Here is a 55,557-nt window from a genome sequence, read left to right on the forward strand (position 1 = left end):
GATCGTCTCCACCGAACGGGGGGTGTCCCGGAGCTACCTCGGCAACTACACCGCCCACCTGGAGCAGAAGCAACTGGAGCGGGAGGCCACACAGTCGGCCTTCGAACGGCAGCAGAAGGAAATCGCCACGCAACAGGCCTACATCGATCGCTTCCGCGCCAGTGCCACCCGCAGCACCCAGGCCAAAAGCCGTGAGAAGCAGCTGGACAAGGTGGAACGGGTGGAGGCACCGATCGAATCCGTGGCCGGGCCGAGTTTTCAGTTTCCGCCTGCCCCACGCTCCGGAGCCCAGGTTGCCCTGATCGACAACCTCACCCACAGCTATGGGGACAAAATTCTGTTCCTGGGTGCTGAGCTGGAGGTGGAGCGGGGCGACCGCATTGCCTTCGTCGGCCCCAATGGTGCGGGCAAATCCACTCTGCTGCGGCTGGTGATGGGGGTTGAAACCCCCGATGAAGGCAGTGCCCGGCTCGGGGAGCACAACGTGATTGCGGGGTACTTCGAACAGAACCAGGCCGAAGCCCTGGACCTGTCCAAGACCGTGATCGACACGATGTACGAAGCGGTTCCCGACTGGACCCAGACCCAGGTTCGTTCGCTGCTGGGCAGTTTCTGCTTCAGCAACGACACGGTGTTCAAAGAAGTCGGGAAGCTCAGTGGGGGAGAAAAGGCCCGCCTGGCCCTGGCCCTGATGCTGCTCACCCCCTGCAATCTGCTGGTTTTGGATGAGCCCACCAACCACCTCGACATCCCCGCCAAGCAGATGCTCGAGGACGCCTTGATGGCCTACGAAGGAGCCGCACTGCTGGTCTCCCACGACCGCTATTTCATCTCCCGCGTGGCCAACCGCATCGTGGAACTGCGGGACGGAGAGCTGGTGATGTATCGCGGGGATTACAACTACTACCTCGATAAAAAAGAAGAGGAAAGGACAGCCGCCAAGGAGAAAGAACTGGCTGCAGAACGGGAGGCCAAGCGGAAGGCCAACAAGGAGAAGCAAAAGGCACGGGACGCCCGCCGTAAAAAGGCGGCCTGACTGGGATCAGAAGGCCGCACAAAGAAAACTTCACACAGGTTTAGGCAGGAAGACTCATTTCTCTTTACCTGCAGATTTCATCTGCATAGGCTGACAAAACTGACCCACAGCCCCGATGAGCATGGTTCCCGGCCCCGGCAACAGCGAACCCGTTGGCGGTTCAACAGCCCCCGGTCCGGCACCCCATGAACAGACCTGGGACGCCGTGGAAACCTATTTCCAGTGCATCACCACCTGCTCACTCGACGATGGCGACTGCATCACCCAATGCGTTGAACAACTAAGGGACGCCGACGACGCCTGAGCCCGCAGCATCAGCCAGGAGTCAAAGCCGAAAGATCGACTGGCTTGACGTCAATCGTGACCAGCTCCTGACCACGCTTCACCTCAAGCGCAACCGTGGCACCGACGCCGCGGCGTTCAATGGCACTGACCACCGCAGCGGGGTCAGCGACAGCCTCGCCATCAAATCGCGTGATCACATCATCGACCTTGAGCCCGGCGCGGTCCGCCGGGCCTCCAGGCTGGACCGCACGAATCACCGCACCTGGCGGCACCGGGGATGTGGGGGTGGGCCGAGGGACCGGCGACAAACGGATGCCGATCACCGGATGACGGGCCTTGCCGCTGGCCACCAGCTGCTGGGCGATGGCGCGGGCCCGATTGATCGGGATGGCAAAACCCAGACCTGCCCCAGGCCCTGATCGCACCAGGGTGTTGATGCCGATCACCTCACCGTCGGCATTGAGCAGTGGCCCGCCCGAGTTACCGGGATTGATTGCCGCGTCGGTCTGAATCAGATCAAGACGTTTGCCGGAAATGCCCAACTGAGCAACGTTGCGGTTGAGGTTGCTGATGATTCCCAGAGTCACCGTGCTCTCCAGGCCAAAGGGATTGCCCACGGCAATCGCCCAGTCGCCCACGCTGAGCCGGTCGGAATCCCCCAGATCCGCGACAGGCCAGGGCCCGGGGCCGTCCAGGCGCACCACCGCGAGATCGGTGAGACTGTCTTTGCCCACCACTTGGGCGGGAACCCTCCTGCCATCGGAGAGGTCCACGGTGAGTTGATCCGCCCCCTCCACCACATGGGCGTTGGTAAGCAACAGGCCCTTGGCATCGAAGATCACTCCACTGCCTTGACCGCGCTGCACCCTTGAGCGCGGGGCTGTGGAGCGGGGGATGCCGAAGAACTGGCGAAACAAAGGGTCCTGCATCAGGGCCGGCGGCACACCGGCAACACTGGACTGATTGACGGTCCTGGCCGTCTCCAAGCTGACCACTGCCGGACCACTGCGCTTGACAGCGGCTGCAACGAATGAGTCCCTACGGATCGCCGGGCGGGCCTCGGCCTGCTCGAGGCCAACGATCAAGGGAAGCGACGACACGCCGGCCACCAGCAATCCCCCCGCCAAAGCAGAGGCGACAAGCGAGCGGGACGGGGAGTTGACCACAGCTTCAGGGCGATCGGCTGCCTCGACGCTACGCAGAGCAGATCCAAAAACAGCCACGTTCCATGTCAAAGCTGTGACCACATGCGACCGGGGTCCCGATAGCGTGAGGATGCAGACATTCAGCTGGGTCGGAGGGTCATGCTCGGTTCGCTGTTTCCCCTCATTTACGGAGCGCTGTTCGTGGCCCTGTTGTGGCAGGCCTTCCGCGTGATGAGCAAAGGGTTCCGCGCTGCCAGTGGTCCAATCAACAGCGCGCCCAGCAACGCTCCGAACGACCGCACCGGCCAAGTCACCGTCCACCCGGAACTGCTGGATAGCGAGGGACGCATCACGGAAGAAGCCCTGCTGACGGTGCGCTTTGGCGGTGACGATGACGATGCCTCGACGGCCGCTGGACCCGGCACTGAATAAATTGGACGCTTGGAGTCGACAGGGGTCGCCTGAGTGGATCAGAGAACACGCATCGTTGCCGCGGTCATCAAGGGCCTCAAGCTGCCTCCCCGCTTCCGGCTTCGGCTGATGAAAGAAGACCCCGTTCGCCTGGAACTGAGCCTGACACCGGCCTACGGCAAGGCCCCCATCACCGTGGGACTTGTGGAATCTCTTGATCTGGTGGCCCGTCGTGACCGGGAAGGCCGGATCCCCCGCGACCTTCAGGGCACCTGGGACTGGACCGTCCGCCACGGCCAGGTGAGCACCGGAGGCTGGAACCCCTATCTCAAGGAAGCACTGCAGACCATGTTTGAGACCGGCCTGCCGGCCATCGTGTTTGAAGAGCTCACTGGAGAGGAGTACCACCCCGTGGATGGGACCCGCCACGTGCGTTGATCCAGCAGGGCGGGTTGTGTAAAGGCGTGCGAATGAATGCAGCGACGCGACAGACAAGGGGGCTAGACCGGAATCAATCCGGCCTTTAAGAAAGTCTTCATGGCCTCCCTTGTTGTTTCGATCGGCCCGCTTGTGCGGCTGTTGGCGGCCGTTGGCGCCATCAGCAGCCTGATGCTTTTCGGCCTGATGAATCTCATCCCGTGAATCGAGCGGCAACACCGCTTTGAGCCAGTTCCCGATCGACGCCCTGTTGGAGCAGATCTGTTCTGCGGTCCGCCCAGGCCAAACAGTTCTGCTCCAGGCACCGCCCGGGGCAGGAAAGACCACAAGGGTCCCCCTGGCACTGATCGGGGCGCTGTCGGAAGGTCAGAGCATTTTTGACGAGCATCAGAAAATCTGGATGATCGAGCCGCGGCGGCTGGCCACCAAAGCTGCCGCCGCCCGCCTTGCTGCAAGCCTTGGAGAAGACATCGGTGCGCGCATCGGTTATTCCGTGCGCGGGGAACACAAGCGATCAGGCCGCACCCAGGTGGAGGTGATCACCGACGGGCTCTTCCTGCGGCGCTTGCAGAGCGACCCCTCGCTGGCTGGGGTGGGGTGCGTGATCTTCGATGAATTTCATGAGCGGGGGCGCGATGCGGACCTATCCCTTGCCTTGCTGCGCGAGGCGAGGCCTCTGCTGAATCAAGATCTCGCCGTGATCTTGATGTCGGCCACGCTGGATCTGTCCGACCTGAGGGAACGGCTCCCCGAAGCGACGGTGCTGGAAAGCCCGGGCCGCTGTTACCCGGTAGACACCCACCATCAACCACCACGGCCGGACGAACCCCTGCCGAAGCAGGTTTTACGGGCCATCGAGCAACACGCACTCGACCAACCGCAGGGCAGCGGTGTTCTGGTCTTCCTGCCGGGGCTGGCGGAGATTGAACGCTGCAGGCAGACCCTGACGGCCGCCCCTTCCCTGCAGAACTGGAAGATTCAGTCGCTGCACGGTCAACTGCCTTTGCAGCAGCAGAGTTCAGCCCTGCAGCGCTGCGACCCAAACCAGGACGGCAGCATCATCCTTGCCAGCGCCATTGCCGAAAGCTCCCTCACGATCGATGGGGTGCGCCTGGTGATTGACAGCGGCCTCAGCCGTCAACTGCGTTACGACCCCAACACCCGCATGGAGGGCCTGGAGACCGCCGTCTCCAGCCTGGCCAGTGCAGAGCAGCGCCGGGGCAGGGCAGGGCGGCAATGCCCGGGCCGCTGCATCCGCCTCTGGTCACCGGCAGAGCAACAGCGACGGCCACCCTTTCACCCCCCTGAACTGTTGCTGGCCGATCCCCAGCCCGTGTTGATGGAATTGGCCCAGTGGGGGGCTGGGCTGGGGGAAGAGCTGCCGTGGTTGGACCCTCCTCCCGCAGCAGCCATGCAGGAGGGACAGCACGGCCTGCAACAGCTCGGCCTGCTGGAGCAGGACGGCCGCATCAGCGAACGGGGACGACTGATCGGCGGCCTCGGCGTTCACCCTCGTCTCGGCATGCTGCTGCTGGAGGCCCATGAACAGGGCGCCCCCCAGCTGGGGTGTGATCTGGCGGCCATCCTCAGTGAACGGGATCCCTTTGACCGCCGCCAGATCGGCAGCGATCTCGAGGCCCGGCTCAACACCATCCAGCGCCATCCATCCCTGCGAACGCTCAGCCAGCAACTTCGCCGCCAACTGAATCGACTGGGTGCCTCACCCCAGGAGCGAAACGCTTCCGTCAATGCTGGCGAGCTGATCCTGGCGGCCTTTCCGGAATGGCTGGCGCAACAGCGTCCAGGCCAGGTCGGTCGCTATCAGCTGCGGCAAGGCCGCGGAGCAACCCTGCTGCCCTGGGATCCGCTCCAGGGCAGTCCAGCCCTGGCCGTCGCCAGGGTCGACATGGGCGGCCGGGACACGCGGATCCAGATGGCCGTGGCCCTGAGTCAGGGCGCCCTGGAGAGCATCGCTGAGCAGGATGGCCACTGGCATGACGAGGCCAGCTGGGATCCCGAACGCGAGCGGGTCCGTGCCGAACGCCAGCTCAAACTGGGGGCATTGGTGGTGCGCCGAACGCCACAACCTTCGCCAGCCGCAGGGCTGTGCCGCACTCTGCTGATCGAACAGCTGAAGAAGATTGCCAGCCTTGATGCCCTGCCCTGGACGGACAGCAGCCATCAGCTGCGCCAACGGCTGGCATGGATGCACCAACAGGTGGGCGTCCCCTGGCCTGGTCGCGATCTGACAACCCTGCTGGCGCAGGCTGACACCTGGCTTGGTCCAAGCCTGGAGGGCTGCCTGGGCTGGAGTGACATCAGCGCGACAGCCTTGGAAGAAGCACTGTGGGGCGATCTGGATTGGAGCTTCAGGCAACAGCTGGATGACCTGCTGCCGCGCCGCATCCCGATCCCCTCCGGCCGGCAAGCCGCGCTGCATTACACCGCCGACGAGGTGATCCTCGCCGTGAAATTGCAGGAGATGTTCGGATCTGACGACGGCCCCCACGTGATGAATGGCCGCATTCCCGTCACGCTGGAACTGCTCTCACCAGCCGGACGCCCCCTGCAGCGCACCCGTGATCTGAAAGGCTTCTGGCAAGGCAGCTACCAGGAAGTGCGCCGGGAGATGCGAGGGCGCTACCCCAAACACCCCTGGCCCGAGGATCCCCGCCAGGCGCTGCCGACGGCCCGGACCAAACCCAGATCGGACGGGCGACAACCTTGAAAGAGGGACAAAGGACCAATTGAGTAGCCCTTAGCACATGCAACAAAACTCCAACCTTTGTTACATTGATGCACATCCACCTGGTTCACACCATGTCCGACAACGCACGCTTCGGCTTCGTCAACTTCGCTGAAACCTGGAACGGTCGTCTGGCAATGCTGGGCATCGTGATCGGCCTCGGCACCGAGCTCCTGACCGGCCAGGGCATCCTGTCCCAGATCGGCCTCGGCTGATTTCCGCTCCACGGATTCACAGAACCCCTCGGCTCGCCGGGGGGTTTTTTGTTGTCTCTCCACCGGCCACCGCTGATGCAGCACAGTGGGGGGGATTCCACCGAGGCAGTCGTTGGCACCGCTTTACGTTCAGAACAGACGTGATGGATCAAGGCTGCTCAGCAGCGCCTTGGTGATCTGCACGATTGGTGCCACCCAGATCCACCAACACTGGGGCGTTCTGCTGACCAGCATCTCGGCGATTGTCTGCATTTACTGGGGTTACGCCTATAGCCGTCTTGAGCGCTGATCGTCTTCCGAGCTATTCCGTCGCTGAGCTGAACACAGCCATCGGAAGCCTGCTGGAACGCGGCTTTGCGCCGCGTTTTTTGTTGGAAGCCACAGTTTCCCGTCCTCAACTCAGGAAAGGTCACCTCTGGCTCACCCTCACCGACGGGTCAGCCAGCATTTCAGGGGTGGTGTGGGCTTCGAAGCTGGCCCAATTGAGCTATCAACCCAAAGACGGTGACGGCGTCACCGTGGTCGGCAAGCTCAATTTCTGGGCGGCGCGGGCCAGCCTCACTGTTCAGGCGCTGGACATCCGCCCCAGCCTCAGCACGGTGCTGCGCGACTTTGAACGGGTGCGGCAACTGCTGGGACAAGAGGGGGTGATCGACCGCAGCCGTCTGAGACCGCTTCCAAGCCAACCTGCCTCCATCGCGGTGCTCACCAGCGTGCCCAGTTCCGCCCTGGCCGACATGCTGCGCACCGCAGCGGAACGCTGGCCCCTCACGCAACTAATTGTGGTGCCGATTCCGGTTCAGGGTTCCGTGGCACCGGCGATCATCAGCACCCTGGAAGCCCTGGCAGAGCGCACAGACGAATGGGGACTGGAAGCCTTGGTGCTTGCCCGCGGCGGCGGCAGCCGGGAAGACCTCGCGGTGTTCGACAACGAGGCGCTTTGCCGCCTCCTGGCGAACTACCCCATACCGGTGGTGACGGGGCTAGGGCATGAGGACGATCTCACCGTCGCCGATCTGGTGGCAGACCATCGCGCAGCCACGCCCACGGCGGCGATTGTGGCCTTGCTGCCCGACCGCGAGGCGGAACGCGAGGGACTTACACAACGGCAGAGCCGATTGAAAGACGCGCTGCTGGGGAGAATCCTTCGCGAGCATCAGCGCCTCCAAGATCGAGCCGTTGCCCTTCAGCAACAGTCTCCAAAGGAGAAGATCAGGCGCAAACGCCAGGAACTGACCCAAAAACATCAGTTGCTCAAGGCGCTTTCACCGGAACGCTGGCTGAAACGCGGCTTGGCCCTCATCAGCAACAAAGCCGGAGATCCCATTTCAGGCCTGGAATCGGTCAAGATCGGTGATCAGCTCAACATTCGGATGAGCGACGGAAGCCTTGAGGCCCGGGTCGAACAGATCCAGCCCAGTGCACCCAACACCACCTCCTGATGAGCAAGCGTCAAGTCCATAAAGAACACCATGACCACATCGAGGCGTGGCGCAAGGATGCCGAAGTCCTGAGCTACGAAGAAGCCCTGCAGGCTCTTGATCTGCTGCTTGCTGAGCTGCAGAGCGACAGCGTTCCCTTGGCAGACTTGCAGCAAAAAGTGCTCCACGGCGAGGTTTATCTGAGCCGTTGCCAGACCCTGCTCGACAGCGTCGAACAGTCGATTGTCGAGCTCGATCCCACAACCCTCAAAGCTGCGAACGATGCGTAAAGCACTGCCTTGGATCTATCTGCTTCTGGCCGTGCTGGGAGCGATCCTGCCCTGGAAGGCCAACCTGGAATTCATCGCCGAAAGCGGTGGCCAGGCTTTCGATCTGGCGCGGTTCATCGCTGATGCCAGCAGCACAGCTGCCTCACGCTCCTTGAGCGCTGACCTTCTGGTGGGGGCCAGCGCCGTCACCCTGTGGATCTGTGTGGAAGGACCACGCCAGAAGATCAAAGGCTGGTGGCTGGCCATCCCCTTGAGCTTCGGCGTGGCGTTTGCCTGTGCTGCTCCGTTTTTCTTGTTCCTGCGAGAACGGCAGCTGCAGGCTCAGGAATCGGAATCCACGTCCTGAGCGACCACGTCAATGGTGACGTCACTGGCGGGCGTGGACGGGGCTGCCGCACTGGCGGACTGACCTCCTTCACTGGCATAGGGCGTGCCGCACACAGCACAGGCTGCAGACCCTTTCAGACCGGTGGCTCCGCATGCGTTACAGCTGATCATCCTGGACTGCAAAAGCTTCCAAGCAATCCAGCCAAGCCCCGAGAGGATCAAAGGGAGCGCCAAAAGAGCCAGCAGCACACCACCAGCGAGATCAAGCAAAAAACGACCGGCAGTGGTTGGCACCAGCAGCAGCAAAACAACCGCAGTCCACAACACTGCTGGTGGTCGATTCATTGGCATCAACGGAGAAGGTCCGTTGAATCAGCTTCGCAGAGTTGAATCGAAGTTCAAGGGATCAGGTTGTTCGGTTCCCCGAGCCGTGTCTTTGCAAGACGAACTGCAGCCAATTCAACACTCAAGCACTGGCCAAAATAAAGAATCACACCCACCAACCAAACCCAAAGCGTCAACACCAAAACACCACCAATCACGCCATAGGCCTGATAACGATTGCCCAGGGAAACAATACTCAAACTCAGAATTTTGTTGAGAAAAGCGAGGCCAAATCCAATCAACAATGCTCCAGGGATGAGAGGGATTGCAGGGACACGGCGACTCGGCAACACCACCTGAAGCAGCCAGGCCATTAAGGATAAGATCAATGCGGGAACAAGAATTCGACCGAGAGGAAGAATGGGACTTGAGCGCACAAACCCCATCAGACCGGGAATAAATCCATTTAAAACACCAAGAATGTCTTCCGGAAGCTGCCCGATACTGAGCACCAACTGCTGAAAGATAATCAGAACAGATATGGCAAATACGGTCAGGAAAGCCTCAACACGTGTTCTACAAAACTGTCCAACCTGTTGCCACCAAGACAAACCGGCTGATGGCTCAGGCAGAATCTCAGACCACAATCGATCAGCTCCACGCTGGAGCGTTAAATAAGCATTACTGGCTGTGAGAAGTAAAACAACAACACCAAGGATTCCCGCTCCAAAGCCTTGATCCACCAACCCGCGCAAGGTGGAATCCACCAGGCTGGTTGCGGACGGCGGCAAAACCTGCGTCACCGAAGCCAACACATTATCCACACTGTCCGTCTTGCCAAACACCCTTGCTGCAACAGACAGCGCAATCAAAAGCAGCGGAAAAAATGACTGAAGAACGAAATAAGCAAAAGCAGCACTTAGATCAACACATTCAGCGTTATTCCAACGCTGACAGGCCTGCCAAATTTGCCCACTCAAGCGTCGAACAAGTGAACGTCTCGGCACAGATGAGCGCAAAAGACTACTAAAACCTTACAACAAAAAGCCACCTCAAGACGAGGTGGCTTCTTCGTGGGTGGTGATGGTGATTGCTTCTGCAATCAGCACATCATCAACCTATTAAGAGAATGTTTTACCTGGCATCGAGCTATTTTCTCAGGGGGCTACCCCCCAAATATCGTCGCCGCTGATGCGTTTCACAACCGAGTTCGGGATGGATCGGAGTGGGACCACACCGCCATGGACACCAGGATAGATAAACATTCTCAAGGGGTGAACCCTGAGAACTGCATAGGATCTGCAGCAAATGCTGCACGTCTGAATCAAACAAAGAAATGAGTCTTCAGGCAAGAACCAAAATGTTGGTCAAGCCCTCGGTCTATTAGTACTCCTCCGCTGCATCCATTACTGGACTTCCACGTAGAGCCTATCAACGGGTGTTCTTCCCGTGACCTTACTGGGTTACCCCATGGGAACACTCATCTTGAGGTGGGCTTCCCACTTAGATGCTTTCAGCGGTTATCCACTCCGCACATGGCTACCCAGCGTTTACCGTTGGCACGATAACTGGTACACCAGAGGTGCGTTCCTCCCGGTCCTCTCGTACTAGGGAGAAATCCTCTCAATGTTCCTGCGCGTACACCGGATATGGACCGAACTGTCTCACGACGTTCTGAACCCAGCTCGCGTACCGCTTTAATGGGCGAACAGCCCAACCCTTGGGACCGACTTCAGCCCCAGGTTGCGATGAGCCGACATCGAGGTGCCAAACCTCCCCGTCGATGTGAACTCTTGGGGGAGATCAGCCTGTTATCCCTAGAGTAACTTTTATCCGTTGAGCGACGGCCCTTCCACTCAGAACCGTCGGATCACTAAAACCGACTTTCGTCCCTGTTCGACTTGTAGGTCTCACAGTCAAGCTTCCTTCTGCTTTTGCACTCGTCAGCTGATTTCCAACCAGCCTGAGGAAACCTTTGTGCGCCTCCGTTACCTTTTAGGAGGCGACCGCCCCAGTCAAACTGCCCACCTGATACTGTCCGCTCCCCGGATAACGGGTGAACGTTAGAACCCTAGCTCTGAAAGAGTGGTATCTCACCAGTGACTAACTCATAGCCGCAACCATGAGATCAACGTCTCCCACCTATCCTGCGCATTCAGAGCCCGGGCACAATACCAAGCTACAGTAAAGCTTCATAGGGTCTTTCTGTCCAGGTGTACGTAGTCCGCATCTTCACAGACAATTCTATTTCGCCGAGCCTCTCTCCGAGACAGCGCCCTGATCGTTACGCCTTTCGTGCGGGTCGGAACTTACCCGACAAGGAATTTCGCTACCTTAGGACCGTTATAGTTACGGCCGCCGTTCACCGGGGCTTCAGTCGCCAGCTTCGCTTACGCTGACCGGCTTCCTTAACCTTCCGGCACTGGGCAGGCGTCAGCCCCCATACATCGTCTTGCGACTTAGCGGAGACCTGTGTTTTTGGTAAACAGTCGCCAGGGCCTCTTCACTGCGACCACCTTGCGGTGGCACCCCTTCTCCCGAAGTTACGGGGCCATTTTGCCGAGTTCCTTAGAGAGAGTTACCTCGCGCACCTCGGTATTCTCTACCACCCCACCTGTGTCGGTTTCGGGTACTGGCAGTCATGCCTTAACGGGTATAGAGCTTTTCTTGGAAGCTTGACGTCACCAACTTCGCTGCCGTAGCAGCTCGTACTCACGCCTCAGCTCGGAACGTTTTCACCGCTCCTCAACGCCTCGAACGCTTGAACCAGTAACCAACATCTGGCTTGGCTAGCCTTCTCCGTCCCTCTTCCCAAAACATGACCGGTACAGGAATGTTGACCTGTTATCCATCGACTACGCCTTTCGGCCTCGCCTTAGGTCCAGACTAACCCTCCGCGGACGAGCCTGCCGGAGGAACCCTTAGGGTTTCGGTGCATGGGATTCTCACCCATGTTTTCGCTACTCAAGCCGACATTCTCACTTCTATGCAGTCCACGCCCGCTCACGCTAACGCTTCGCCCCACATAGAACGCTCCCCTACCATATAAATCCGCAGCTTCGGTACAACACTTAGCCCCGTTCATTTTCGGCGCAGGATCGCTCGACCAGTGAGCTATTACGCACTCCTTTGAGGATGGCTGCTTCTAGGCAAACCTCCTGGTTGTCTATGCAATCCCACCTCCTTTATCACTTAGTGTTGATTTGGGGACCTTAGCTGGCGGTCTGGGCTGTTTCCCTCTCGACCATGGAGCTTATCCCCCACAGTCTGACTGCCTCGCTACACACAGGGTATTCAGAGTTCATCTCGATTTGGTACCGCTCTCGCAGCCCGCACCGAAATGGTGGCTTTACCCCCCTGCTGGAGCACGAGACGCTACGCCTCAACGTATTTCGGGGAGAACCAGCTAGCTCCGGGTTCGATTGGCATTTCACCCCTAACCACAGCTCATCCGCTGACTTTTCAACGTCAGTCGGTTCGGACCTCCACTTGGTATCACCCAAGCTTCATCCTGGCCATGGTTAGATCACCCGGGTTCGGGTCTATAAACACTGACAAACGCCCTATTCAGACTCGCTTTCGCTATGGCTCCACCATTTCCGGTTTAACCCGCCAGTGCCTATAAGTCGCCGGCTCATTCTTCAACAGGCACACGGTCACCCTATAAGTAGGGCTCCCATTGCTTGTAGGCTCACGGTTTCATGTTCTATTTCACTCCCCTCCCGGGGTTCTTTTCACCTTTCCCTCGCGGTACTGTTTCGCTATCGGTCACACAGTAGTACTTAGCCTTACGAGGTGGTCCTCGCGGATTCACACGGAATTTCACGTGCTCCGTGCTACTCGGGATACAGCTAGCTCAGTTCAGTTTTCGGTTACGGGGCTTTCACCCTCTGTGGCGTGCCATTCAAGCACTTCTCCTAACCTCCCTGATACACGTTGCTGTCCCACAACCCCGATACTCGAAAGTATCGGTTTAGGCTCTTCCCCGTTCGCTCGCCGCTACTTAGGGAGTCGTTTTTACTTTCCTTTCCTCCAGCTACTAAGATGTTTCAGTTCGCTGGGTTGGCTCGTGCCAGCCTATGGATTCAGCTGGCCGTATTAAGGGTTGCCCCATTCGGAAATTCCCGGATCAAAGCGTGCTTCCAGCTCCCCGAGACTTATCGCAGGTAACCACGTCCTTCATCGCCTCTGTGTGCCAAGGTATCCGCCGTGAGCCCTTTGTAGCTTGACCAATTAACCTCCTAAACGCTTACCGCCGTTGAAAGCAGATTCTCAAGTTTTTATTGCTAAAAACAAGATCAAACTCTGATTCGCTCGACACGAATCAAAGAACATTTAAGAGTCTCGGCTCTTGCTCAAAAGAATTTTCATTGTTCTAGATCCAATCTCCCTTTCAGAAGATCAGATTCAAAACAATGCATCTGTAAGATGCTTTGTTTTTCCAGACTTCACCTATGCAGTTGTCAAGGTTCTGCTAGAACTTCAAATCAAATCATCAATTGCTTGATCATTTGATCCGAGCCCAGCATCTTATCAACCAAATTCAAGACTTAAAATCTAAAACTTGGAATGACAGGAAGCTGGGGTCATCCAGCGGACACATCTAAATCACACTCCAATCGAGCTAAACTCCAAAAAATTGGAGATGGGAATCAAGTTCGGTCAGTGGAGGTTAGGAGACTCGAACTCCTGACATCCTGCTTGCAAAGCAGGCGCTCTACCAACTGAGCTAAACCCCCAACACCGAATGGGCCATCCTGGACTTGAACCAGGGACCTCACCCTTATCAGGGGTGCGCTCTAACCACCTGAGCTAATGGCCCAGGAGTCTCATCCCTTTTGGGGTGTGACCTAGACAAAGTTTAGGAACTGAAAATCTCCATCAAGCAATCAACATTGCTGCTGATCCTTAATTTCAAAGCTGAGGTACCGATCGACCTAAGGTGACAGGATTTCGGCCTAAGAATAAAAGCACTCAGGCATCAAAATCATTGTGTTGTCTCCCTGTTAGGAGGTGATCCATCCGCACCTTCCGGTACGGATACCTTGTTACGACTTCACCCCAGTCATCAGCCCCACCTTCGACGTCCTCCTCCACAAGGGTTGGAGTAACGGCTTCGGGCGTGGCCAACTTCCATGGTGTGACGGGCGGTGTGTACAAGGCCCGGGAACGTATTCACCGCAGTATGCTGACCTGCGATTACTAGCGATTCCGCCTTCACGTAGGCGAGTTGCAGCCTACGATCTGAACTGAGCCACGGTTTATGGGATTTGCTTGTCCTCGCGAACTTGCAGCCCTTTGTCCGTAGCATTGTAGTACGTGTGTAGCCCAGGATGTAAGGGGCATGATGACTTGACGTCATCCACACCTTCCTCCGGTTTATCACCGGCAGTCTCTCTAGAGTGCCCAACTAAATGCTGGCAACTAAAGACGTGGGTTGCGCTCGTTGCGGGACTTAACCCAACATCTCACGACACGAGCTGACGACAGCCATGCACCACCTGTCACTGCGTTCCCGAAGGCACTCTCCTGTTTCCAAGAGATTCGCAGGATGTCAAACCCTGGTAAGGTTCTTCGCGTTGCATCGAATTAAACCACATACTCCACCGCTTGTGCGGGCCCCCGTCAATTCCTTTGAGTTTCACACTTGCGTGCGTACTCCCCAGGCGGAACACTTAACGCGTTGGCTACGACACCGAGGGGGTCGATTCCCCCGACACCTAGTGTTCATCGTTTACGGCCAGGACTACAGGGGTATCTAATCCCTTTCGCTCCCCTGGCTTTCGTCCATGAGCGTCAGTGATGGCCCAGCAGAGCGCCTTCGCCACTGGTGTTCTTCCCGATATCTACGCATTTCACCGCTACACCGGGAATTCCCTCTGCCCCTACCACACTCAAGCCCAACAGTTTCCACTGCCATGATGGAGTTAAGCTCCACTTTTTAACAGCAGACTTGAAGGGCCGCCTGCGGACGCTTTACGCCCAATAATTCCGGATAACGCTTGCCACTCCCGTATTACCGCGGCTGCTGGCACGGAATTAGCCGTGGCTTATTCATCAAGTACCGTCAGATCTTCTTCCTTGATAAAAGAGGTTTACAGCCCAGAGGCCTTCATCCCTCACGCGGCGTTGCTCCGTCAGGCTTTCGCCCATTGCGGAAAATTCCCCACTGCTGCCTCCCGTAGGAGTCTGGGCCGTGTCTCAGTCCCAGTGTGGCTGATCATCCTCTCAGACCAGCTACTGATCGATGCCTTGGTGAGCCATTACCTACACCAACTAGCTAATCAGACGCGAGCTCATCCTCAGGCGAAATTCGTTTCACCTCGCGGCATATGGGGTATTAGCAGCCGTTTCCAGCTGTTGTCCCCCTCCTGAGGGCAGATTCTCACGCGTTACTCACCCGTCCGCCACTAACCCGAAGGTTCGTTCGACTTGCATGTGTTAAGCACGCCGCCAGCGTTCATCCTGAGCCAGGATCAAACTCTCCGTTGTAGATCATTTCCTCTTAGACGTTTTCACGTCCTCAAAATGATTTGCGTCACCCATTGCTCAGTGAAAACTGGCAACAGTTGAGGCCTCCTTTCGCTGACACAAAAGGGTTCTTAAGAGTGCATCTCTAGATTTCTCTGTCAATGACTTTCCGGGATCTCAGATCCGGTTGTTGCTCCACAATCCGCACACCGGCAACAAGAGAGCTCGTGAAAACCCTCCCGTTGCAGCGAATTGCTTCTTCGCAACGAAATTTTTTGACGGGACCTCACACCTTCATCGCTCTTTCATTCGGTCCCTCACCTCACCTCTCGGTTCGGCTCAGAACCAAACGCGATGAAAGCGTCAGTTCCTAAACTTTTCAATTGTCCAGGTGCGACCAAACTGTTCCTCACTCCCTTTCAGGAGATCGGTTGGTTGGTCATCGCGGCCTCTCGCGACCGCTTGAAGAACTTACAACACCGTGGGATCGCTCCTTCTTGGTCTCGTAAGCCGCCTCAGACACATCAAGACTTTCGCCTTCAGCGCTTCGGCTTGCGCGCTCGCCTCTCGGCTCCCGCGCAAGACAAAACCATAACACCACAGACCCCGCTGTCGCAATAGAGACCCTTCAGGACTGAACCAGTGCCTCTCCCCAGGGAAGGAAACGGGCCAAATGCGCCCATGAACCGGCCGCCAACATCGGGAATCCACGGTCAGCGACGTCTTCTCCGGGTGAGAGCTGTGCTGGATCCGCATCCAACCAACGAATCGGACAACCCAGTTCATCGAGCACCAACCAAGCCGCCGCCAGATCCCAGATCTTGGGCGTAGCCTCCAGTGAAGCGATGGTCTGCCCCATAGCAACGCTCACCAAATTGAGGCTGGCGACGCCAAGCAGACGAATCTTCCCAGGAAAACGCTGATCCGGTTTGCGCTGCAGTACGCGAATCGAACGGCTGCAGAGCGAAACGCAAGCACTGACGGCCAGGGCTCGAGTCTCCGAAGTGAGGGGCTGATTGTTTCGAGTTGCTCCGCGGCCCCGCAAGGCGACAAAGCGTTGGTTCAGTGCTGGCACATCCAGGAAAACCTCACTGGGACGGCCATCGACAAAACGGGCCACAGAAATCGCCCAATAGGGAATGCCCGCCGCGAAGTTGGTGGTTCCATCGAGGGGATCAACCACCCAATAGGCCCGCGTGTTCGGAACTGTTTTCGATCCTTCTTCACTGAGGACACCTTCACCGGGCGCGATCTTGGCCAGCCCTTCCACCAGAGCAGCATCACTCCAGAGATCGCAGTCTGTGATTAACGAACCATCCGGCTTCACATCGGAACCGATCTGGCCAAAGTCCTGAAGCTGACGAGCACGAATGCGGTCCAGCAACTGATGAACGGCGCCCAGTTGATCGTCACTGAGCACCAGCGTCACCACAGAGGCTGAACAGGACTGTCCTGATTTTGGTTGATCGATGAACCTGCAGTAGCCACCGAGGGACAAGCTGACTTGAGCGGAGTGGGCTCAATCGGAATCAACGGTTGTTCAAGTTCCTGCTTCATGGCCGGCAGTGAAACCGCATTGCAGGCCACAAGAGCATCCAATCCTGTTCGACGTCTCAGCTGCGCCAGGCTCGTGTTGTAGGCCTTGATGGCACCCGCATAGCGAAGCTCGGCGTTGGTGAGATCGCGCTGGTTATCGACCACTTCCCGTTGGGTGCTTACACCGGCCTGAACCCGCAGTTGTGACAAACGCAGGGATTCACGCGATGAGAGGACTTCGCTCGATGTGGTGTCGATGTTCTGGATAGCTGTTCGCAGATCAAAAAAGCTTTGCTCAACCTCAAGCCGGATCTGATCACGGGTTCTCGCGAAATTGAATCGGCTCTCTTCAGAGGCCTCCTTGGAGCGCCGGTATTCGGCCCTGGCGCGACCACCATCAAACAACCGCCAATTCGCCGTCAACGCCGTGCTGTTCTGAATGCCATAGGTGAAGTCGCCCATATCAATGTCGCTCGATGGCTGCCCGGTTTGGCCTTGGGTACGGGAGGTCGTGGTGGAATTCACGAAACTGAGAACAGGCTGAACAGCAGCCAAAGACGCATTCGCCTGGCTGTTGTTGATCGAGATATCGAGGATCAGTTGATCAAGCTCCTCGCGATAGTTGTAAGCCGCAACGATGCTTTCTTGAAGTGATGGGGTCCACAAGCCCAAAGGTCGCGCAGGCGTTGCCGCCGTGGGAGTGACGTCCTGGGGAAGGTCGAGTACGACAGCGAGGTTGCGACGAGACACTGACTGTTGACCGAGATTGGTCGTCAGCAGATTGCGGTCACGGGCCAGTTGAGTCTCAGCCTCCAAAACTTCCAACTTGGTATTCACCCCAGCGTTGAAGCGAGCCCGTGCATCACGGAGGCTGACAAGTGATGCTTTGACAGAAGCCTGACCAATACGCATACCTTCGTCTGCTTCCTGCAAATCGAAGTAAGCCGTCGAGGTCTCCAAGCGAAGATCACGCAAGGCAATGAGGTAAGACTCTCGCGCCCTTTCAAATTGATCACGAGCTGCGGCGATCTGAGGAACCCGTGTGGGATTAATCAAATCCCAACTCACCTTCAAGCCGACTTTGAGACGCCATTCACGGCCATAACGTTCTTTGTACCCATCCCTAGTCTCGGGCCTGAGGGTCTCTTCCCCAGTGTCGGGGTTGGTTTGTCCCGTGGGTTTGCGAACTACCCGATCCGGCGGACTGTTGCGGTAGGAATAAGACTTGAAATACTCGGGTAACCCGTTGGCCGTCAGGTCGACAGTGGGATACCAAGCGGCAATGGCTGCACGCAGAGCTGACTTGGCCTGGTCGACCTGACTGGCCGCAGCTTTGAGCTTCGGACTGTTGAACTCGGCCAGCTGAATGGCCTCCTCCAGAGAGAGCGGGCGCAGTTCACGGATGCGCACCTGAGACGGCGCATCTGGGAGGGCCAGACTGGGTGGAGCAACGAGCGATTCAAGCGACGGCGGCAAAACATCCGCTGCTGGTGACAAAACAGAGGGATCTGCCTTGGGGCGTGCACCCTTCAGATCAATCGCATCCGGGAGCGTGGTCTGGTCAATCGAATCCGACTCAAGCTGAATCGCATCTTGGCTGAGCGCAGGTGAGATACCGGAGGAAACAACGCCCGCTACGAGACAAATACCCGCGGTGATCCGGCGCACAGCAATCCAAAACCTTCAAGGAGCTTAGGGACTTTTTCCTACTGCTCCCAAAACTGAGTCCACGACGTCAGCCGCCCCATGCACGATCCGAATGGGAACCGGCAACTGCGCCGCCAGGGCCTCAAGAGTCATGTCATCCAGGAAGACCGGCTGGCCCTGCCGCAACATCACCGATGGCAGCAGCAGCTCATTGCCCAGCTCTTTGCCCTTCAGCCCACGGAGCAGATCCTGTCCTGTCAGCAGTCCTGTAACCACTTGCTCCTGCCCCCAATAGGGACTCGGCAACCCGATCAGATGAAACTCAACGCCATCAACAGCATTGAGCCGTTCAGCCACGGGCTGCAACGCCTGGGCCACGATTTGACCAACCACCCAACTGCAACGCCGGGGCTCAAGGACAGAAGTGGGCAAATCCTCAGTCGCTGCATCCAAGGATTCAAGGAAAGCGCGGATGCTGCCCACGCCGTTTTCCTGCTGCGGCAGATCCTCGTAGTTGTCCCGGGGCGGCAAGGGCAACCCCGCCACCAAGTACCACTCATCAGAGAGCCAGGCAAAACGGGTGCCCAAAACCTCCTGAAAGTGCTGCTGCATGGGTTCCACCTGAGCAATCACCCGACGGGCGCAGTCCGGATCAACAGGAACCAAGCCGTCATCCGTCGGCCTGAAGCGGGTGAGCCCCACCGGCACCACCGCCGCAGACAGCACCGCCGGCCAGGGGCCAGCTGCGAAAGAGGCGAGGTCGTTCAGCGTTCTCTCAAGGGCAGGGCCATCGTTCAGCCCTGGACAAACCACTACCTGGGCGTGGATCTGCAGATCACGCTGATCAAACCAGGCGAGCTGATCCATCACCTGGGCAGCACGCGGATTGACCAGCAGTCGTGAGCGCAGCTCGGGATCCGTGGCATGCACCGACACAAACAAAGGCGACAAGCGCTGCTCCTCAATTCGCTGCCAGTCGGCCTCACCCAGGTTGGTGAGCGTCAGATAGGAGCCATAGAGAAAACTCAGCCGGTAATCGTCGTCTTTGAGATAAAGGCTGTCGCGCCGCCCCGGGGGCTGCTGATCGATGAAACAGAACGGACAGTTGTTGTTGCACTGGCGCAAGCCATCAAACAGAGCCTCGGTGAAGGCCAGCCCAAGGCCGTCATCGGCATCTTTTTCCAGCTCCACACGATGCAGCTCACCCTTGGCATCACGCACCTCAAGGCAAAGCTCCTCCTCCACGCACAGGTAGCGGTAATCGATCAAATCGCGCGGGCGAATGCCATTGATGCTGAGCAACTGATCGCCCGGCTCAAAACCCAGCTCCTCCCCGATCGAGCCGGGCTCCACAGACGCCACCACCGCGGGCTGCGGTTGACGTCCACTGCTGCTTGGATCCAGGGCCGCCACGGCTACCCCGGCGGATGGCTCATTCCACACAAGCCGGCTTCATCTGAACTCAGTGTGCGCCGTAGACGCCCCACCAGACCAGTAAAAGCAGCCCGAACACCAGCCGGTAGGCGACAAAAAGCCAGGTGCTATTGCGCTGCAAGAACTTCAGCAACCAATCGATTGCCAGCCACGACACCACCGCAGCCGAACCAATGCCCACCAGCAACGGCAGGGGACCGTTGCCAGGGCTGGCGGACAAAGCATCCTTGAGCTCCACCAAACCCGCGATTGTGATAGCGGGAATGCCCAAAAGGAAGGAAAAGCGGGCTGCATCAGCACGCTGCCAACCGTCGAACAGGGCCGCCGTGAGGGTGCTGCCGGAACGCGACACCCCAGGGAGCAAAGCAAGCGCTTGGGCCAGGCCCACCAAAAGGCCATCACGGCCTGAAACCACTTGAAGCTGCTTGCGTCGAGCACCGACCTGTTCGGCAAGGGCCAGAAAAAGTGCCATCAAAATAGATACAGTGGCAATTGAGGGAATGCTGCGCAGCGGTGACTGTTCGTAGCCCTGAGACCAGGCGAATTTGATCCCCAAACCGATGACCAAGATCGGCAGGGTGCCGACCACCATGGCGAACCCGAGACGCGCCTCAGGTTCACGCCACTGGCCGCAGCGAAAGGCACGGCTGACACCCCGCAGCACCTGGCTGAGATCAGTGCGGAAGTAGGCGATGACAGCAACGATGCTGCCCAGCTGAATGGCGGCTGTCACGGAAACACCCGGATCGCCCCAACCCAAGAGCTCGGGAACCACCTTCAAATGGGCGGTGCTGCTGATCGGCAGAAATTCAGTGAGTCCTTGGACCACCCCAAGCACCAGATCACGCCAGCAGGCCTCAACCAGGGTGAGGGATGCAGAGGGGTCCGCCATCAACGAGTGAGTGTCGCTTTGACGGTATCCCCGGCGGGCGATGCGGGCATGTCGGCCGCGTCACTTGGAGATGTCTTCTAAGGTTCCGTGACTTTCTTCACAAAGGACTTTTGATCGGCGGCACCTGGCAAACCTCAGCCCCCGCTCGGTCGTGGTCCTTTCCCGTGGCCCGCATCGCTGCAGCCATGGTGGTGCTGCCGGTGTTCCTGCAGGCGCCCTGGGTGCGCCTGAATCCGTTCTCAGCCACCTTGTTCACCGGGGTTCTGATTGCAGCCGGCCTGGTGATGCATCGGAGCCGCTCCCAGACCGCATCCGACCTGGGTTCCCTGCTCGTGGGTTTCAGCGGCAGCTGGCTCGCGGGGTGCATTTTCTGGGGTTGGCTGCGAGCCCACCCCGTTCTGCACCTGCCAGTGGAAGCCTTTGCTCTGCCTGTGGCCTTGGGTGGTCTGCAGGGACGCTGGCGCCTGGCAGCAACGTTTTATTTGTCGTCCCTGGTGGGAACAGCTTGCACCGATCTGGCCATGGCGGCCACCGGTGTAATGCAGTTCTGGCCCGCAGTGGTGACGGCCTCCCTCGATCAAGCGCCACTGCTGCTGCATCAAGCAGGGACGCATCTGCTCCAGCCCCTTCCTCTAATCACCCTGGTGATCTCAGCAGTCCTTGTGCTGTCGGCTGGGCGGCGCCTTAACAGAAACAACAGCGGTTTCACCGGTGATGCTGGATCCATGGCCGCTGCCGTCTTAATCACAACTCTTTGGGTGGATGGCTTGTTCCTTCTCACAGCCTTACTGCAGCCGGGACTCAGTGGCCTGATCGAGTGAAACGAACTGCAAAAGCTGCCCCGATTCAGGGGCTTCAAGAGCGCAACGACTTGTAGTCTTCCGGAGCCGGCACTGCCGGTCGACCCGTTCCGACCCACCTGATCGAGAGTTGAGATGAAGCGGCTTCTGAGCTGGCTGACCGGCGCCCTAGTGATGGCAAGTCTGATGGCAGGCCTTGTGCTTCCCAGCAGCGTCCACGCCGAAGACGACCTTCGCGACAAGTATTCCGGCAACGTGATCCGCAACGTTGTTGACGACAAAATCGCTGAACGTGAAGGGAAGGTTGACCTGAACAATTCCTCCGTGCGGCGTTTCCAGCAGTTCCCCGGGATGTACCCGACCATGGCTGGAAAGATCGTTCTTGGTGGCCCCTACGACAGCGTTGATGACGTGCTGTCGCTTGATCTGACAGAGCGTCAGCAGGAACTGTTCGCGAAGTACCGCGACAACTTCACCGTCACCCCTCCCTCCATCGCTCTCAACGAAGGCGATGACCGCATCAATGACGGTCAATACCGTTAAGCCCTAAGCCCGTCACAATGTTGTGACTGCCTGAACCGCCGGACCACCGGCGGTTTTTTTGTCCCTGTGATGGCCCAGCCCCGCTGCTCTGACCCCATCCCCTCAGGTCCTTGGGACGTGGTGGTGATCGGTGCCGGGGCCGCTGGCTTGATGACCTGCCTTGATCTGCCTGCGGAGCTCAAGGTATTGCTGCTCAACCGCAACACAGGGCGACGTTCCTCCAGCCGCTGGGCCCAGGGGGGCATCGCCGCGGTGACCCGCAAGGAGGACAGCGCAGAAAGCCATGCGGAGGACACCGAATTGGCTGGAGCAGGCCTTTGCGATGGTGATGCAGTGCGGCTGTTGGTGCAGGAGGCGCCGCATTGCGTGGAGCGCCTGGGGCAGCTGGGGATGGCCTTCGACCGGGATCAGGACGGTCTGGCCACCACCCTGGAAGCAGCCCACAGTCACAGACGCGTGCTGCATGTGCAGGACCGCACGGGGCGAGCCCTGGTGGATGTGCTGAGGGATCGTGTAGAGCAACGGCCGGGGTTGCTGCATCGCCGCGGCGTTCGCGTGACGCAGCTGCTGGTGCGCGATGGGCGCTGTTGCGGCGTGCAGGTGCTGGATGGGGCGCATCTTCACGGGATCGAAGCCCGCGCCGTGGTGCTGGCCAGCGGCGGCGGGGGCCATCTGTTTGCCAATACCACCAATCCAGCCCAGGCCTGCGGCGAAGGCATCGCCCTCGCCTGGCAGGCGGGTGCAGCCGTGGAAGATCTGGAATTTGTTCAGTTCCATCCAACGGCCATCCGCCTGGATGACGCCCCCTGCTTTCTAATCTCCGAAGCCGTTCGTGGCGAAGGCGGGGTGCTGGTGGATTCCCTGGGGGGCAGCCCTGTCGCCCACCTGCCCCAACGCGACCTCTCACCGCGGGACCAGGTGAGCCGAGCCTTGATGCAGGCCATGCAGCGGCAGCGGGTGAAACAGATGTGGCTCGACTTCGCCGCCATCCCGCGCGACCAGGCGGAGCGACGCTTCCCAACGATCCTGGACCGCTGCGACGAACTCGGACTCAATCCATTGGAACGGCCAATTCCCGTGGCACCAGCCGCCCATTACTGGATGGGAGGGGTGGCCACGGACCTCCAGGCCGCCACCACGCTGCCCGGGCTCTATGCCGTAGGGGAAGTGGCCTGCACAGGCCTGCATGGCGCGAACCGACTGGCCAGCAACTCCCTGATGGAATGCCTGGTGTTCGCCCATCGCCTCAAAGAGATCGAGCTCGGCCCTATCCCAACGGCCCTCGGCAGCAGCAGGACGCAACCGCTTGACTTGGACCTCAACGGCAGCAGCAGTTCGCAGTTGATCGATGCCATCGAGCAGCTGCGGCAACTCTGCTGGCGACGAGCGGGGGTGGAGCGATCCGCCGCTGGACTGCGCCAGGCCCTCGGCAACGTGAAAGCCCACGAACAACAGCTGGAGCAGCAGGCGCTGCTCCAGGCCCTGCAACGGGACGACCCCTGTGCTCCCAGGCTGTTGGCGGAAAGCAGCCGACGTGATCTGAACCTATTGCTGGATCTCCATCACAGGTTGCTGACCAGCCATCTGATGCTGGAGGCCTGCCTGTTTCGGGGAGAAAGCCGGGGAGGCCACTACCGCAGCGATGCTCCTGCACCGCTACCGCAATGGAGGCAGCATTCCCGGCAACAACGGCAGCGGGGCATCGTCACCCGTGCCGTCCGGGACTAAAGAGCATCCCTGATTCAGAAGTCGGTGTCGCCCTTGTAGCCGCTGAGTTCCGCCAGGGTGTCGAGCCCCTTGACCCCGGAATCGATGCTGCCGTTGATCTCCCAGCTGGGGAAACCCTCCAATCCTTTGCTGCGGCAAAGGTCGGCCTGGTTGTTCTCACCATCCGGCGCACACTCCACCACGTTCAACTGATCCGAGGCCTGCTTGCCGAACAGCTCCTTCTGTTCGTGGCAGTGGGGGCACCAGTAGGCGGAGTACATCACGGCTCCGCTGCTGGTGAGGTGCTCAGCCAAGGCGATCGAAGCTGGCGTGCTCTCGGTGGTGACAAGCGGTGCGACGCCTGATCCATTGGCCACGGCCTCGGGTCGATTCGGATCCACCACGGAAGCCCAGATCAAGCCCCCCAGCAGCACCGCCAGAGCCAAAAGCACGCCGCGAAACAGCAGCTGCCCCAAGTCGTCCCAACCACCACCAACGATGGACAGCACGAACAGGGCGAGGGACAGCGCAGCAGAAAGAACGCAGAAAAAACAGAAGGCCTGGATCTTGAGCAACATCACACCCAGCAGCACGCCGCTGAAGACGGCCATACCGAGGGACACGGTGAACAGGCCCCACCAGGTGCGTCGGGACAGATCGCTCTTGTTCTCCTGCAAGCCGGGCAACAGAGGCAGCAGGGCCATCAGCAGCACGGCGCCGTAGGCCAGCACCCCCACCAACGACAGAGGAATCCCGGCAAAGACTGTTCCCCAGGCACTGTTGAGCACCTTGTCGCAACCGTCGGCCCCCATCGGACAGGTGAGGTTGCCAAGCAAACCCCAGCGCTTCAGGGTGATCGAACCGGTGTCGATCAGGCCTGCAGTGGCCAGCACCGCCATGGCGATGCGGGCCCATTTGGCGCCGGTATCCTGGCGGCGACGGCTGACGAGACGGGTGGTGCCCATCCTTGATCTTCAAGTGATCGGATTCTGTCAGTTCCGGCGTGATCAGGCCGCTTCGTAGGCTGATCTTTGGCCTGCCGGCGACGTGATGACAAGCACCCCGACGAAACCGACGGTCGCCTTCGCCCACCTGGGCTGCGAGAAGAATCGGGTGGACACCGAACACATGGTGGGGCTGCTGGCAGAAGCCGGCTACGGCGTCAGCACCGATGAAAGCGATGCCGCCGTGGTGGTGGTGAACACCTGCAGCTTCATCCAGGACGCCCGCGAGGAATCGGTGCGCACCTTGGTGGGACTGGCAGAACAGGGCAAGGAATTAATCATCGCGGGATGCCTGGCCCAGCATTTCCAGGAGGAGTTGCTGGAGTCGATCCCGGAGGCCAAGGCCATCGTGGGAACCGGCGACTACCAGCACATTGTTGATGTGCTGCAACGGGTAGAAGCGGGGGAGCGGGTGAACCGCGTCAGCGCCGTGCCCACCTTTGTGGGTGACGAACACCTGCCCCGCCAGCGCACCACCGACCAGGCGGTGGCCTTCCTCAAGGTGGCCGAGGGATGCGATTACCGCTGCGCCTTCTGCATCATTCCGAAGCTGCGGGGGGATCAGCGCAGCCGACCGATCGAATCGATAGTGGCCGAAGCCCATCAACTGGCAGCGCAGGGGGTGCAGGAGCTGATCCTGATCAGCCAGATCACCACCAACTACGGCCTCGACCTGTACGGCAAACCAAAACTGGCTGAGCTGCTGCGGGCCCTTGGGGAGGTGGAGATCCCCTGGATCCGGGTGCATTACGCCTATCCCACCGGGCTGACGCCGGATGTGCTGGCCGCCTACCGGGAGGTGCCCAATGTGGTGCCCTATCTGGATCTGCCGTTGCAGCACAGCCACCCCGAGGTGCTGCGGGCCATGAATCGCCCCTGGCAGGCGGATGTGAATGACCGGCTGCTGGATCAGATCCGCGAGCAACTCCCCGATGCGGTGCTGCGCACCACGCTGATCGTGGGCTTCCCGGGCGAAACCGAAGAGCACTTCCAGCACCTGATGAGCTTCCTCGAGCGCCAACGCTTCGATCATGTGGGGGTGTTCACCTTCTCGCCGGAGGACGGCACAGCAGCGGCCGACCTTCCCGATCGCGTCGATCCCGAAGTGGCTCAAGCCCGCAAGGATGCCCTGATGGCTCTGCAACAACCCATTTCGGCGGAACGGAACAGCCGCTGGGTGGGGCGCACCGTCGACGTGTTGATCGAACAGCACAACCCCCAGACCGGCGAGATGATCGGGCGCTGCGCCCGCTTTGCCCCTGAAGTGGATGGTGAAGTGCGGGTGCAACCCGGCGCCGAGGGGCAGCAGGCCGCACCGGGCAGCCTGGTGCCGGTGGAGATCACCGGGGCTGACATCTATGACATGAATGGACAGATCGTGGGAGCCCGAGCAATGGTGGCCGCAATCAGATCGGACGCTTGAACCTTCGTTTGCTGTCGCGAAAGCGGCAGCGGCAGCTCTTCTTACTGACGTCCGGCATCAGCACAGCTGGATCCTTCGCCGGCATCACCGCCAAGGGCTGGATTCTTCTTGATGGCATGGGCGGGCCACTGGTATTGGCCTTGAACTTCGCGGCACTTTCGCTGCCGAGCCTGCTGGTGAGCGGAGTCGCAGGGGTGCGCACCGACAGGCTGGGATGCGAGCGGGTGCTGATCCAAGCGCAATGGGGGTTATTGGCGGCGGCAATGCTGGGCGCGCTGGCGATCCCTCTGCTCGATGGTCAAGCCCAGGTACTGATGTTGCTCGTCAGCACCTTGCTCATGGGCGTTGCGGGTTCCTTCGAATCCACGGCCCGCAACAAGTACTGCGCCCTGATCATTGATGAACCAGACCAACTGGTGACCTACCTCACCAGCTTTTCGGTGGTGTTCAACGTCGGCAAGTTGGTAGGTCCTCCGATCGGTGGCTGGCTTGTCGCTCTCACCGGTCCGTCCTGGGCACTAGGAATTGACGCAGCCAGCTACGTGCTGCCGATTGCGACGGTTCTGTTTCTGTTGCATCCCGATCGGGACCGGGAACAACGCAGTTTTGATGGAGAACAGGGGAGCTTGCTGACGGCCTGGCGGCAAAGCGGATCGACCCTGCGAGGAGTGCTGAGCCTGACAGCCGTGTTGTGTCTGGTGGGCTTTTTCCACCCGGGGCTGGCTCCGTTGATGGCCGAAGCAATTCTTGGATCAGATCCACGTGATCTCGGGATCTTCACCAGCGTGCTGGCGGCGGGGAGCATTAGCGGTGGTCTGGTGTTGCAACGCAACAGCGCACGCTTTTGTCGTTCGCCGTTTCTGACGATTGGCGGGTTCGGACTGATCACAGCGATCGCCCAACTCGGCATGGCGGCATCAACGGACGTGCCCGTGAGCCTGGCGATGGCCTTTTTGATCGGTGCAGGGACAGCAGGCTTACTCAGCAGTTGCAACCTGATCACCCAAGTGGGGGCCCCACAGGTCATCCGAGGACGAATGGGTGGACTGAGTCAGATCGCCTTCCTCGGCGGTGGTGGCCTCAGCGGTCTACTTGCAGCTGTGTTGGTTCTCGCAACCAACCTGACAACGACTTACGCCCTGACAGGCGGAGTCGGTGTGGTGCTGGCTGTGCTGTGGATCTGGAAACGAGGTCGGCAGCGGCTTGAGCCGATCAGATCAACATGATGACCTTCTGCAGCCTGGAGAGGACCAGGGCTGACGTTTTCAACCTCAGCGGGCTGATTGATGGTGCCCGCGCCATGGTGGCTGCAGCGAGACGCCAGGGTTGACCCTTCTCAAACTGCGGCCTGAGCAACAACGACAGCTTTTTCTGATCGCATCCGGTGTGAGCGCAGCCGGGTCGTTTGCCGGCATCACCGCCAAGGGCTGGATTCTGATGAAAGGGGGCGTGGATCCCTTCGTGCTGGCGTTGAACTTCGCCGCTCTTTCACTGCCCACACTGCTGGTGAGTGGTCCAGCGGGGGTGCGCACCGATCGCGTGGGCTGTGAACGGGTTCTGGTTCAGGCGCAATGGGCACTGCTGGCCGCCTCTGGCCTTGGGGCCCTGGCCATTCCCCTGTTGGAGGGGACGGCCCAGGTGCTGCTGCTGCTCTGCAGCACCCTTTTGGTGGGCATCGCCGGAACCTATGAGCTGACGGCCCGCAACAAATACTGCTCAATCCTGGTGGAGGAACCCGACAAGCTGGCGGGCTATCTCACCAGCTTTTCGGTGGTGTTCAACGTGGGCAAGCTGGTGGGCCCTCCGATTGGTGGCTGGCTGCTGGCGGCCACTGGCCCGGCCTGGGCCCTGGGCATTGATGCAGCCAGCTATCTGCTTCCCATCACCAGTGTGATGTTGCTGCTCAGCCCAAATCGGGACCGGGAAGTGCGCAGCAGCGGCGGTGAAGACGCCAGCCTGCGCAACGCCTGGCGCCACTGCGGCAGCACCCTGCAGGGGGTGCTCAGCTTCACCGCGGTTCTCTGTCTGATCGGGTTCTATCACCCGGGGCTGGCCCCGTTGATCGCCTTCGATCAGCTGGGGCCGAAGCCCACTGATCTGGGGCTGTTCACCAGCGTGCTGGCGGGCGGCAGCATCGTGGGCGGCCTGGTGCTGCAACGCAACAGCCAGCGTTTCTGCCGGCGCCCTTTCCTCACCCTGGGAGGCTTTGGCCTGATCACCGCCGTGGCCCAGCTGGGGATGGCCTGCACAACGGGACCTGGCTTCAGCCTGGCGATGGCCTTCCTCATCGGAGCCGGCACAGCCGGACTCCTGAGCAGCTGCAACCTGATCAGTCAGATCGGGGCACCGCAAGTGATGCGCGGTCGGATGGCCGGCCTTAGCCAGATCGCTTTTCTGGGCGGAGGCGGGCTCAGTGGGTTGATTGTGGCCTTGCTGGTGATGACCACCAACCTTTCGACGGCTTTCGCACTCACCGGGGGCCTCAGCGCTGCTGTGGCTGTGCTTTGGACTCGAAAGCGAGGCGCGAAGACGTTGGAACCGCTCAGATGAGCTTGATTCCCTTCAGCAGCTTGGTGAGCACAAAAGCCGTCACCAGACCGGAACCAACCAGGCCGAGATAGATGCCGACGCCCATGTGCAAGTACGGAGGTGACCACCATTAGATCACCCACTGGCCTGGGTTCAGGCCATTGCGCTTAGGGTTTGTGAAGAGCTGATACCGATTGAGAGGTATCTCCAGCCGGGCCGACCGGACGTCCATCCACCAACGCCCGACGCCATGCGCACTCTTTTCATTTACCCCGAATTCCCGAAGACCTTCTGGAGTTACGAAAAGATCCTCGAGCTGGTGAATCGCAAAGTGCTGCTGCCTCCGCTCGGGATGGTCACCGTGGCAGCACTTCTCCCCCAGGAATGGGAGATGAAGCTGGTGGACCGGAACGTACGAGAAGTAACGGACGAGGAGTGGGACTGGGCCGAGCTGGTGATCATTTCGGGAATGATCGTCCAGAAGGACGACATGGCCGTGCAGATCGGCAAGGCCAAACAGCGCGGGCTCCCGGTTGCAATTGGCGGCCCCTTCGCCAGTTCCACACCGGATGCACCAGAACTGGATCTGGCGGATTTCAAGATCCTCGATGAGGGGGAAATCACCCTGCCGATGTTCCTGGATGCCCTGGAACGGGGAGAGGCCAGTGGCCGTTTCAGCGCCGAGGGAGACAAGCCAGACGTCACCGCCACCCCGATTCCACGCTTCGATCTTCTGCAACTCGAGGCCTACGACTCGATGAGCGTGCAGTTCTCGCGGGGCTGCCCATTCAACTGCGAGTTCTGCGACATCATCGTTCTCTATGGCCGCAAGCCCCGCACCAAAACCCCCGAGCAGCTGGTGGCTGAGCTGCAATACCTCTACGACCTGGGCTGGCGGCGCTCAATCTTCCTGGTTGACGACAACTTCATCGGCAACAAACGCAACGCCAAGTTGCTGCTGCCGCAGATCCGCACCTGGCAGGAAGACCGGGGTTACCCCTTCAGCTTCGCTACCGAAGCCTCTGTGGACCTGGCCGACGACGATGAAATGATGCGGATGATGCACGACGCCCGCTTCGAAAGCGTCTTCCTGGGCATTGAAACCCCGGACGAAGCCAGCCTGGAAACGGCTCGCAAGGTGCAGAACACGCGCAACCCACTGGATGCTGCGGTGGACCGGATCACCGCCAACGGAATCCGCGTGATGGCGGGTTTCATCATCGGTTTCGACGGCGAGAAGGATGGTGCAGGCCACCGAATCGTTGACTTCGTCACTCGCACAGGCATCCCCGCCGCGATGATGGGCATGTTGCAAGCGCTGCCCAAGACAGCCCTCTGGGCACGGCTTGAGCGGGAAGGTCGTCTGATTCAGGGGGAAGACGCCGCTAAGGGCGTGAACCAAACCAACCTGCTGAACTTCAAACCCACCCGACCGATCCGCGACATTGCCAACGAGTACGTGGACGCGTTCTGCGCGCTGTACGAACCCAACGCCTACATGGACCGGGTTTACAGCTACTACCTGAAGATGGGCGCTCCCCGCTGGAAAGCCGCGGCCAAACTGCCCAGCCTGGTGGACCTCAAGGCCCTGAGCATTGTGGTTTGGCGGCAGGGCATCAAGCGCAACACCCGCACCCGTTTCTGGCGTTACCTGTTCGACATGGCCCGCAACAACCCCGCCCTGCTGGAACAGTTCCTATCGGTGCTGGCCCACAACGAGCACTTCCTCGAGTACCGCTCGATCGTTCAGCGTGAAATCCGCGAACAACTTGAAGCTTTACCGCCTGAAGAACCCACGGCAGCCAAAGAACTGCAGGCTGCCTAAGTCTCAGTCCTGCACGTAGGTTGAGCCGTCACGCAGGCACTGCTCAGCCTTCTGCAGCTCCCGCCCCAGGTACAGGGCATGGTCAAGGCAACTGACCGGGTGTGGGACTTCCCCTTCCGTGAGCTGGATACCCAGCTGTTTTGCTGTGCTGCCGCGATAGACGGCTGAAGGGCGACGAGGAGCATTGCCTCCGTCGCAGCGCAACACCTCACCGGTTTCGGAATCTCGAGCCAACCCTTTGTCATCGATGGTGTTGCCGTAGTGCTCAAGCACCAGTTCGGCGGCATCACGATCCAGCTTGATCAGGAAATAGCCACTGGGGTCCAGAGCGATGAACCGCTGGGACAGGCGCTGATCAAGAGCATCCATCGCCGCAGCTGTGGATGCTGGTGCTTCCGGAGTGGTGGTCATGCCTTCAACCTACAAAGCCAAGGCCGGAGGTTCCGCTTTGAAGGGCAGCTCCGCATTGATCGCTTCGATCTCCTCCAGCATCAAGCCATTCACCTTGGGCAACCAAGTGCGGATCAGTTGATCCATCTGGGGCTGGTACCAACGGTGCAGGCTGGCGTGGGGACGGGCCACAAAACCTCGGCGGCGTTTGTGGCTGCCACCGGCTCCAGGGTCAAAACTGACGATGCCATTGGCCAGAGCCCATTCGATCGGAGCGTAGTAACAGACTTCGAAGTGAAGACAATCAACCTCCTCGTGGCTGCCCCAGTAACGGCCCCAGAGCTGACGGCCGTCCTGCACGCACATCGACATCGCCACCGGATCGCGGGGGTCACCGCGGTGGGCAGAAAAGAGCACCAGCTGGTCGCGGTGCAGCCGTGCCAAGGCTTCAAAAAAGCCCTCCTCCAGGTATTTGCTGCCCCAAGGTCCCCAGCGAGCACAGTGCTGCTCGTAAAAGCGATGCATGGTCTGCAACAGCGCCAGGTCCAGCTGGTCGCCGCTGAGGGGTGTCACGGTGATCCCGGCCTTGGCCACGGCCTTGCGTTCCCGCTTGATGTTGCGGCGCTGGTTGGCATTGAAGCCCTGGAGGTAATCCTCAAACGTCTGGTCGTCACCGCGGCTCCACAGGCTCTGCTGGTTCAGCCAGGCGGCACAACCGGCGGCCTCCGCCAGGGGTCGCCACTGCGGATCCACATAGAGGAAATTGCAGCTGAGGATGCCGTTCTGTTCGCAGAAGCGATCGATCGCCCGCAGCAACTCCCGGGTGAGCAGAGCCTCATCCTCTCCAGACCGCATGTGGAAGCGGTAGCCCAGCACGGGACTGACCGGACTCATGCCCAAAAGCTTGGGGTAGTAGCGAAGCCCCAGATCCGCCGCCAAACGGGCAAAGGTCTGGTCGAACACGAACTCGCCATAGCTGTGGCCCTTGAGAAACAGCGGAGCCACCGCAATCGGAGTGTCTTCACGCCAGAGGGCCAGATGCAGGGGCTGCCAGCCCTGCTCGGGAATGATGCTGCCTGAGCTTTCCAAAGCCTCCAGCCAGCTCCAGCGGTAAAAGGGGATCGCATCGGCTCCCACCAGGCTGTTCCACTGCTGCTCCGGGATCTCGTTGATGGAGCGATGCCAGCGGGCCGTGAGTGACGTCATTGCGACGGTGTCTTTGGCCTTGTTGCGATGACCTTAACCAGGTCGGATCCGTTGGTAGCGAACAAGCAACTCCCCATCCCCGAGATCCTCAAGGCCATCAGACTGCCAAGCACCCGGCTGCGCCAAGGCAGCGGGCAACGGCGCATCGGTGCAAGGCAACCAACTGAAGCAGCCTCCCAGGAGCTGGGGCACCAGAGTGAGCTGAAGCGCATCGACGCAATCGGCTTGCAACAGATCGGCGCTGAGCTGGGCGCCACCCAGGAGCACCAGGCGCTGAATCCCAGCCGCTCCAAGTGCCTCGAGCCGCTCCGGCCAGGTTGGGGCCAAAGGGAACCAACGATCAAAGCCTTGATCCACAGGTTCAGGAGCCAGCAGCCATCGCTGGAGCGGCTGATCAAAGAAACGCCAGGTGCTCGAGAAGTCGGGGGATCGGCTGACCACCACAGCGGCCGGCTGCTCGGTTCGCCCCTCGCTTCGGCGTTGCTCCAGCAGCTGAGGGTTGCGGATCAAGCAAGTGCATTGATGGGCCCGCATGGTTCCAGCACCGATCAGGCAGGCATCCCCCCAGGCAAGGGCATGCTCCAGGGCACGACGGTCACCCTTACCCCCCAGCTGGGCAGCACCGCCTTCTGGCGGGGCCAAACGTCCATCGAGGCTGATGGCCAACACCAGCCGAACGAAGGGGCGCAAAGATGTGGGGCGTCGGGGCATCAAGCCGTCCGATCAGACGGCAGCCACGGCATCAAGAGCGGCCGGAGACATCTCCAACTGAGGTGCTTCGGCGTAAACCTCGGCCGCATTATTCGGGCTCTCTTGCAGCCGCACCTTGTGCAAGCTGGCGCCGATGGCCTTGATCGGGCTGGAGAGACGATCAGCAATGTGCAGAGCGATGTTCTCGGCCGTGGGCACGCACTCCTCGAAGAAGGGCACATCCTTGTTGAGGAAGGTGTGGTCGAAAGGCTCGACCACCAGATCATCCACGAGGCGCTGCAGCGCGGAGAGGTCGCAGACCATGCCGGTGCGGGGATCGATCTCACCGCGCACGGTCACGTCGACCAGATAGTTGTGGCCATGGCCGTGGGGACGGGCGCACTTGCCGTAGATCGCTTCGTTCTCCTCCTGGCTGAGCTCCGGGCGGGCCAGTCGGTGAGCGGCGGCGAAGTGGGTGCGGATGGTGAGGAAGGCGTCCATGGGATGTCCGAGATAGTCGGCCCAAAGGCCCGGTTGTTCGTAGAGGCGTAGCGCCGTGATCGGCAGATGAGGGCTGAGCCGTTGCCAGATCACCCGCACCAGGGCCTCGGTGGTGGGGAGACAACCTGCAGGAGTGGAGACGTCAAATTCCGGCCAGGCCTCATTGAGGAAGCGGAAATCAAGCTGCCCCGTCACCTCGTTGCGGATGGCGTGCTTCACCTCCGAGAGGTTGAGCACCATGCCGTCGGCATCCAGACCACCGGCCATGGACACGATCAGCTCGTAGTTGTGGCCATGGCCAGGAGCCAATGCGCAGGGCCCGAAACGGGCGGCATTGTCATCGGCAGACAGCTCGGGCAGCCAATAGCGATGGCTGGCACTGAAACAGGCCCTCCTGGTGATTACACAACCACGACCCTGGCCGTGCCGTGCTGGTGACTTCGTTTCAGTCATGTGACGTTCCGGCCGCGAGGCATCCTAATGAGCTAATTCCGTTTCCGAGTCATGGCGGATTCCACACCCACCCTCAAGCAACGCCTCAGCGGGCGCAGCCTCTATCTGGTGGGAATGATGGGCAGCGGCAAAACGAGCACGGGCCGCCCTCTGGCCGAACGCCTGGGCTACGGCTTTGTGGATGCCGATGCCGTGATCGAACAGGCGGCGGGCTGCAGCATCCCGGAGATCTTTGAACGGGATGGCGAAGCAGGCTTCCGCAGCCTGGAAAGCCAAGTTCTCAGCGCGATCAGTCAACGCCACTCCCTTGTGGTGGCCACCGGAGGAGGTGTGGTGACCCAGCCTGAGAACTGGGGATTGCTGCACAGCGGCATCGTGATCTGGCTCGATGTGGTTCCCGATCAGTTGCTGCACCGGCTGAACGCCGACAGCACCGTGCGTCCGCTGCTGCAGACCAGTGATCCTGAGGCAGCTCTCAACGCGCTGTTGAACGAGCGCCGTCCCCTCTACAGCGAAGCCGACCTCACGGTGGTGATCAACGACGAAACTCCAGAGGCCGTCGCTGACGGGATCCTGCAACTGCTGCCGAGCCTGCTGCAGGATCCAACCCAACGCCGAACCGACTGATCTCAAGCGGTGGGCGGCTCCAAACGCACCGCAAACCACTGCAAAGTCACCCCGGGGCTGATCTCCAGATCACAGGCCGTATCGATCAACCGCTGCGCTGCTGATTCCACATCAGGTTGATCTGCAAGATCAGCCGGCAACTGATCAAGGCTGCGCAACCAACCGCTCAGCCATGTCAACGTGTCGGCAGCGCTGAGCAGCTGCTCCGGCTTGCCGGGCTCCAGCACCACATAGTCATCAAGGGCACGGATCAGGGGATCAGACATGGAACGGCGGTTGTGGATGCTGCTGATCGGCTTCACCATCCTGCTCAGCGGCGGCCCCGCCTGGGCCCAGGCAGGTCTTGAGCAGAGATTGAACAGTTGGCCCGACTGGAGCCTGCCGGCACCGTTGCCGCGGCCCTCAAATCGGGACGACCTGATCTATCCCGACTGGTTTGCCGGACTCTGGCAGGTGGAAAGCGTTGATCTCGATGCCCCCGACGATCCACCCCTGCTGCATCAAGCACGGTTTCAAGCCGACCGGCGCGGTCGGCTGATCGGCGACCGCAGCTTCAACGCCACGGCCATCGGCCGTGCCCTGCTTGGCGAGCAGCTGCTGGGCGTGGAAGAGGACCCCGACTCCGCCAACCGCCAGATCGCCCGACTCAAAGGCGATCTTTATCTCGAAACAACGGTGACGGGCCGCCGGCAGGAGAGCCCAAACACCAACACCTTCCTGGCGGATGAATTGGTGCTGCAGATCCTGCATGCCCCCGGCCCGCCGCGGCTGAGCCGGATCGAAACACTGACCCGCTACAAGCGCTGCGGCGACGACATCTGCGCCGAGCAATGGCAAGGACGCTATGCCTCACCGGGCGAGAGCCTGCGGGATCAGGCCCTCGCTCTGCACCACTACCAATTGCGCTTCACACCTCTTCCAGGGTCCGCTCCATCAATTTGAGTTCGATCTGGTCGCGCCATTGGAACAGCGGCTGGAGCTTGGGATGGTCGCTCAGCCCAGGCACCCCTTTGCCAGCCAGGGCCGAACCTGCTGAGGAGGGGAAGCGAAGCAGTGACAACTGAGCAGCAACGGCGATATCGGCCAGGGTCATGCTGTCGCCCACCAACCAGGGACTGGCCTGCACGGATGTGGCGAGCTGCTCCAGGCTGGCCAGCAGCTCAGTGCGCTCCTTCTGGTTGACCAGTTCGGTGATGTTGCTGACCCAACCGCCGGGGATCACACCCATGACCGAACGCACGGGGTCCGGTAGATCGTCGGGGAGCAGGGCAACCCGCAGCTCAGGATCCAGCGCCGCAGCCTGCACCAAGGAGGAACGGCCGGCCATCGCGAGGGTGGTGTCGGCCCAGTCCTCCAACAGATGCACCTGAGCAGCCTGACGTGGGTCGTTGGGAATCAGGGCGGGATCGGGCTCCCGCTGATCCAGGTGCAAAGCAATGGCGCTGGAGTCGGCAATCACCTGATCCCCATCCACAAGCACGGGAACTTGGCGTTGGCCGGACAGGCGGAACACGGCCACCTGGCCGACGCCGGGGGTCACCTCCACGGTGCGGAAACTCAGTCCCTTGGCCTGCAACACCATCCGCACCTTGAGACAAAACGCGGAATGGCGGAATTGATGCAGCTCCAACATGTCCAAAACAGCCATGGGCCGGCAGAGTAGCCAGCAGATTTGCGAGCGCGCCAGAACCATGCGGGAGTTTTTCCTCAACGTCTCCCGTTACCCGCGCTACCTGGTGGCCTTCACCCTCGGGGTGATGAACTCCGTCGCCGAACCCCTGGCCGCACGCCGCAGCAATCCGGTCACGGCCGTGGCCTTGATCGGCGCCTTGATCAGCGGTGGAATCAGCCTCACCTTGGTGCTGCGTGCCATGGTGAATTCAGCACCGATGGCGTGATGGCACAGGGGCGTCGAGTGGAGCGGGTGGCCGCCCTGATCCGCAAAGAAGTCAGCGAACTGATGATCAACGGCATCCGGGACGAACGGGTGCACCAGGGCATGGTGAGCATCACCGAAGTGGAAGTGTCCGGCGATCTGCAGCACTGCAAGATCTTCGTGAGCGTGTTTGGGCAAGCTCAGGAGCGCGACCAGGTGCTCGAGGGGCTTCAAGCTGCCAGCGGCTTCCTGCGGGGAGAACTGGGGCGGCGGCTGCAGATGAGGCGCGCCCCCGAAGTGGTGTTCCAACTGGATCGGGGGCTGGAGCGAGGCACCTCAGTGCTGGGCTTGCTGAATCGCCTCGAAGACGAACGTCAGCAGCGGGGCGACATTCCACCCGGGAGTGATCAACAGCCAGGCAGTGATGAACAGCCCGGCGACTGACAGGCAACGGGCAGACAGCCTGCGGCGCCGAGTGGCAGAACTGCTGGTGCTTCGGGCGAGTGGTCATCTGAGCGACCAGCAGCGTCGCTACCCGCAGTGGGAGCTTCCGAACAGCGAACTGCAACGTCTGCTTCAGGAAGGAGTTGGCGGCGTGATCCTGCTGGGGGGCAGCGCCGTGGAACTCCAGCAACGCACCCAGCAACTGCAGGGCTGGAGTGAGCATCGGTTGCTGTTCTGCGCCGACGTGGAAGAGGGCGTGGGGCAGCGCTTCGAGGGGGCCAGCTGGCTGGTGCCGCCCTTAGCCCTGGGGCGTCTCCACCAGCAGGACCCCGAGCTGGCCTTGAATTTGAGTGAGCGCTATGGCCGCTGCACCGGCGAACAGGCCCGCCGCTGCGGGCTGAACTGGGTGCTGGGGCCAGTGTGCGACGTCAACAACAACCCCGCCAACCCAGTGATCAATGTGCGGGCCTGGGGCGAAGATCCCAAGAGTGCCAGCGCCCTGGCCGTTGCCTTCCAGCGGGGGTTGAAGCAAGCGGGTGTTCTCGGATGCGCCAAGCACTTTCCCGGCCACGGAGATACCACCAGCGACTCCCATCTGGACCTGCCGGTGCTGCCCCACAGCCGCGAACGGCTGGAGCAGATCGAACTGCCGCCCTTTCGGGCCGCCATTGCCGCCGGCGTGGACAGCGTGATGACGGCCCACCTTGTGCTGCCAAAGCTGGACCCGCAGCAGCCGGCGACCCTCTCCAAAGCCGTACTCACCGATCTGCTGAGGCAGGAGATGGGGTTCAACGGACTGGTGGTGACCGATGCCCTGGTGATGGAAGCAATCAGCGCACAGCACGGCGCAGCCGAAGCAGCTGTGCTGGCCTTTGAAGCAGGGGCCGACCTGATCCTGATGCCGGCGAATGCCGATGCCGCTATCGATGGTCTCTGCGAGGGCTTCAGCAGCGGACGGCTGCCCCTCGAGCGGTTGGAGCAGAGCCGTCAACGCCGAGCCCATGCACTGGCATCGATCCCCATCAGCACAACTTCAGATCCGATCGTCACCGCAGCCGAACAAGGCCTTGAGGCTGAGCTGGTGCGCCACAGCATCACGATCGGCGATGCAGCGGTTCGCCCGCAAGCAGGAATCAGCCTGGTGCGCGTGGATGCCCTGGTGCCCAGCGCAGCCGCCCTCAGCGGCTGGTCACCGGCGCTGCGCATCCCTGAAGCCCATGGGTTCCGCTCGCTCGTGCTGCACGGCGAGGGCCTGTCGCCCTGGAGCGACCAACCGAAGGCGCCCCTGGCAATGGACCGCCTTGGCGACGGAGCGGTGCTGCTGCAGCTGTTCCTGCGGGGCAACCCCTTCCGGGCCGGGCGGGATGCCCAGGAACCCTGGGCCGCAGCGATCCAACAACTGATCGCCCTCAACCGGCTGGCCGGGGTGGTGGTCTATGGCAGCCCTTACCTGTGGGACAACCTGCAGCCGCTGCTGCCCAGCAACTGCCCTGCCGCCTATTCCGCCGGCCAGATGCATGAAGCCCAACGCCAGGTGCTCAACGCGCTGTTCCCCACCTCAACGCCGACGGGCAACAGCGGTGCATTCACCGACTGACCACCGCCAACCAACCGCACTGGCCAACCGCATCTAATCTCGCGCCAACTTCCAACCGGACGGTCATGCTCAGCCTCTCGATGATCGTGCGCGATGAAGAAGCGCGTCTCGGGGAATGTCTGACCTCCGTGCAGGGCTTCGCCGACGAGCTGGTGGTGGTGGACACCGGCTCCATCGACGCCACGGTGGCCATTGCCGAGGCGGCTGGAGCCCGGGTTGAACAGATCAGCTGGCCGGGGGACTTCGCTCCAGCCCGCAACCAGGCCCTGGAGTTTCTCAACGGTGACTGGGTGCTGGTGCTGGACGCGGACGAGCAGCTTCGTACTGAGGCCATCCCTGCACTCAAGGCCCTGATGGCCCAGCCCGATGTGCTGGTGATCAACCTGCTGCGCTACGAGGTGGGGGCTGCCATGGCGCCCTATTCCAGCGTCAGTCGTCTGTTCCGGCGCCACCCCTCGATCCGATGGAGCCGGCCTTACCACTCAATGATCGACGACAGCGTTCGCGCCTTGCTGGAAACGGAACCCCAATGGCGCATCGCCGATTGCAGTGAGCCAGCGATCCTCCACGACGGCTACAGGCCCGAGCTGCTGGCTGGCAGCGATAAGGCCGATCGGCTGCGACAGGCCATGGAAGCTGATCTGCAGGAGCGGCCCGGTGATCCTTACGCCAGCGCCAAGCTGGGGGGTCTGCTGATCAGCGAAGGCAAGACCGAACAAGCCATCCCCCTGCTGCAGAACGGCCTGAAGCAGTGCGGTACGGCCGATGCCGAACGTTATGAGCTGCTGCTGCACCTGGGCTTGGCCCTGACCCCCAGTGATCCCGTCCAGGCAGTGAGCTGCTACCGGCAAGCCCTGGAGATTCCCCTGGACACACGGGTGAGTCTTGGAGCCCGCCTCAACCTGGCGGCTCGACTGATGGAACAGGGCAACCTGGAGGAAGCGATCAGCCTCACCCAAACAGCCACCCAGCGGGCACCTGAAGTGGCCCTCGCCTGGTACAACCTGGGGCTGATGCAACGGCGGCGCGGCGATCTCGCAGCGGCCCTGGAGGCCTACAGGCGCGCACTCGCCTTGGATCCCAACAACGCTGAGTGCCATCAGAACAATGCTGTGGCCCAGCTGTTGGGCGGCAACATCGACGCCGCTCGCAGCAGCTTCATCCGCGCCATCAAGCTGCTTCAAGCGCAGGGCAGCGCCGAAGCGGCTGAGCAGCTGCGCGAGAGGGTGCAGGGGGTGGTGAAGCTGGACGGGGAGGCTGTCGCTTGAGCCATCCTTTGCAAGGCCGAACGGTGGTCGTCACCCGCGCGGCCGACCAGCAGGGGGCCGCTCGCCAGTTGCTGGAGCAGCAGGGGGCAACAGTGCTTGACCTTCCTGCCCTGGTGATCGGACCACCCGACCACTGGGGGCCTCTGGATGACGCCCTCGAAGACTTGGACAGCTTTCACTGGCTGGTGTTCTCCAGTGCCAATGGCGTACAGGCCGTGGAACAGCGGCTGCAACGCCTCAGCCGTTGCCTGGCCCGACGCCCCGCCAGCCTCAAGATTGCGGCGGTGGGCCGCAAAACGGCGCAGGTGCTTGACGATCTGGGGGCGAGCGCTGATTTCGTGCCACCCAGCTTCGTGGCCGACAGCTTGATCGATCACTTCCCGGTGTCGGGCTGGGGTCTCAAGATGCTCTTGCCGCGGGTGCAGAGCGGTGGTCGCACCCTGCTGGCGGACGCCTTCGGTGAAGCCGGGGTGCGGGTGGTGGAGGTGGCGGCCTATGAGTCCTGCTGCCCCGCCGCAATGCCGGAGCCAACAGCGACCGCCCTGGACGAGGGCAAGGTTGATGCCATCGCCTTCAGCAGCGGCAAGACAGCTCAACACACCGCAAAGCTGCTGGAACAACGCTTCGGCGCCGACTGGGCTGAACGGTTGGAGGGGGTGAAGGTGGTTTCGATCGGCCCCCAAACCAGCAGCAGCTGCCGCCAATGCTTCGGCCGGGTGGATGCTGAGGCCGACCCCCACGATCTCGAAGGATTAGCCGATGCCTGCGCTCAAGCCATGCAGAAGGGTTCCTGAGGCTCATCATTCAACGCCAGGCGAATGCAGCCGCGCTCCACATCGATGCTGAGCACCGACCATCCGGTCGGCAGCAGCACGGGAACATCCTCTCCGCAGCGGCCATCGGAGCCCACACAGACCACACCGCTACCGCTGGCGGTGGTCAGCATGGCTCGTTTCTGATCTCCCACCAGCAGAACGCCCGGCAGGGTGAGACCAGTTGTGGGATCTTGAACATCCGCAGCCTCCACACCAACAAGAGGACCAAAGGGATCCGCCCGTCCGCCTGGGGCAGCCTGCTGCACCTCCTCAGCCGAAGGCAGAGGGGTGAGACCAATCGGTGGTGCCGCCGGCGCGGACGTTTCCGGCAGTGGCGCAGGTTTCACTGGAACCGGTGGCAGCGCAGTGGCCGTTGGCGTTTCACCACCACAGCCCCCCGCGACCATCAACAGGGCAACGGGGGCAAGCCAGCGCTCAGCCGCCTGCTTCCACCAGGTCACGGAAACGGTCAAGGTTCGCCTGGAGCTCCTTGGTCACGATGCCCCCCAGGATGCTGGGTTCCATGAGCGGTGCCAAGACCCTCGGCAATTCGTAGGTCACGCTCAACTTGACAACAGTGCGGTCAGAGGCTTCGGGGTAAAAGCGCACAGCACCCTTGGTGGGCAGGCCACCCACCGATTCCCAGTGCAGTTGTTGAGCTTCGACCCGCCGGGTGATCCGGGCCTTCCAGGTGAAGCGGAAGCCCTGGGCCGCCAGGGTCCAATCGGTGAGGTCGGGATCGTCCAGGGGCTTGACCGACTCAATCCAGCGCATCCATCGGGGCATCGCTTCGAGGTCACTCCAGACCTCCCAGACCTTGGCGGCCGGGGCCTGCACCTCAGAGGTGACCGTGTGTTCAAGCCAGCGTCCCATCAGGCCACCGCCGCATTGGTGGCCAGCTTCACCGGCTGATCGAGGATCGCCGCCGCCGCCAGATGACCGCTCATCGTGGCTCCCTCCATCGAATCGATGTAGTCCTGACGGGTGTAGCTACCGGCCAGGAAGAAATTGCTGATCGGGGTGCGCTGCTCCGGGCGGTAGGGCTCCATGCCCGGGGCCTCCCGGTACAACGACTGAGCCAGTTTCACCACGTTGCTCCAAGTGAGCTTCAGGCTGCGAGCCGAGGGGAACAGCTCGCGCACCTGACGGTCGGTGTGGGCCACGATCTCGTCCACCGACTTGGGAATCCAGGGATCACCAGGGGTGAGCACGCATTGGAGCAGGGAGCCCTCTCCCTCCTTGCGGTAGTCCTCCGGGCTGGCCAGGGCCAGATCGGCAAAACAGCTGAAATCGGCATCAGCCGTGTACAGCAGGTTGTTGAGCCCCGTGGGTACTGCCACATCCCGTCGCTGGGCTTCCTGGTCATCACCCAGTTCGGTCACCCAGCCGTCGTAGCGGAGCTGAACGGTGGCCACGGGTACGGCCTCGAGCTGATGGATCGCCTTGAACTGGGGGTACTGGTTCCAGGCCTCGGGCAGCAGCTTCTGAATCCCGGGAACATCACAGGCGGCCAGGTAGACGTCCGCCTCAACGCGGATGTCTCCAACAGGAGTCCCCAGCTGCAGGCCTGTGATCTCAGGGGATTCACCCGCGCTGTAGTCCACCTGCTTCACCCGATGACGCAGGTGCAACTTGCCTCCACGCTGCTGGATGTAATCGAGGATCGGACCCGTAAGCCAGCGATGGGGCGATCCCTTCAGCAGATTGAGCTTGGAGGCTTCCGTCTTGGCCGCAAACATCATGAAGATGGTGAGCATGCAGCGGGCGGAGATGGCCTCGCAATCGATGAAGCCCAGGGCGTAGGCAATGGGGTTCCACATCCGCCGGATGCTTTCGGGGCTACCTCCATGGCCGACGAACCAGTCCTGGAAACTGACGGAGTCGAGGGCTCGGATGGTGCGCATCGCCCCCTCGTAATCCACCAGACCGCGCACAATCGGGCTGGTGCCAAGGGCCAGGGCATTGCGCAGCTTATCGATCCAGCTGAGCTGCGGTGTGGTGAAGAACGCCTTGAGGCCGTTGAAGGGAGCGCCGATGGGGAAGCGGAAATCCAGCTCCCGCAGATCGCCCCCCTTGTTCACGAACAGGTGCGTGTGCTGCTTGGGCAGAAGGTTCTCGAACGCTCCCACCTTGCGCATCAAGGCGAAGAGGTTGGCGTAATTGAAGAAGAAAACGTGCAACCCCATCTCGATGTGGTTACCGCCTTCATCCACCCAGCTGCCCACCTTGCCGCCCATGAACGGGCGAGCTTCGTAGAGATTCACCTCATGGCCCGCATCCACGAGGTCCACTGCAGCGGAGAGGCCGGCGAGGCCGGAACCAACGATCGCGACCCGCACAAGATCTGGTCAACTAAGGCGACTCTATGTATGAGCGTTCATAGAGTGAGAGCACGAGCCTGCGTCGACCATGACTTCCACCCCCGATACCGCGCCGGCCCATACCGCCAAAGACGGCAAGGGCATCCTGATCACTGAACCGGCGATGCAGCAGCTGGCGAAGCTGTGTGGCGAACAGGGTGAGAACCAAGTGCTTCGTGTCGGGGTGCGGTCCGGGGGCTGCAGCGGCATGAGCTACACGATGGATTTCGTGCCCGCCTCCGACACCCTCGACGACGACGAGACCTACGAGTATGTGGCGGCTGATGGACAGAGCTTCCGGGTGATCTGTGATCCGAAAAGCCTGCTCTACATCTACGGAATGCAGCTGGACTTCAGCACTGCCCTGATCGGCGGTGGCTTCAACTTCACCAACCCCAATGCCAGCCAGACCTGCGGCTGCGGCAGTTCCTTCGCCGTGTGAGCAAAGCCACGTGGGAATCTGAGGAGAGATCACTGCCCTCTCCCTGTTGATGGAGACTTCCCAGGACAGCCTGTTTGAGCAGGCCATGGCCCGATATCAGGCTGGCGCCGCAGCCGAAGAGGTGCTGCCTGATTTCGCCCGCATCGTTGAAGCCGCTCCTCGCCAATCGGCGGGCTGGACCTGCCTGGCCTGGCTGCAGCTGCTTTGCAACCAACCGGAGGAGGCGCTGCGGTCGGCACGTTTCGCTGTGAGACTCAACGGCCAGGACCCCCAGGCCAGAATCAACCTCAGCCTTGCTTTGCTAGAGACCCAATCCAAGGGCGTGCGCGATCACATCCAGGTGGTGCAGCAGGTGATGACCCTGGCCCCAGAGGTGTCCAGCGAACTCAAGGCCTCGATCGCCGACGGGCTCGAGCGCAAACCCGGCTGGAAGGCCCTTGAAAAAGTGAAAGCCTGGCTTGAGCTCTGATCACAACGGACGCTCCGCCTGCCTGAAAGCCCCTGCATGACAGCCACCTGGACCATCACCCGCCTGCCGTCCCAGGTTCGCGTGCGGCCTCCAGCGGATCATTCGGCTCAATTGCGGCAGGAACGCCTGGCCAGCGAAGCGCGACGGTTGCAACTGGCCAGACGCGCCAACGGCATTCCGGATCCGAGCACCTGGATGTGGTGATGAGCAGCCCGGCGATGGCACGCATCCTGCTGCTGAGCAATGGCCACGGCGAAGACCTCTCCGGCGCCTTACTCGCCCAGGAGCTTCAGCGACAGGGGCACAACGTGCAGGCTCTCCCGCTGGTGGGCCTTGGCAATGCTTATCAAAAAGCCGGCGTGCCACTGCTGGGACGCAGCCACGAATTCAGCACCGGGGGCATTGGCTACACCAGCCTTCGCGGCCGCCTCACCGAGATCGTCCAAGGGCAAGTGCTGTATCTGCTCCGACGCCTGATCCGTTTGATGCGGCACCGGCGCCGCTTTGATCTGATCCTGGTGGTGGGGGATGTGATCCCTGTGATCGCGGCATGGCTCAGCCAACGGCCTGTGGCGACCTATCTGGTGGCCTACTCCAGCCACTATGAAGGGACGCTGCGGCTGCCCTGGCCCTGCGCCGCTTTGTTGAAAAGCCCGCGGTTCAAAGCGGTGTACAGCCGCGATCAACGCACCGCCGAGGACCTCAGCGGGCAACTGCAACGGCCGGTGAGCTTTCTGGGCAATCCATTCATGGATTCGGTGCTCACAGCGGCCGCCTCGCCGCCCAGCAGCACGCCACGCGTCGGTCTACTGCCCGGCAGCCGCCGACCTGAACTGGAACAGAACCTGCAGCTGTTGCTGCAGCTGATCGAGCTACTGCCCAGCACAGTGCGCTGCAACGTGGATCTGGCTCTGGTGCCCAGCCTGGATGACAACAGCTTGCGGCGGCTCAGCGAACGATGCGGCTGGCACTTGAAGAACGGCGTGCTGGAACGTGAGGGAGCCCGGGCGATCAACGTTCGCCGCGGGGCCTTCCGTGCCGTACTGCAGCACAGCGATCTGGTGATCGGCATGGCAGGTACCGCCATCGAACAGGCCGTTGGCCTGGCCAAACCGGTGCTGCAGGTGCCGGGCCAAGGGCCTCAATTCACAGCAGCATTCGCTGAAGCCCAACGGCGCCTGCTCGGGCCCACGGTGTTCTGCGCCGACGGAGAGAGTGGCAGCCGTGAGGCTTTGGAGGGAACAGCGGAGCTGGCCATGGCTCTGCTTGAGCGTGCGCGACGGGATCCTGGCTTGCAACAGCAATGCCAAATGGAGGCCAAATGGCGCCTCGGAGAAGCGGGCGGTAGCCTGAGAATGGCGGCAGCGATCGATGCCTTGCTGCCATGAGTGCCCCTTCAGAACCAGCCTGGAAGCGCTGGCTCGACCGGCTGCTGATGGTGAATGTGCTGCTGGTGTTTATCGGCGCAGGGGTCTTCGCCGTTGCCGTGGTGCAACAGGGCCAAGGCCATGACTGGCTGATGGACCAGGTTCAAGTGCTGTGGCAACCCCTGTTCGCCCCAGCCATCAGCCTGCTGATCATGGCGGCCCTGGTGAGCGGCATCTTCAGCTGGTGGCAGCGGCGAGTGCTGAAGCCAGATCGGGGTAGCGGAAGCTGAAGTTCAAGCCATCAAGCCGCTCCGACGCAACCTGCTGGCCCTCCAACACCACCTTGGAGCCATCCCCCAGAAGCACCTGAAGCACTGGAGCTGGCACCGGCAACAAACTCGGACGGCCCAGGCTGCGCCCCAGCTGCTTGCAGAAGGCCGTCATCGAGACGGGCTCGGGAGCCACGGCATTGATCACGCCACTCCAGCTCTCGTCCGTGAGGGATTGAAGGATCAGGGCGCAGAGGTCACTGCGGTGGATCCAACTCATCCACTGCCGGCCACTGCCGATCGGACCACCAAACCCTGTGCGGAACACCGGAAGCATTTTTCCGAGTGCGCCGCCGTCGGCCGCCAGCACGATGCCGATCCGCAGGGTGACCTGCCGTACCGCAGACGGCACCGCCATAGCAGCCGCTTCCCAGCGCTCACACAAGCTCGCAAGGAAGTCGTCGCCAGGGGTGCTCGATTCGAGAAAACGCTTGTCCAGGCTGGATCCGTAGAAGCCAATCGCCGAGGCATTCACCAGCACTTTTGGTGGTGTTGCACAGGCTTCGATCGCTTTCACCAACTGAGAAGTCGTTTCCAGCCGGCTGGTTTCAAGCAGCTGCCGATGGGTCGGGGTCCAACGTTTCTCGGCAATCGGTTCACCCGCCAGGTTGACCACCGCATCGGCCTGGTTGAGGGCATCCAGCAGCCCGGCGTCGGCCCAGGTGCTGCTGCTGGAGGGATCGAACTGCATCCAGGTCAGTCGCCCATCCGCCCGTTCAGCGTCGTAGCCGCGGGCCAACCGGCGGCTGACCACCGTGAGCTGATGCCCGGCCTGAAGCAGGAGCGGCAGGAGCTCACGGCCAACAAAACCAGTGCAGCCAAACAGCAGCAGACGCATGAAAGCGGGGGTGTTGCGGCTGGGAGGCTAAGGGGGTTCGTGGGCGATTGGTTTTAGCCTGGTGCCATCATCTTCCTCTGTCATGGCCGAATCTGACGCCGCTGCCCCCGCCAAGGCCAAGCCTGCTGCGCTGCGCAAGGGTGCCTTGGTCAAGGTGAACAGAACCGCCTACAGCTCCAGCCTTGAGGCTGGAGCCAGCGATCCAATAGCACCCGACTACATCTTTGAAGGTCCTGGCGAGCTGCTGGTGGTGAAAGGGGACTACGGCCAGGTGCGCTGGAACCGTCCGGTGCCCGATGTGTGGCTGCGAATGGATCAGCTGGAAGCCTGCTCTTGATCCTGATCTTGGTTGGAGGCGGGCTCCAGGGCCTCCTCCACGGCTGTAATGGCCGCTGGAACTGATGTGATGGCGGCTGGGATGCGCCATACAGCACCGGAGAGCACACCGCTGAGATCCCCCAGCGCCGCCAGGACAGGATTCGAAACACTGGCGCCATCCGCAGCAACGGCGGCCTGCCAGGGATTCCACCCCGCAAGGTTGACCACACAGCGGTAGGCCGCTGGCCAGGGGTTATCAGGCAACAGCCGTTGCAAGACCTCGAACTGCTCTGACGCCTGCGAGGGGCGGTTTTCCAGTACCGCCAGCAGTGCAAGGGTCCAACGCGGTTGCACAGCATCGGGATCCTGCGCCAAGGCCGCCAAGGCCTCAGAACGCACCGGATCCCGGTAGCTGAAATGGCCATCGATCATGTGCTCCTGCCCCACCGCAGCGAACACCGGATCCAGCCCCACCGGCCCTGCCGCCAGGCCAGCGGCGAGGTCGGGGAAGCGCTGCGCGAAGGAAGGGCCTGCAATCGGATGCGGCGCGCGGCGGCGCCAGAGGGAATAACTCCCCCCCTTGGCGCGCTCAAATTGATCCACCGGCTCGAACACCCCGCTGCTGCGCACGGCTTGATCCAGCTTTCGCGCCGCTTTGCGCACCGATCCCTGGTTCCCTTCCGCCAACACCACCCATTCAGCCCGAGCCAGCACTGGCTCTCGGTCCTGGCGGCTGCCGCCCAGCTGCCGGCCAACGGTCTGCCCCCCGTGGCGACGACCGTAGAAGCTGACGTTGTGCTGGTTGAGATCGGAGGTGCTGGGCACCACGATCAAGGTGGAGGGAGGCGTGCTGGGGTCTCCACCACCGGCAGCCTTCACCAACGCCTCCACCGGCCCACGGGGCCGGTCGTCAAAGCGATGCAGCTGATGGGCCCAGCCCGCCGGAACACAGGCCAGCAGCCCAGCACCGAATAGGGGCCAGACCAGCCTCGAGCGCCTGGCCTCCAACCAATGGCCCCATTGCCACCACCCACGGGCCAGGAGCAAAAGCAAGGAGGGGAGGAGGGGAGCGATGTAGCGGTCGCCTTTGTTGGGGCTCAACGTGGTGAGCACCCAGGCCGCCACCAGATTGATCAGGAGCCAGCGCCAGGACCAGGCGTGGTCGCTGGAGGGCTGCCGGCGCTGCCAGCACCAAAGCAGCAGCCCCGACAACCCCACCAACAACAGAACGCTGCCGAGCTGCTCCGGCAACAAGCGCGGGTACCACAACCAACTGGCCAGGCTGAGCACGCCAGGATCCCCTTCCCGGGCCGCCGACTCGAACACGGCCCGGTTGGTGCCGCCGAGGCTGGTGATCCAGTTATGACGCAACCAGGGACCAATCAACGCCGCCATGAGCAGAGGCAGCAGCAGGGCTTGCCGCAACCAAGGGCCTCCCCGCCTCAACGCCATTCCCGCAGCCCAGAGTCCCGCAGGAACAAGCACAAGCAGGGCGCTTTGCTTCACCAGCACCGCAGCGATGGCTGCCAGGGTGCAACCCCAGGCCTGCTCCCAGCGGCCACCGCTCTTGGGATCGCACCAGACCCCGAGACGCCAGATCGCCAGGCTGCAACTGGCCACCAGGGCCATCTCAAGCACGTAGTCCGTGCGCAGATCCAGAAAGGCTGGCGTCAATGCCGCCAACAGACAGGCGATCAAAGCCAGGCCATCCCCCTGCAGCCGCCGCCCCCAGCCCGCCATCACCACGAGGAGCAACCCGTGCCAGAGGCTCAAGCTCCAGGCCGCTTGCTCCGGGGCATCACCACTCAGGGCCATCACGCTGCCGTTCACCAGCGAGGCCAGGGGCGGAATCTTCGGCGAGAGATCCAGCAACGCCTGCCAACCCTGCCAACCGCCACCGGGAAGGACGCCCAAGGCGCGGCCATGGTCCATGGCGCTGTTGAGGTAGTCAGCCTGATCCCAGGCGGGGACGCCGGTCTGGAGCGTCCACCAGAGCCGATCCACCAGGGTGGAGAGCACCCAGATCAGGGCAACCGAAGCCCAGAAACGCCAGCGCTGCTTCACACGATCTCCAAGCGACGCCGTTCATCCTGGAGGCGCTTGCGTCGCTGCTTTGCCTCCCGCAGCATCTCGCGACCATCGTGGAGATACCCATCCACGTAGCCCATGGTGTAGCGCTCCAGTTCGGCCAGAGCGTCCTCCACTTCGGAAAGGCAGTGATACAGGCTCAAACCGAAGCCACGGGCCGAGGCCGGCGTGGGCAACGACTGGAACAGTTGCTTGACCTTGTCCATCCGGCGTCCGCTCGCCTCGAGATAGCTGCAGAACGCCTCCATCAGCTCGTCGTCGTAGGGATCAGCCGACAGTGCCTTGAGTTGCTTGGCGAAGGGATTGATGACTTCACCGAGCATGCGATCGATCGGGGCGTAGACCCGCCGCAGCCACTCCACCAGGGCATCGTCCGCGGCCACAGCACGATCGTGAGCACGGCTGGCCCGGCGCAGATCCGTCGGCGATGCCGCCCGGGCCGGCTGGGGCCGCGTGCGATCAAAGGCCTTGCGGCGCTCGGCATCCCCGAGAACTTCCCAGGCGGCATTGAGGGCCAGCATCTGCTGGTCGTCGCCACCGGCATCGGGATGGTGCTGCTTCACCAGCTGGCGGTAGGCCGCCTTGATCTCAGCGTTGCTGGCGGTGCTGCTGACACCGAGCACGGCATAGGGATCGCTCACAGCTGACCATCCCTCCGGGCGGGAAGCTGCGAAGCAGCACTGAACATCGGGGTGGAGAGGTAGCGCTCGCCATAACTAGCCAGCATCACCACCAGGCGTTTGCCCGCCATGGCGGGGTCCTGGCCCACCCGCAGAGCCGCAGCCATGGCCGCGCCACTGCTGATCCCGCAGAGCAGACCTTCCTCACGGGCCAGGCGCCGGCCCACTTGCATGGCCTCCTCATCGCTCACCGTGAGGATCGAGTCGATCCGATCCAATTCCAACACCGCAGGCACAAAACCAGCCCCGATCCCCTGAATGCGATGGGCCCCAGGGGGCTTGCCAGACAGCACGGCACTGGCCTCGGGCTCTACGGCAATCACCTGAAGCTGCGGCTGCCGCTGTTTCAACAGCCGGGCACAACCGGTGATGGTGCCGCCGGTGCCCACCCCAGCCACAAAGGCATCGATCTGGCCCTCGGTATCGCGCCAGATCTCCTCCGCCGTGGTGCGTTCATGCACGGCTGGATTGGCGGGGTTGTCGAACTGCTGCAGGAGATAGGCATTGGGAATCTCATCCACCAACTCCTTGGCCAGGGCGATCGCCCCATTCATGCCCTGGGCACCGTCGGTGAGCTGCAACTCGGCCCCATAGGCCCGCAGCATCGCGCGACGCTCCGTGCTCATCGTGTCCGGCATGGTGAGAATCAGCCGGTAGCCCCGAGCCGCCGCCACCATGGCCAGGGCGATTCCGGTGTTGCCACTGGTGGGCTCCACCAGCACCGTTCGGCCGGGAACGATCGTGCCGGATTGCTCCGCCTCCAACACCATGGCGCTGGCGATGCGGTCTTTCACCGAGGCGGAGGGGTTAAAGCTCTCCAACTTGGCCAGGATCTCAGCCTGGCAGCCGCAGGCCTGGGGCAGACGGTTCAACCGCACAAGGGGCGTGCCACCGATCAAGGCTGTGATGTCAGGAGCAATGCTCATGGCTGCAGCTTGCCCACAGAACGGCCATAAAAAAAGCCCTCCGCACGGGGGGCTTTGGGTGTGTGTGAAGAAGGTTGTTCTGAAGGCCCAACCGAAGCTGAGCCCAGTGATCAGAACTTGAAGGTGGTCTGAACCAGGCCACCGAAGACTCCGAGGGACTTGTAGTCGCCGTTGACATTCTGGGTGTTGTCCCCGAGAGGACGGCTCAGCCAGTACAGAGCAGGGGTGATCTTGATGTTGTCGGTGACCTGGAAGCTGTACCAGAGCTCCATGGCATAACCACCATCCGCCACATCACCGCGGTCGACCTTATAAACGAACTGAGGCTGACCCACGGCATAACCCAGGGCGTTGCCTTCGAGGAAGACATCGTTCCAGGTCAGACCCACCATCCAGCTGGCCATGGCTCGCTTGTTGGTGTTGTCGTTCCAGACATCGTTGCCGTTGAGGTAAGAGGCACCAACACCGGCGCTGATCGACGGCATCCAACCGGAGTCCTCAGGACGCCAGAAGCCGTGAAAAGACCAGCTGTGGCTATCGGCGTTGGTGCGCTCGTCAGCGTCACCGACGGTGCAAGGGGTGCCATAAGAGTCGTCCATGGCGAACCGGGTACCGGTGCGGAACCTGGCACCACACTGGCCGTAGCGATAACCGGCGGCCAAGCCCCACTGCTGGTTGCCGAAGGCAATCTGCGTGGTGATGTTGCCTTCTGAGTTGTCGGTCATGAAGCCACCCGTGTTGGGGTTGCTATCACTAGCCTCACCGTAATCAGCCACATAACTAGCGGCCAATGTGAAATAAGGATCACCCTTCTCCATTTGCTTACGATTGCTGTAAAAGACACCAAAACCGCCGCCGGTCTCCTTGTTCCAGACGCCGGGGGTCCCCAGGGAACCACCAAAGAAATCAAGGACCTTGTCGCCACCCTTGGCGTAGGCACTGGCCTGATAGCCCATCATCTCGGTGTTACGGGTCAGGGGGCCGACCTGGACGGTGAAGCCGTCACCAAGGGCGAAGCGGTAATAAAAACGATCTATTATTAGGAAATCAGCGGTATTAAAATAGACATTTAGACTCCCTGGCCAAAAAACAAATGGACGAGTTGCGAACGCATTCGACATATTCCCGCCGCGCAGACGGGTGTAAAGCAGATCCTTGCCTCTGAAAGAGGTCTTCAGAGCAAGACGCAGGTCGTAGCTGAAGGAGAAGGCGCCGTAGTCAGCATTGTATTCAGCGCGTGCGCCCTTCTCGCCACCGGTCTTGAAGTCATCGCCAATGGCGCGGGTCGCACCTGCTACCCAGTTGCTTGCGCCACTGATCTTGGTGGTGGTGGAGAACTGGGTTGATTCCAGTTCGCCAACGCGGGCCTCGAGGCCGTCAACACGACCCTTGAGGATGGCCAGCTCGGTTTCGAATTCCTTGAGCAGACGACGCAGCTCGTCGGTCACTTCAGTGATCTTGTCGAGGCAAGCGTTCAGCAGGGCAGCCGCTTCATAGCGGGTCATGGCCCGGTTGCCACGGAAGGTGCCGTTGGGGTAACCGGCGACGCAGCCATAGGTCTCCACCAGGTTGGCCAGAGCCTGATAGGCCCAGTCGGTGGGGTAGACGTCAGAGAACTGGGTGACGCTGGTGACCTGATAAGCGGAAGCCGCGTAATCAGAAACGCCATTGATGTTCAGCTCGGCTGCATTTGCTGCTGTGCTGTTGACAACAGCCAAAGGGGCCATCAGGCCAAGGGCAGCAGGAGCCACCAGCAGTTCTTGGAAAAGCTTCATGGGAGATTCTCACACCAAGAGAAGAGTGCCGGCAAGACATGCCAGATAATTCAGATTAATGGCGCAATTTGCCTCTGTCGATGAGACCAGACCGGCAAAAGAGTTTTTGAGAGTTTAAAAAGACAATTTGCCGAGCGCAATTAACCAAAAAAAAGCTCTCCACCAAGGTGGAGAGCCGAAAGTTCTGAGAAGAACGAGACCCGATGAGGGGCCTCAAATCTATTGATCAGAAGGTGAAAGTGGTCTTAACAATGCCACCAAACACTTCGTCGTCAACGGAATCTTCGTCGTAGATGCCGAAGATTGCGGGAGTGATGGTGATGTTGTCAGACACAGCGAAGCTGTAGAAGGCTTCCCACATCAGGTTGCCCTCTGCATCATCCCAGCTGGGAGCTTCACCAATAGCAGCTCCGAGGGAGTTGCCTTCCATGAAAACATCACTCCACTCAAGGCCCACATACCAAGAATTGATGTCTTCGGACTCGTCCTCGACGTCAGCAAATGAGTAACCAGTGCTGATGGAAGGGATGATGCCAGCTTCACCAGGTGCCCAAGCAGCAGCGACGCTGTAGCCGTGGCGATCAGCTGTTGTGGCAGCTGTTCCGATGGCCAGACCTGCATTTTGCTCGTAGGAATAACCCAACTGAGCCAGGAAGCTGCCTTCGAAGACTTCGCCTTCGTAGAAAAGCTGCCAAGAGGAGGTGGTAGTTCCTGCGTCGGTACCAATACCAACAGAAGAATCGTTGCCGTCAACAGCAACGTAGTTACCACTCAGTTTGAAGCCGCTATCACCAAAGGTGTAGACAGCACCAAGACCGGAACCTGTGTAGGCCAGGTTATTGGTTGTAGGTGCACCACCGTAGGTAAAGAAGTCGAGCAGGAGGTCAGAGGGGTAGAACGTTGCATACCCTGCATACATAGACGCATCGTCAGTACGGACGATGGGACCAGCCGTGACACTCAGGGAGTCGCCGACAGGGAAGGTGTAGAACAAACGTCCAATCTTCACCGTGTCACCGCTGCTCATAGCGGTTTCAACGAAGGTCAGGCCTGTGCCGAAGATCGAGTTGTCGAAATTACCGGAACGCAGAACAGTAGTCAGCTCATCCTTTCCGGTGAAAGAGGTAGCCAACTTCAGACGCAAGTCGTAGTTGAGGGTTAGGGCCTCAGAGCCTTCGATTCCATCTTGAGCACCCATCACCCAAGCGGTGTAACCCTTGAGCTTGGTGGTGGTGGAGAACTGGGTTGCTTCCAGTTCGCCCACGCGGGCCTCGAGGCCATCAACGCGACCCTTGAGGATGGCCAGCTCGGTTTCGAATTCCTTGAGCAGGCGACGCAGCTCGTCGGTCACTTCAGTGATCCGGTCGAGGCAAGCGTTGAGCAGGGCAGCCGCTTCATAGCGGGTCATGGCCCGGTTGCCACGGAAGGTGCCGTTGGGGTAACCGGCGACGCAGCCATAGGTTTCCACCAGGTTGGCCAGAGCCTGATAAGCCCAGTCGGTGGGGTAGACGTCAGAGAACTGGGTGACGCTGGTGACCTGATCAGCGGAAGCCGCGTAATCAGAAACGCCGTTGATGTTCAGCTCGGCGGCATTGGCGCCGGAGGCCAGAAGGCCAAGGGCGGCAGGAGCCACCAGCAGTTGCTGGAAAAGCTTCATTGAATTCCTCACACAGGAAATAGGCGCAACTACGCCATTTCCGAATTTTGAAGGCTGCTCACTGGCCCAACAACGCCGCTTGTGCCGGTCCTTACATCGACATGTATCAGCAAATACAGTTTTGAGCCTGGGTGCTTGCCAAAAACGATGCCCCCGAACGGAAATCCGTTTGGGGGCTCTCGCCGGGTCCACTTTTGCCGCGGAACCGGATGATCAGTCAAAAGGCGCCGTTCAGCCGGCGTTCTCCGCGATCAGCAGACCCTGGGTCAAACAACTGGAAATCATGGACACCTCCTCCTGAAGGATTGTGAATGCCGGCAACGCCTTCGGAATTGTGACCACCCCCCGAAGGAAGCGTTCACCTCTCCACGCCACTGCATCCTGAACACCCGGACCATACTCAGTTTTTGACGTGATGAGGGGCATCCATGCGCTCCGGCTCAGCTCCTGAACCAGCCCCCTGGGTCGCATGGGCAGGGCTGGGCTTGGCCGCTGCTGTGCTGGCCCTGATCGGCCTCGGGGATCTCCCCCTGCGGGACTTCGATGAAGCCACCGTGGCCCGGGTGGCCCTCGAACTGCGCCATGGGCTCGGGGAAGCCCCATTGCTGCCCACCCTCTGGGACAAGCCCTACCTCAACAAGGCGCCTGGTCTGCACAGCCTGATCGCCCTCGTGACCAGAGCAACAACGCAGTCCGATCAGCTCCCCTCGGAGTGGAGCATCCGCCTTGCACCGGCCGTGCTGTCATGCCTGGTGGTGCCGCTTGGTGGCTGGCTCCAATGGCTGCTGCGGCCTGGGGATCGCTCCAGTGCCCTCGCCACCAGCGTGATCCTGCTGACGCTGTTGCCGGTGGCCCGGCACGGACGCCTGGCCATGTTGGATGGCACCCAGCTGACGGCCATGGCTCTGCTTTGGCTGGCCCTGCTGCAGCTCAACCGCAGCCGCTGCAGCGCACTCTGGGGAGCCGTCGCCGGCCTGATGGCCAGCGCCATGCTGCTGCTCAAAGCCCCGCTGCTGGTGCCCGCGGCGGTGGCCGCCGGTTTGGCGCTGGCCTGGGGCCAGGAATGGAAAAGTTGGAACAACCGCTCTGCAGCCTGGCTCGGAATGATGCTGGGCCTGGCACCCGGAGTTGGCTGGCATCTCTGGCATGCACACATCCGGGGGAGCGAAGCACTCTGGCTCTGGGGCGGAGATGGCGCTGGGAGGGTGCTTCTGGATGCTGGAGAAGGCAGTGATCTGGGCTGGCGGGTCCCGCTGATCGAAGTGCTGGAGGGGGGCTGGCCCTGGCTGCCGCTGCTGCCCTTCGCCCTGGTCTGGGCCTGGCGGTGCCGTCAAAGTCGCTGGGGCCGCTGGTCCTTGGCCAGCCTGCTCACCCTGGCCGGGGCCATTCTTCCGCTGCGCACCCAGCTCCCCTGGTACAGCCACCCGCTCTGGCTGCCCATCACTCTTCTTTGTGCTCCGCTGCTGGCCTGGCTGGTGGAGCGACCATTGCCATCCAAGCGTGCACCGGAGAGCCCCAATCCCCCCTGCCGCTGGTTGCTTTTGCGGCTTCCGATGTTCTGGTGCGGGCTCGGACTGCTGCTCCTGCTGCTGGGGCTGGCCAGCTTCAGCAGCATCGGCAGAAGCCTTGTGCCCTATCGCGGCATGGCGGTTGTGCTGGGCCTCGGCTGGTGTGGCGGCGGATGGTGGCTGCGCTCTGCAGCACCACGGCGACGACGCCTTGGGGTGATCAGCCTCAGCTGCGGCAATGTGGCAGCGCTGGCCCTGCTGTTTCACTCCCCCCTGTGGCTGTGGGAGCTCAACGAAACCTGGCCCGTGCAACCGGTGGCAGCCCTGGCCAAAGTCAATCCTGGAAGCGAGATCAAGCTGAAGGGTTACGACGAGCGTCCCAGTCTCAACTGGTACGCCGAACAACGCGTTGAGCGTTTCAAAGGTGGCCCAGGCCGCCGTCTCAGCGACAAGCCGCAGAAGGACTGCATCACCGAAGGCCAAG

56 protein-coding genes, 2 tRNA genes and 3 rRNA genes (2 of these 61 cut by a window edge) are annotated in these 55,557 nt (G+C 61.2%); 31 read left to right on the plus strand and 30 right to left on the minus strand.

Going from position 1 to position 55,557, the window contains the following annotated elements:
* Together SynA1562_RS11200 and SynA1562_RS11205 are read left to right on the plus strand one after the other, a co-directional pair.
* Positions 1-1,036 carry the 3' portion of an ATP-binding cassette domain-containing protein gene (locus SynA1562_RS11200; RefSeq protein WP_186493915.1) on the plus strand. It extends 689 nt beyond the left edge of the window, so only the last 1,036 of its 1,725 coding nucleotides appear in the window; its start codon lies beyond the left edge, outside the window; the stop codon is at positions 1,034-1,036.
* A 115-nt stretch (positions 1,037-1,151) separates the two neighbouring features.
* The gene (locus SynA1562_RS11205; RefSeq protein ID WP_006849805.1) at positions 1,152-1,340 is read left to right on the plus strand and encodes a hypothetical protein; all 189 of its coding nucleotides are present in this window, start codon (positions 1,152-1,154) and stop codon (positions 1,338-1,340) included.
* 10 nt (positions 1,341-1,350) lie between these two features.
* Here SynA1562_RS11205 and SynA1562_RS11210 read toward each other — a convergent pair whose 3' ends face one another.
* A complete protein-coding gene (locus SynA1562_RS11210) occupies positions 1,351-2,523 on the minus strand; it encodes a trypsin-like peptidase domain-containing protein (protein ID WP_370593287.1) in 1,173 nt (390 codons plus the stop codon).
* A 102-nt stretch (positions 2,524-2,625) separates the two neighbouring features.
* On the opposite strand from SynA1562_RS11210, the gene SynA1562_RS11215 reads away from it, so the two are divergent.
* The 8 genes from SynA1562_RS11215 to SynA1562_RS11250 all read left to right on the plus strand — a co-directional run bounded on the left by SynA1562_RS11215 (position 2,626) and on the right by SynA1562_RS11250 (position 8,333).
* Entirely contained in the window at positions 2,626-2,898 is a 273-nt protein-coding gene (locus SynA1562_RS11215; protein WP_186493916.1) for a DUF2973 domain-containing protein, read from the plus strand.
* A gap of 33 nt (positions 2,899-2,931) precedes the next feature.
* The gene (locus tag SynA1562_RS11220) at positions 2,932-3,315 is read left to right on the plus strand and encodes a hypothetical protein (RefSeq protein ID WP_186493917.1); all 384 of its coding nucleotides are present in this window, start codon (positions 2,932-2,934) and stop codon (positions 3,313-3,315) included.
* Positions 3,316-3,538: 223 nt separating this feature from the next.
* Complete coding sequence (gene hrpB / locus SynA1562_RS11225; protein ID WP_186493918.1) at positions 3,539-6,043, plus strand: ATP-dependent helicase HrpB; 2,505 nt, start codon at positions 3,539-3,541, stop codon at positions 6,041-6,043.
* Positions 6,044-6,135: 92 nt separating this feature from the next.
* Positions 6,136-6,276, plus strand: coding sequence for a chlorophyll a/b-binding protein (locus SynA1562_RS11230; RefSeq protein WP_011365253.1), 141 nt, complete (start codon positions 6,136-6,138; stop codon positions 6,274-6,276).
* 112 nt (positions 6,277-6,388) lie between these two features.
* Entirely contained in the window at positions 6,389-6,565 is a 177-nt protein-coding gene (locus SynA1562_RS11235) for a hypothetical protein (RefSeq protein ID WP_186493919.1), read from the plus strand.
* Entirely contained in the window at positions 6,555-7,718 is a 1,164-nt protein-coding gene (gene xseA, locus SynA1562_RS11240) for an exodeoxyribonuclease VII large subunit (protein ID WP_186493920.1), read from the plus strand. The genes SynA1562_RS11235 and xseA overlap by 11 nt, the downstream gene beginning before the upstream one ends.
* Positions 7,718-7,987, plus strand: coding sequence for an exodeoxyribonuclease VII small subunit (gene xseB / locus SynA1562_RS11245; protein WP_186493921.1), 270 nt, complete (start codon positions 7,718-7,720; stop codon positions 7,985-7,987). The genes xseA and xseB overlap by 1 nt, the downstream gene beginning before the upstream one ends.
* Positions 7,980-8,333 (plus strand): DUF2834 domain-containing protein, encoded by a 354-nt coding sequence (locus SynA1562_RS11250; protein WP_115009326.1) that lies wholly within the window; start codon positions 7,980-7,982, stop codon positions 8,331-8,333. The genes xseB and SynA1562_RS11250 overlap by 8 nt, the downstream gene beginning before the upstream one ends.
* Here the strand turns inward: SynA1562_RS11250 and SynA1562_RS11255 are convergent.
* From SynA1562_RS11255 to SynA1562_RS11305, 11 genes are all read right to left on the minus strand, one after another.
* Positions 8,309-8,659, minus strand: coding sequence for a hypothetical protein (locus tag SynA1562_RS11255; RefSeq protein ID WP_186493922.1), 351 nt, complete (start codon positions 8,657-8,659; stop codon positions 8,309-8,311). The genes SynA1562_RS11250 and SynA1562_RS11255 overlap by 25 nt on opposite strands.
* Positions 8,660-8,712: 53 nt before the next feature.
* Positions 8,713-9,618: a YihY/virulence factor BrkB family protein gene (locus SynA1562_RS11260; RefSeq protein ID WP_255445662.1), complete on the minus strand. Its 906-nt coding sequence runs from the start codon at positions 9,616-9,618 to the stop codon at positions 8,713-8,715.
* Positions 9,619-9,774: 156 nt separating this feature from the next.
* A 5S ribosomal RNA gene (gene rrf, locus SynA1562_RS11265) occupies positions 9,775-9,891 on the minus strand.
* Positions 9,892-10,001: 110 nt separating this feature from the next.
* Positions 10,002-12,869: ribosomal RNA gene (locus SynA1562_RS11270) — 23S ribosomal RNA — on the minus strand.
* A 435-nt stretch (positions 12,870-13,304) separates the two neighbouring features.
* Positions 13,305-13,377, minus strand: a tRNA-Ala gene (locus tag SynA1562_RS11275).
* Positions 13,378-13,386: 9 nt separating this feature from the next.
* Positions 13,387-13,460: transfer RNA gene (locus tag SynA1562_RS11280), tRNA-Ile, on the minus strand.
* Positions 13,461-13,644: 184 nt separating this feature from the next.
* Positions 13,645-15,130: ribosomal RNA gene (locus tag SynA1562_RS11285) — 16S ribosomal RNA — on the minus strand.
* The 16S, 23S and 5S rRNA genes sit together here with 2 tRNA genes alongside, the layout of an rRNA operon.
* A gap of 607 nt (positions 15,131-15,737) precedes the next feature.
* Entirely contained in the window at positions 15,738-16,541 is an 804-nt protein-coding gene (locus tag SynA1562_RS11290) for an inositol monophosphatase family protein (protein ID WP_186493924.1), read from the minus strand.
* Entirely contained in the window at positions 16,535-18,313 is a 1,779-nt protein-coding gene (locus tag SynA1562_RS11295) for a TolC family protein (RefSeq protein ID WP_186493925.1), read from the minus strand. The genes SynA1562_RS11290 and SynA1562_RS11295 overlap by 7 nt, the downstream gene beginning before the upstream one ends.
* 24 nt (positions 18,314-18,337) lie before the next feature.
* Complete coding sequence (locus SynA1562_RS11300; protein WP_186493926.1) at positions 18,338-19,735, minus strand: TIGR03279 family radical SAM protein; 1,398 nt, start codon at positions 19,733-19,735, stop codon at positions 18,338-18,340.
* A gap of 19 nt (positions 19,736-19,754) precedes the next feature.
* Positions 19,755-20,618, minus strand: a complete 864-nt coding sequence (locus tag SynA1562_RS11305) for an undecaprenyl-diphosphate phosphatase (protein ID WP_186493927.1) — start codon at positions 20,616-20,618, stop codon at positions 19,755-19,757.
* A gap of 110 nt (positions 20,619-20,728) precedes the next feature.
* Between SynA1562_RS11305 and SynA1562_RS11310 the strand changes: the two genes are divergently transcribed.
* The 3 genes from SynA1562_RS11310 (at position 20,729) to nadB (ending at position 23,689) form a co-directional block, all read left to right on the plus strand.
* On the plus strand, positions 20,729-21,439 hold the full coding sequence (locus tag SynA1562_RS11310) for a DUF3120 domain-containing protein (RefSeq protein ID WP_186493928.1): 711 nt from the start codon (positions 20,729-20,731) through the stop codon (positions 21,437-21,439).
* 114 nt (positions 21,440-21,553) lie between these two features.
* Entirely contained in the window at positions 21,554-21,961 is a 408-nt protein-coding gene (gene psbU / locus SynA1562_RS11315; protein WP_186493929.1) for a photosystem II complex extrinsic protein PsbU, read from the plus strand.
* A gap of 69 nt (positions 21,962-22,030) precedes the next feature.
* Complete coding sequence (nadB, locus tag SynA1562_RS11320) at positions 22,031-23,689, plus strand: L-aspartate oxidase (protein WP_186493930.1); 1,659 nt, start codon at positions 22,031-22,033, stop codon at positions 23,687-23,689.
* Positions 23,690-23,703: 14 nt separating this feature from the next.
* Here nadB and SynA1562_RS11325 read toward each other — a convergent pair whose 3' ends face one another.
* Positions 23,704-24,633, minus strand: coding sequence for a vitamin K epoxide reductase family protein (locus SynA1562_RS11325; RefSeq protein WP_186493931.1), 930 nt, complete (start codon positions 24,631-24,633; stop codon positions 23,704-23,706).
* 85 nt (positions 24,634-24,718) lie between these two features.
* On the opposite strand from SynA1562_RS11325, the gene rimO reads away from it, so the two are divergent.
* The 3 genes from rimO (at position 24,719) to SynA1562_RS11340 (ending at position 28,645) form a co-directional block, all read left to right on the plus strand.
* The gene (gene rimO, locus SynA1562_RS11330) at positions 24,719-26,095 is read left to right on the plus strand and encodes a 30S ribosomal protein S12 methylthiotransferase RimO (protein ID WP_186493932.1); all 1,377 of its coding nucleotides are present in this window, start codon (positions 24,719-24,721) and stop codon (positions 26,093-26,095) included.
* Positions 26,092-27,321, plus strand: a complete 1,230-nt coding sequence (locus SynA1562_RS11335) for an MFS transporter (RefSeq protein WP_186493933.1) — start codon at positions 26,092-26,094, stop codon at positions 27,319-27,321. Before rimO ends, SynA1562_RS11335 begins: the two co-directional genes overlap by 4 nt.
* A 100-nt stretch (positions 27,322-27,421) precedes the next feature.
* Complete coding sequence (locus SynA1562_RS11340; RefSeq protein ID WP_186493934.1) at positions 27,422-28,645, plus strand: MFS transporter; 1,224 nt, start codon at positions 27,422-27,424, stop codon at positions 28,643-28,645.
* Here SynA1562_RS11340 and SynA1562_RS11345 read toward each other — a convergent pair.
* Entirely contained in the window at positions 28,638-28,730 is a 93-nt protein-coding gene (locus SynA1562_RS11345; RefSeq protein ID WP_011365270.1) for a hypothetical protein, read from the minus strand. The genes SynA1562_RS11340 and SynA1562_RS11345 overlap by 8 nt on opposite strands.
* 144 nt (positions 28,731-28,874) lie before the next feature.
* Between SynA1562_RS11345 and SynA1562_RS11350 the strand changes: the two genes are divergently transcribed.
* Positions 28,875-30,449, plus strand: a complete 1,575-nt coding sequence (locus SynA1562_RS11350) for a B12-binding domain-containing radical SAM protein (RefSeq protein ID WP_186493935.1) — start codon at positions 28,875-28,877, stop codon at positions 30,447-30,449.
* Between the two features lie 3 nt (positions 30,450-30,452).
* On the opposite strand, the gene SynA1562_RS11355 is transcribed toward SynA1562_RS11350, so the two are convergent.
* The 4 genes from SynA1562_RS11355 to SynA1562_RS11370 are packed head-to-tail and all read right to left on the minus strand — an operon-like array spanning position 30,453 to position 33,689.
* Positions 30,453-30,860 (minus strand): DUF4346 domain-containing protein, encoded by a 408-nt coding sequence (locus tag SynA1562_RS11355; protein ID WP_186493936.1) that lies wholly within the window; start codon positions 30,858-30,860, stop codon positions 30,453-30,455.
* A 9-nt stretch (positions 30,861-30,869) separates the two neighbouring features.
* On the minus strand, positions 30,870-32,045 hold the full coding sequence (locus SynA1562_RS11360; RefSeq protein ID WP_186493937.1) for a GNAT family N-acetyltransferase: 1,176 nt from the start codon (positions 32,043-32,045) through the stop codon (positions 30,870-30,872).
* Positions 32,046-32,078: 33 nt separating this feature from the next.
* On the minus strand, positions 32,079-32,756 hold the full coding sequence (locus tag SynA1562_RS11365; RefSeq protein WP_186493938.1) for a dihydrofolate reductase family protein: 678 nt from the start codon (positions 32,754-32,756) through the stop codon (positions 32,079-32,081).
* A gap of 12 nt (positions 32,757-32,768) precedes the next feature.
* Positions 32,769-33,689 (minus strand): 6-carboxytetrahydropterin synthase, encoded by a 921-nt coding sequence (locus SynA1562_RS11370; RefSeq protein ID WP_186493939.1) that lies wholly within the window; start codon positions 33,687-33,689, stop codon positions 32,769-32,771.
* A gap of 51 nt (positions 33,690-33,740) precedes the next feature.
* On the opposite strand from SynA1562_RS11370, the gene SynA1562_RS11375 reads away from it, so the two are divergent.
* A complete protein-coding gene (locus SynA1562_RS11375) occupies positions 33,741-34,316 on the plus strand; it encodes a shikimate kinase (RefSeq protein WP_186493940.1) in 576 nt (191 codons plus the stop codon).
* Between the two features lie 2 nt (positions 34,317-34,318).
* Here SynA1562_RS11375 and SynA1562_RS11380 read toward each other — a convergent pair whose 3' ends face one another.
* Positions 34,319-34,582 (minus strand): chlororespiratory reduction protein 7, encoded by a 264-nt coding sequence (locus SynA1562_RS11380; RefSeq protein ID WP_011365277.1) that lies wholly within the window; start codon positions 34,580-34,582, stop codon positions 34,319-34,321.
* On the opposite strand from SynA1562_RS11380, the gene SynA1562_RS11385 reads away from it, so the two are divergent.
* Complete coding sequence (locus tag SynA1562_RS11385; protein ID WP_186493941.1) at positions 34,581-35,258, plus strand: DUF6816 family protein; 678 nt, start codon at positions 34,581-34,583, stop codon at positions 35,256-35,258. The genes SynA1562_RS11380 and SynA1562_RS11385 overlap by 2 nt on opposite strands.
* Here SynA1562_RS11385 and SynA1562_RS11390 read toward each other — a convergent pair.
* Entirely contained in the window at positions 35,224-35,949 is a 726-nt protein-coding gene (locus tag SynA1562_RS11390; RefSeq protein ID WP_186495422.1) for a glutathione S-transferase family protein, read from the minus strand. The genes SynA1562_RS11385 and SynA1562_RS11390 overlap by 35 nt on opposite strands.
* 58 nt (positions 35,950-36,007) lie before the next feature.
* Here SynA1562_RS11390 and SynA1562_RS11395 point away from each other — a divergent pair, with 58 nt between their 5' ends.
* From SynA1562_RS11395 to SynA1562_RS11415, 5 genes are all read left to right on the plus strand, one after another.
* Complete coding sequence (locus SynA1562_RS11395; protein WP_186495423.1) at positions 36,008-36,214, plus strand: DUF751 family protein; 207 nt, start codon at positions 36,008-36,010, stop codon at positions 36,212-36,214.
* Positions 36,214-36,636, plus strand: a complete 423-nt coding sequence (rbfA, locus tag SynA1562_RS11400) for a 30S ribosome-binding factor RbfA (protein ID WP_186493942.1) — start codon at positions 36,214-36,216, stop codon at positions 36,634-36,636. Before SynA1562_RS11395 ends, rbfA begins: the two co-directional genes overlap by 1 nt.
* Complete coding sequence (locus tag SynA1562_RS11405; protein WP_186493943.1) at positions 36,617-38,233, plus strand: glycoside hydrolase family 3 N-terminal domain-containing protein; 1,617 nt, start codon at positions 36,617-36,619, stop codon at positions 38,231-38,233. The genes rbfA and SynA1562_RS11405 overlap by 20 nt, the downstream gene beginning before the upstream one ends.
* Positions 38,234-38,298: 65 nt before the next feature.
* Positions 38,299-39,501, plus strand: coding sequence for a glycosyltransferase (locus tag SynA1562_RS11410; protein ID WP_186493944.1), 1,203 nt, complete (start codon positions 38,299-38,301; stop codon positions 39,499-39,501).
* On the plus strand, positions 39,498-40,295 hold the full coding sequence (locus tag SynA1562_RS11415; protein ID WP_186493945.1) for a uroporphyrinogen-III synthase: 798 nt from the start codon (positions 39,498-39,500) through the stop codon (positions 40,293-40,295). Before SynA1562_RS11410 ends, SynA1562_RS11415 begins: the two co-directional genes overlap by 4 nt.
* Here the strand turns inward: SynA1562_RS11415 and SynA1562_RS11420 are convergent.
* From SynA1562_RS11420 to zds, 3 genes are read right to left on the minus strand one after another with little or no spacing between them, the layout of a single operon-like run.
* Entirely contained in the window at positions 40,271-40,789 is a 519-nt protein-coding gene (locus tag SynA1562_RS11420) for a hypothetical protein (RefSeq protein WP_186493946.1), read from the minus strand. The genes SynA1562_RS11415 and SynA1562_RS11420 overlap by 25 nt on opposite strands.
* A complete protein-coding gene (locus tag SynA1562_RS11425) occupies positions 40,752-41,189 on the minus strand; it encodes an SRPBCC family protein (RefSeq protein WP_186493947.1) in 438 nt (145 codons plus the stop codon). Before SynA1562_RS11425 ends, SynA1562_RS11420 begins: the two co-directional genes overlap by 38 nt.
* Complete coding sequence (gene zds, locus SynA1562_RS11430; RefSeq protein ID WP_186493948.1) at positions 41,189-42,655, minus strand: 9,9'-di-cis-zeta-carotene desaturase; 1,467 nt, start codon at positions 42,653-42,655, stop codon at positions 41,189-41,191. The genes SynA1562_RS11425 and zds overlap by 1 nt, the downstream gene beginning before the upstream one ends.
* A gap of 70 nt (positions 42,656-42,725) precedes the next feature.
* Here zds and SynA1562_RS11435 point away from each other — a divergent pair, with 70 nt between their 5' ends.
* From SynA1562_RS11435 to SynA1562_RS11455, 5 genes are read left to right on the plus strand one after another with little or no spacing between them, the layout of a single operon-like run.
* The gene (locus tag SynA1562_RS11435) at positions 42,726-43,118 is read left to right on the plus strand and encodes an iron-sulfur cluster assembly accessory protein (protein WP_186493949.1); all 393 of its coding nucleotides are present in this window, start codon (positions 42,726-42,728) and stop codon (positions 43,116-43,118) included.
* 49 nt (positions 43,119-43,167) lie between these two features.
* Positions 43,168-43,587 (plus strand): hypothetical protein, encoded by a 420-nt coding sequence (locus SynA1562_RS11440; protein ID WP_186493950.1) that lies wholly within the window; start codon positions 43,168-43,170, stop codon positions 43,585-43,587.
* A 36-nt stretch (positions 43,588-43,623) separates the two neighbouring features.
* Positions 43,624-43,791, plus strand: a complete 168-nt coding sequence (locus SynA1562_RS11445) for a hypothetical protein (RefSeq protein WP_186493951.1) — start codon at positions 43,624-43,626, stop codon at positions 43,789-43,791.
* A gap of 14 nt (positions 43,792-43,805) precedes the next feature.
* Positions 43,806-44,975 (plus strand): lipid-A-disaccharide synthase-related protein, encoded by a 1,170-nt coding sequence (locus SynA1562_RS11450; RefSeq protein WP_186495424.1) that lies wholly within the window; start codon positions 43,806-43,808, stop codon positions 44,973-44,975.
* The gene (locus SynA1562_RS11455) at positions 44,972-45,244 is read left to right on the plus strand and encodes a hypothetical protein (RefSeq protein ID WP_186493952.1); all 273 of its coding nucleotides are present in this window, start codon (positions 44,972-44,974) and stop codon (positions 45,242-45,244) included. The genes SynA1562_RS11450 and SynA1562_RS11455 overlap by 4 nt, the downstream gene beginning before the upstream one ends.
* Here the strand turns inward: SynA1562_RS11455 and SynA1562_RS11460 are convergent.
* Positions 45,192-46,121, minus strand: a complete 930-nt coding sequence (locus SynA1562_RS11460) for a TIGR01777 family oxidoreductase (protein WP_186493953.1) — start codon at positions 46,119-46,121, stop codon at positions 45,192-45,194. The genes SynA1562_RS11455 and SynA1562_RS11460 overlap by 53 nt on opposite strands.
* An 82-nt stretch (positions 46,122-46,203) precedes the next feature.
* On the opposite strand from SynA1562_RS11460, the gene SynA1562_RS11465 reads away from it, so the two are divergent.
* The gene (locus SynA1562_RS11465; protein ID WP_186493954.1) at positions 46,204-46,458 is read left to right on the plus strand and encodes an NAD(P)H-quinone oxidoreductase subunit O; all 255 of its coding nucleotides are present in this window, start codon (positions 46,204-46,206) and stop codon (positions 46,456-46,458) included.
* Here SynA1562_RS11465 and SynA1562_RS11470 read toward each other — a convergent pair.
* The 6 genes from SynA1562_RS11470 to SynA1562_RS11495 all read right to left on the minus strand — a co-directional run bounded on the left by SynA1562_RS11470 (position 46,437) and on the right by SynA1562_RS11495 (position 53,991).
* A complete protein-coding gene (locus SynA1562_RS11470) occupies positions 46,437-48,503 on the minus strand; it encodes a glycosyltransferase family 39 protein (RefSeq protein WP_186493955.1) in 2,067 nt (688 codons plus the stop codon). The genes SynA1562_RS11465 and SynA1562_RS11470 overlap by 22 nt on opposite strands.
* Entirely contained in the window at positions 48,500-49,168 is a 669-nt protein-coding gene (locus tag SynA1562_RS11475; RefSeq protein WP_186493956.1) for a J domain-containing protein, read from the minus strand. Before SynA1562_RS11475 ends, SynA1562_RS11470 begins: the two co-directional genes overlap by 4 nt.
* A complete protein-coding gene (gene cysK / locus SynA1562_RS11480) occupies positions 49,165-50,133 on the minus strand; it encodes a cysteine synthase A (protein WP_186493957.1) in 969 nt (322 codons plus the stop codon). The genes SynA1562_RS11475 and cysK overlap by 4 nt, the downstream gene beginning before the upstream one ends.
* Positions 50,134-50,243: 110 nt before the next feature.
* Positions 50,244-51,908, minus strand: coding sequence for an iron uptake porin (locus tag SynA1562_RS11485; protein WP_186493958.1), 1,665 nt, complete (start codon positions 51,906-51,908; stop codon positions 50,244-50,246).
* A gap of 226 nt (positions 51,909-52,134) precedes the next feature.
* Complete coding sequence (locus SynA1562_RS11490; protein ID WP_186493959.1) at positions 52,135-53,565, minus strand: iron uptake porin; 1,431 nt, start codon at positions 53,563-53,565, stop codon at positions 52,135-52,137.
* Between the two features lie 231 nt (positions 53,566-53,796).
* Complete coding sequence (locus tag SynA1562_RS11495) at positions 53,797-53,991, minus strand: hypothetical protein (protein ID WP_186493960.1); 195 nt, start codon at positions 53,989-53,991, stop codon at positions 53,797-53,799.
* 2 nt (positions 53,992-53,993) lie between these two features.
* Here SynA1562_RS11495 and SynA1562_RS11500 point away from each other — a divergent pair, with 2 nt between their 5' ends.
* A protein-coding gene (locus SynA1562_RS11500; protein ID WP_186493961.1) for a glycosyltransferase family 39 protein crosses the window boundary here: on the plus strand, positions 53,994-55,557 show its 5' portion. 32 nt of this gene lie beyond the right edge of the window; only the first 1,564 of its 1,596 coding nucleotides appear in the window; its start codon is at positions 53,994-53,996; its stop codon lies beyond the right edge, outside the window.

The organism is Synechococcus sp. A15-62 (assembly GCF_014280075.1).
Lineage (GTDB): Bacteria > Cyanobacteriota > Cyanobacteriia > PCC-6307 > Cyanobiaceae > Parasynechococcus.

What these genes read in the sequence shown, in the direction of transcription:
- SynA1562_RS11230 (WP_011365253.1), top strand. Translation starts at nt 6,136, where the DNA reads ATGTCCGACAACGCACGCTTCGGCTTCGTCAACTTCGCTGAAACCTGG.
- nadB (WP_186493930.1), top strand. Translation starts at nt 22,031, where the DNA reads ATGGCCCAGCCCCGCTGCTCTGACCCCATCCCCTCAGGTCCTTGGGAC.
- SynA1562_RS11410 (WP_186493944.1), top strand. Translation starts at nt 38,299, where the DNA reads ATGCTCAGCCTCTCGATGATCGTGCGCGATGAAGAAGCGCGTCTCGGG.
- SynA1562_RS11445 (WP_186493951.1), top strand. Translation starts at nt 43,624, where the DNA reads ATGACAGCCACCTGGACCATCACCCGCCTGCCGTCCCAGGTTCGCGTG.
- SynA1562_RS11305 (WP_186493927.1), bottom strand. Translation starts at nt 20,618, where the DNA reads ATGGCGGACCCCTCTGCATCCCTCACCCTGGTTGAGGCCTGCTGGCGT.
- SynA1562_RS11490 (WP_186493959.1), bottom strand. Translation starts at nt 53,565, where the DNA reads ATGAAGCTTTTCCAGCAACTGCTGGTGGCTCCTGCCGCCCTTGGCCTT.
- SynA1562_RS11485 (WP_186493958.1), bottom strand. Translation starts at nt 51,908, where the DNA reads ATGAAGCTTTTCCAAGAACTGCTGGTGGCTCCTGCTGCCCTTGGCCTG.
- SynA1562_RS11435 (WP_186493949.1), top strand. Translation starts at nt 42,726, where the DNA reads ATGACTTCCACCCCCGATACCGCGCCGGCCCATACCGCCAAAGACGGC.
- SynA1562_RS11375 (WP_186493940.1), top strand. Translation starts at nt 33,741, where the DNA reads ATGGCGGATTCCACACCCACCCTCAAGCAACGCCTCAGCGGGCGCAGC.
- SynA1562_RS11250 (WP_115009326.1), top strand. Translation starts at nt 7,980, where the DNA reads ATGCGTAAAGCACTGCCTTGGATCTATCTGCTTCTGGCCGTGCTGGGA.
- rimO (WP_186493932.1), top strand. Translation starts at nt 24,719, where the DNA reads ATGACAAGCACCCCGACGAAACCGACGGTCGCCTTCGCCCACCTGGGC.
- cysK (WP_186493957.1), bottom strand. Translation starts at nt 50,133, where the DNA reads ATGAGCATTGCTCCTGACATCACAGCCTTGATCGGTGGCACGCCCCTT.
- SynA1562_RS11205 (WP_006849805.1), top strand. Translation starts at nt 1,152, where the DNA reads ATGAGCATGGTTCCCGGCCCCGGCAACAGCGAACCCGTTGGCGGTTCA.
- SynA1562_RS11395 (WP_186495423.1), top strand. Translation starts at nt 36,008, where the DNA reads ATGCGGGAGTTTTTCCTCAACGTCTCCCGTTACCCGCGCTACCTGGTG.
- SynA1562_RS11380 (WP_011365277.1), bottom strand. Translation starts at nt 34,582, where the DNA reads ATGTCTGATCCCCTGATCCGTGCCCTTGATGACTATGTGGTGCTGGAG.
- SynA1562_RS11345 (WP_011365270.1), bottom strand. Translation starts at nt 28,730, where the DNA reads ATGGGCGTCGGCATCTATCTCGGCCTGGTTGGTTCCGGTCTGGTGACG.
- SynA1562_RS11425 (WP_186493947.1), bottom strand. Translation starts at nt 41,189, where the DNA reads ATGGGACGCTGGCTTGAACACACGGTCACCTCTGAGGTGCAGGCCCCG.
- SynA1562_RS11355 (WP_186493936.1), bottom strand. Translation starts at nt 30,860, where the DNA reads ATGACCACCACTCCGGAAGCACCAGCATCCACAGCTGCGGCGATGGAT.
- SynA1562_RS11385 (WP_186493941.1), top strand. Translation starts at nt 34,581, where the DNA reads ATGGAACGGCGGTTGTGGATGCTGCTGATCGGCTTCACCATCCTGCTC.
- SynA1562_RS11255 (WP_186493922.1), bottom strand. Translation starts at nt 8,659, where the DNA reads ATGAATCGACCACCAGCAGTGTTGTGGACTGCGGTTGTTTTGCTGCTG.
- SynA1562_RS11440 (WP_186493950.1), top strand. Translation starts at nt 43,168, where the DNA reads ATGGAGACTTCCCAGGACAGCCTGTTTGAGCAGGCCATGGCCCGATAT.
- SynA1562_RS11360 (WP_186493937.1), bottom strand. Translation starts at nt 32,045, where the DNA reads ATGACGTCACTCACGGCCCGCTGGCATCGCTCCATCAACGAGATCCCG.
- SynA1562_RS11365 (WP_186493938.1), bottom strand. Translation starts at nt 32,756, where the DNA reads ATGCCCCGACGCCCCACATCTTTGCGCCCCTTCGTTCGGCTGGTGTTG.
- SynA1562_RS11465 (WP_186493954.1), top strand. Translation starts at nt 46,204, where the DNA reads ATGGCCGAATCTGACGCCGCTGCCCCCGCCAAGGCCAAGCCTGCTGCG.
- SynA1562_RS11455 (WP_186493952.1), top strand. Translation starts at nt 44,972, where the DNA reads ATGAGTGCCCCTTCAGAACCAGCCTGGAAGCGCTGGCTCGACCGGCTG.
- xseB (WP_186493921.1), top strand. Translation starts at nt 7,718, where the DNA reads ATGAGCAAGCGTCAAGTCCATAAAGAACACCATGACCACATCGAGGCG.
- SynA1562_RS11495 (WP_186493960.1), bottom strand. Translation starts at nt 53,991, where the DNA reads ATGCCCCTCATCACGTCAAAAACTGAGTATGGTCCGGGTGTTCAGGAT.
- SynA1562_RS11390 (WP_186495422.1), bottom strand. Translation starts at nt 35,949, where the DNA reads ATGTTGGAGCTGCATCAATTCCGCCATTCCGCGTTTTGTCTCAAGGTG.
- rbfA (WP_186493942.1), top strand. Translation starts at nt 36,214, where the DNA reads ATGGCACAGGGGCGTCGAGTGGAGCGGGTGGCCGCCCTGATCCGCAAA.
- SynA1562_RS11215 (WP_186493916.1), top strand. Translation starts at nt 2,626, where the DNA reads ATGCTCGGTTCGCTGTTTCCCCTCATTTACGGAGCGCTGTTCGTGGCC.
- SynA1562_RS11350 (WP_186493935.1), top strand. Translation starts at nt 28,875, where the DNA reads ATGCGCACTCTTTTCATTTACCCCGAATTCCCGAAGACCTTCTGGAGT.
- SynA1562_RS11370 (WP_186493939.1), bottom strand. Translation starts at nt 33,689, where the DNA reads ATGACTGAAACGAAGTCACCAGCACGGCACGGCCAGGGTCGTGGTTGT.
- psbU (WP_186493929.1), top strand. Translation starts at nt 21,554, where the DNA reads ATGAAGCGGCTTCTGAGCTGGCTGACCGGCGCCCTAGTGATGGCAAGT.
- SynA1562_RS11460 (WP_186493953.1), bottom strand. Translation starts at nt 46,121, where the DNA reads ATGCGTCTGCTGCTGTTTGGCTGCACTGGTTTTGTTGGCCGTGAGCTC.
- SynA1562_RS11325 (WP_186493931.1), bottom strand. Translation starts at nt 24,633, where the DNA reads ATGGGCACCACCCGTCTCGTCAGCCGTCGCCGCCAGGATACCGGCGCC.
- SynA1562_RS11450 (WP_186495424.1), top strand. Translation starts at nt 43,806, where the DNA reads ATGGCACGCATCCTGCTGCTGAGCAATGGCCACGGCGAAGACCTCTCC.
- SynA1562_RS11405 (WP_186493943.1), top strand. Translation starts at nt 36,617, where the DNA reads ATGAACAGCCCGGCGACTGACAGGCAACGGGCAGACAGCCTGCGGCGC.